This is a genomic window from Halomonas sp. Mc5H-6 (assembly GCF_024124705.1).
In the GTDB taxonomy this organism is placed as follows: Bacteria; Pseudomonadota; Gammaproteobacteria; order Pseudomonadales; family Halomonadaceae; genus Vreelandella; species Vreelandella subterranea.
Genome location: NZ_JAMXSI010000002.1, coordinates 229,247 through 285,448 on the forward strand (window position 1 = coordinate 229,247; position 56,202 = coordinate 285,448).

The following is a 56,202-nucleotide window of genomic DNA, read 5'->3' on the forward strand; positions in this document are numbered from 1 at the left end:
ATCGGTGGCGCTAATCACCAACAGCTCGCTGCCACCCCATAAGCCGAGTGTGTGAGAGTCGCCCAGGCGCTCAGCCAGGCGCTGGACGATATGGCTCATTAGCCTTTCGGCAATCCGGTACCCATGCAACCGAATGACATCATCGAAGCGGTCTAATGCGATGAACAATAGCCCAGTGGCATCGTTGTGTTTTGTCGCTTCGCTTAGGGCTTGGGTAAGGCCGCGCCGGTTGGGTAATTGCGTAATGGGGTCGGTGCACGATTGAAGATAAAGCGCCTGAGTGCGTTCATTGACCATGCGTTCCAGAGTGTCGGCCTGTCGGTCCCGGACGTGGTAGCGGTGCTCGACGTTGAGCACGTTGAGAATACGTTGTAGCACCTCGGCATGCTTGAAAGGCTTGGTAACAAAGTCGCGCACGCCAAGCGCCAGCGCGCGCTGGCGGGTGTCGTCGTCAACCTGGGCGGTAAGAATGATGATCGGCGGCGTCTGCTGATCGAAGTGCGCGTTAAGCTGCTCGATAACCCCGTAGCCATCCAGATGCGGCATGCGGATGTCCAGCAATATCAGGTCGGGCAGAGACGCCTGGCAAAAGACGAGTACCTCCCGGGGGTCGCTGATGCCGTGGATGTTGTGAAAACCCTGGTTCTCGAGCAAGTCGATCATGAGCTCGATGTTGACGGGGTTATCGTCAACGACCAATACGCGTTTGGAATAAAATGTCATGGCTCCTGCCTGGTGGGTGCCCCCAGCAACGGGTTAAGCGTGTCGGTAAACTGTTTAATATCGATCGGTTTGGTTAAATAAGCATCAAACCCTGCTCTGAGGCCCCTTTTTATGTCGCTGGGCAGCGCATTGGCCGACAGGGCAATGACGCGCACCTCGCGATAGATGGGCGTTTCACGCAGCTTGGTAAGCGCTTCGTAGCCGCTCATGCCGGGTAGGTGCAGGTCCATTACCACCACGGCGGGGATGGCGTAACGCATCATTTCCAGGCCGATCTCGGCACTTGATGCGGTGCGTAGTGTCACGCCCTCCATGGCGTCGACAATATCTTCCATCAGGTGTTGGTTAGCGGGATTGTCTTCGATGTACAGCAGTGTTTGCTGGTTTGCGGTCTCGGGCAGGCGTCGTTGCTCGGGGCCTGCAGGGCGCTCAGCATCGGGGGAGGTCGACACCGGCAACGTAAACCAGAACGTCGCCCCATGGCCTGGCTGACTGTCGACGCCGATCTCTCCGTGCATGCGTTCCACTAACTCCCGGGTAATGGACAATCCGATGCCCGTCCCTTCCACGTGGCTGCCTTCAGCATCAAGGCGGTTAAACGGTTCGAACAGCTCGCTGAACCGGTCGGTCTCGACACCGGGGCCTGTATCGCTGACGCTGATCCTTACGACATCTTTCTGACGCTGCGCAAGAATATCGACCCGCCCGTTGGCAACGTTGTACTTGATCGCGTTGGACAGCAGATTGAGAAGGATTTGCTTGGTACGTGTGTAGTCGGCACTGACCTTCAAGTCGCTATCGGGTAATGTGCAGGTCAGGGTGATACCGGCGGCCCCGACGTTAGCCTCGAGGGTGCTGCAGGCATCTTCAAAGAGGCTGTTCAACGCAATGGCTTCAATGGAAAGCGACAGCTGACTCGCCTCGATTTTGGCCAAATCCAGCACATCGTTGATCAAACTAAGCAGATGGTGGCCGCTCTTTTCGATCTGGTTGACCTGACGCTTTTGTTTGTCGTTCAGAGGGGCGCGGGGGTTGTGGCCGAGTACCTGGGCAAAGCCGAGAATCGCGTTGAGCGGCGTGCGCAGCTCATGGCTCATCGATGATAAAAATTCGCTCTTGGCCTGGTTGGCGCGTTCGGCTTGATCGCGGGTATTGGCCAAGTCCTGCATGACCTGCTCACGCTCCGCCATCTGGCGGTACAGGTTGATCAGTAGCACGCAGGTGTCGGTGAAGGGCTGTAGCCATTCCAGCAAGTGCTGGTCCAACTGCTGGCGGCTGTTGGCGATGGCAAACATGCCGATAAGTTGACCGCTACTGAAAATAGGTACGCCCAGGTAGTTATCGAACTGTACCTGTCCCAGCGGGAACTCGCTGCGCTGGGTATGCTCATTGACATCGTTGTCGATGACCACCTCGCCCCGGGCAAAGACGCGTCCCAACAGTGAGTCTGGATTCTTGAGCACCCGGTCGCCACTGAGTAGTTGCTCGATGTGATGACGCGCTTCGGGACTCCACAACGGCCCTTTGATGGCATTGAGCTTCAGCGCATTGCTGGTGTCGCCGGGCAGCACCTCGCCAATCAAGGCGTATTCGCTGTCGGTGAGTTCGCTCAGGGCTTCCGTCAAAAAGGTCCACAGCCGTTCGCCGGACATGAGCGCCTGATAGTCGGTAATACCGTGGTGGAGAACTTTGAGTAGTTGCTGCTCTTTATGCATCAGATTGGCTGTCTGGGTGAGTTCAATCTGCAGCTTGTGGTGGCGAAACAGTTCTTCAACCTGACCCGCTAAACGACCCAGTAGCTTCAAGTCACGTTCGCTGAATTGGCGCGGTTGGTAGTCGATAATGCATAAAGTGCCAACGGCCATGCCATTGAGGGGCCGTATCGGGTAGCCTGCGTAAAAGCGGAAATGCGGTGGGCTTGTGACCAATGGGTTGTCGGCAAAGCGCTCGTCTTCAAGAGTGTCTTCAACTATGAACGGTCCATCTTGGGCGATGGCGTGGTCGCAGAAAGAAATGCTCCGGTCCGTTTCAGACATCTCAATTCCCTGGTGCGATTTAAACCACTGCCGTTCTTGATCAATGAGCGATACCAAGGCAACAGGTACAACGAATAGGTCGCGGGTCAGTTGTGTCAAGCGTTCAAACGCCTTGTCATTGGGGGTATCAAGGACACTAAGCTCATGCACCGCTGCCAGGCGCTGAGGCTCGTTATCGAGGGTTGGTGGTGCTGGCATCCCTGCTCCCTGAGAAGGTGTCAATAAAACCTTATATTAACATTATCGGCCGCTCGCTCCCCGGCTTAAATGAGGCGGAGTAATTTCAGTAGCCAGCGCTTGTAAGGTGGGTAGACTTGCGTAGCTGGGGAGCGGCTGGCCTGATAAAACATCCCGCGCAGGTGGCTGAAACGGTGAAAACCATGGCGGCCGTGATAGGCCCCATGGCCGCTGGCGCCGACGCCGCCAAACGGCAGCCCCGGCACGGCGTGATGTAACAGCGTGGTATTGAAGACCAGGGCACCGGACTGGCTGGCGTGTTGCCAACGGCGTTGTTGATCGCGTTGCTGGGTGAACACATAGATCGCCAGCGGGTGTGGTCGCGCAGCGACAAAGCCAAGCGCCCGATCGCTGTCCTTGACGCTGATGACCGGCAGGCAGCGGCCGAAAATTTCCTCGCGCATTACGGCAAGGCCCTGATTGGGATCAATTACCAGCGCGGGGGCGTGGGCGCCGTGGTCGATAATACGGCATCCGTGATTGCGCGCCTCGGCGAGCATTGCTTCGCTACGTGCACGCTGAGCCTCGTTTATTGGCTGGGTGGCATCCTGTGCCGAGGGGCGCTGTTTTAAAATCGCGCGGCTCAGGGCGTTGGTCAAAGCATCGAGATGGCGGCTTTCGACCAGCACGTAGTCCGGAGCAATACAGGTTTGTCCAGCGTTCATGCCTTTGCCGAAAATAATGGCGTCAGCAGCGCGCGTAAAGTCGGCGTCGCCGGCTACGAACGCCGGACTCTTGCCACCCAGCTCCAGCGTCGTTGGGGTTAGGTTGCTGGCAGCGGCCTGTGCGACTTTCCGGCCGACTTGGGGCGAGCCGGTAAACAGTAAATGGTCGAACGGCAGGGCGCTAAACGCCTGGCCAATAGTGGCGTCGCCTTCAATCACACACAGCGTCCGGGGACTGAAATACTGTTTCACCAGTTGGCCTAACAGGGCGCTGGTTTGCGGCGTCAGCTCGCTTGGCTTGAGCATTACCCGGTTGCCCGCCGCGAGGGCGTCAACGACCGGCATCAACGCAAGGCTCCAAGGGTAGTTCCAGGGAGCGATGATACCCACCACGCCAAGGGGTTGGGGGGCAATACGCGCGCGTGCAGGCAGTAGCCGCCAGGGGACGCTGACTCGCCAGGGGCGCATCCAGTGCCATAGATGACGTCGTGCATGACTTACCGCATCGAGTACCGGCTGAATGTCGGCGAGCTGAATCTCCACGTCGCTGCGCTGGCCGAAATCGGCCTGGATGGCCTCGATGATGGCGTGTCGATGGCGCTTGGTCATCAGCGCCAGCCGGGCTAACAGCTCACGTCGCTCCGCCAGGGAGAGGTAAGGTGACTGGCGGCAGGCAAGACGCTGGGTCTCCAGGCAGGCATTGAGGTGGCGGGTCATGGCGTCTCCTTGGTGGTCCCTGACGTCAGGCGCGAGGCAGTTCTTTGCGTTAAATTACGGGCCTGTATCCTAGCAGGGTAACGGTCCTGCATAGTGTAGAGTAGCTTAAGTGAAGCCAATTCCAGGTTCGGGAGAGACTATGCCAGCGTCGCTATCGGTTGCGGTGTTATCTGCCATTGAGGCTGTGCCGGCCAGTCAGTGGGATGCTCTGGTAGATGCCGATCAGCCGTTTTTACGTCACGCCTTCCTGCATGCCCTGGAGGCGAGCGGTTCGGTAGGCCCAGCGACCGGCTGGCAGCCCCGCCACTTAACCGTGTGGCAGGGTGATCAGCTGGTGGGTGCCATGCCGCTTTACGAGAAGCACCATTCCTACGGCGAATATGTGTTTGATTGGGGGTGGGCTGATGCTTTTGAGCGCGCCGGGGGGCATTATTATCCTAAAGCGCTGAGTGCCGTACCGTTTACCCCGGTGCCCGGCACGCGCGCCTTGGTGGCCCAAGGAGTTGATACGCAAGCCGTCTACACGGTCCTGGCCCAGGGCTGGCAGGCGCAGTGCCAGCGCCAGGACCTTTCGAGCTGGCATTTGCTGTTTGCTGACACGTCAGAAGTGGAAGCGTGGCAGGCCCAGTGCCCAGAGCTCATCAGCCGCGAGGGTGTGCAGTTTCAGTGGCGTGATCGAGACTTCGGCGACTTCGGCGGGTTTCTCGCTGCGCTGACGTCCAAGCGGCGTAAAATGATCAAGCGTGAACGCCGTCTGGTGGCCGAGCAGGGTCTGGAGGTGGTGCGCTTGGTCGGCGAGCAGATCACGCCTGCTGACCTGGTGCATTTTTACCGCTGTTACGCCATTACCTACCAGGAACGCGGTCGGCCGCCTTATCTGACCCAGGATTTCTTTACCCGGATTTACCATGCCATGCCCGAGTCGCTGGTCTTGGTACAGGCGCGTCTTGACGGGCGACCCGTTGCGGCCGCGCTTTACTTTCGGGGTGCTCAGACGCTTTATGGACGTTACTGGGGCAGCGAAGTAATGGCGGACTGCCTGCATTTCGAGGCCTGCTATTACCAGGGCATCGAGTTTTGCCTGGAGCAGGGGCTTACCCTGTTTGATCCGGGCACACAGGGTGAGCACAAGCTGCTACGCGGCTTTGCACCGCATCGCGTGCGCTCCTTGCATTACCTGGCCCACCCTGGCCTGGCAAACGCGGTCGCGACCTTTTGCCGTGAAGAGGGGCAACAAGTGGCCGCCTACCGAGATGCCGCCTTTGAGGCGCTGCCCTACAAGTGAAAGCAACTCGCTGGCCGAGCCGCTTAATGGCATAATGCGCGCCAATTTATCCACACAACCGGTTCGATGACCTTGGGTAGTCGGCTTTAAGGAGAGCGGTCATGCGCAGATGGCTATTGATTGCGCTGCTGCTGGTGCTGGGCATGCTGCAATACCAGCTTTGGCTTGGCGATGGCGGCTGGCGTGATTTGCAGCGACTCGAGCAGCGCGTTGCCGCTCAGGAGGCAGAGAATGTGCCCCTGCGCGAGCGCAATGCCCGAATGGCGGCTGAGGTGACCGATCTCAAGGGCGGCCTGGATGCGATTGAAGAGCGCGCACGCAGCGATATGGGCATGGTACGCACCGACGAACAGTTTTTCTGGGTGCCAGGTGTTGCCATCGAGGAAGAATTGATCGGCATCAACGCGCGTTCGGTGGTCAGGCCGGAGTCGCCCGATGAGTGAGCCTTTATGGTTAGTGGTGCCCGCTGCCGGTCAAGGGCGCCGCATGGAGGCAGATAGGCCCAAACAGTACCTGACGTTGCTGGGACGCCCGCTGCTTGTTCATACCCTGGAACGCTTGTACAGCGCCTTTCCGGACGCGCGGCTAGTGCTGTGCCTGGATGACGACGACCACTGGTTCGCTGAAGAGTGGGTGCCGTTTGCCGACTGGCAGCGTGTCACCGGCGGTGAAGAGCGCATGGACAGCGTGCTCAACGCGCTCACGACTATCGATGCGGGGGATGACGATCTGGTGCTTGTCCATGATGTTGCCCGCCCCTGTGTAACCCGTGAGGATCTGCTGGCGCTCCACCAGGCCGTGCAGCGCCATGACTCGGGTGCGCTCCTGGCGATGCCGGTGGCCGACACCATGAAACGCGCCAGCCCAAGTGGCGCCAGCCTGCGTAGTGAGCCCCGCGACGCGCTTTGGCATGCCTTGACGCCTCAGGGCTTTCGCTACCGCCAGCTTCACCGGGCGCTGGTCGAGGCGCGAAACCGGCATACGCTGGTGACCGATGAAGCCTCCGCCGTGGAGGCATTGGGTGATGCTCCCCAGCTGGTGTCCGGTCGACGGGACAACCTTAAAGTGACCCACCCCGATGATCTGGCACTGGCGGCCGCGATTCTTACCTCACAGCGTGATACCACCGAGAGGAGCCTTTAATGCGCATTGGTCATGGGTTTGACGTCCACCGGTTTGGCCCCGGCGATCATCTGATGCTTGGCGGGGTCAAGGTGGCGTTTGAGCAAGGGTTCATTGCCCACTCCGACGGCGATGTGCTGTTGCACGCAGTGAGCGATGCCCTGCTGGGCGCCTGTGCACTGGGGGATATAGGTCATCACTTCCCGGACACCGACCCGACGTGGAAAGGGGCGGACAGCCGCGATCTCTTGCGCCAGGTTATCGCCCTGGTGCGCGCCGAAGGGTATAACGTTATCAATGTCGATGCCACGGTGATGGCCCAGGCGCCAAAACTGGCCCCCTTTGTGGGCGCCATGCGCGAGGTGATCGCGGCGGACCTGGGGGTGGCCACGGGCCAGGTGAATGTTAAAGCCACGACTACCGAGCGGCTGGGCTTTACCGGGCGCGGTGAAGGCATCGCTGCCGAAGCGGTGGTGCTGCTCGGCCCGCTTGAGAGGCCCCATGCTTGAATTGCCCCGTTGGCAACGCAGCCTTGATGCGATACTCGGCCCGCCAAAACCCGGCCGGTTTCGTCTGGCGCCTGACGACTTTGTGGTCGACGAGGTGCTGGATTTTGTCCCGGAAGGCCACGGGGAACACTTTTGGCTGAATATTGAAAAGCGCAACCTGACGACCCTGGAGGTCGTTAAAATGCTCAGCCAGCGCTGTGGTGTTGCGCCCCGTGACGTGGGCTATTCGGGGATGAAAGACCGTGTCGCGGTGACTCGCCAATGGCTGAGCGTGCATTTGCCCGGTAAGGAGGCGCCTGAGGGGTTGATGCAGGCTCTCGCCGATGGCGGCGTCGATGTTTTGCAGCACGCCCGCCACCCCCGCAAGTTGAAGCGGGGCGTGCATCGTTACAATCGATTTCAACTGCGGCTTAGCGGTGAGGCGGTAGAGACGGACGATGTCAGTCAGCGTTGGCAATTGCTATGTCAGCAGGGCGTGCCCAACTACTTTGGGTCGCAACGCTTCGGGCCAGCGGGGCGCAATCTACAGCGCGCAGAAGCATTGCTGGCGCGCGGGTGGCGCAAGCGTGACGATCGTCACGGTATCCTGCTGTCCACCGCGCGCAGCTTTCTGTTCAACGAGTTGCTTAGCGAACGAATTGAGAAAGACCAGTGGCAACAGCCAGTTAACGGCGATACGCTGATGCTGGACGGCACCCGGAGCGTGTTCGATGTCGACCAGGTAGACGCCACGCTTTGTGCGCGTGCCGATGCGCTGGATGTGCATCCGACTGGCCCCTTGTGGGGTATAGGCACTACCCGCCAGCAGGCGGCGGGTGACTACGAGGCAATGTTGCTGGATCGTCATCCATTGCTGTGCGAGGGCTTGCTGCGTACCGGAGTCAAGCGTGGGCAGCGGGCGTTACGCATGCGTTTGAGCGAGCCACAGCTAAACCGGGAAGCCCAGAGCGTGGTACTCTCATTCGCTCTGCCGCGGGGTAGTTTCGCCACCGCGGTGGTCAGCGAATTGATCGCGTCGCCGGACTGATGGGCGCGCCGGGGTGGGTGTAACCAATTAAGGAGTTTTCCATGCGGCGTTTGCTGCTATCCAATGACGATGGTGTTCATGCGCCGGGGCTCAAGGCGCTTTACGATGCGCTGACCAAGCACGCCAATTTGCGTGTCGTGGCCCCGGACCGTGACCGCAGTGGGGCGAGCAACTCGCTGACGCTCTCGCGACCGCTTGCGATGACCGCGCTGGACAGCGGGTTCTACAGTGTCGACGGCACCCCGGCGGACTGTGTCTACCTGGGGGTCAACGGCGTGTGGGATGAAAAACCCGACCTGGTGATTTCTGGCATTAACCATGGCGGTAACCTGGGCGATGACGTGCTGTATTCGGGGACCGTTGCCGCTGCCATGGAAGGGCGCAACCTGGGCATGTCGGCGATTGCCATGTCGCTCTGCGGCCATCGGCACTTTGCCACGGCCGGCCACCTGGCGGCGAGCCTGGTGGGGGCGGTGGACCAGCTGTCGCTGCCGCCTCGCACGTTGCTCAATGTGAACGTGCCTGATGTGCCCTGGGAGGAAATCAAGGGGGTTAAAGTCACGCGGCTTGGTTATCGCGGCCCTGCCGAGCAACCGCAGGCCATTAAAGACCCGCGCGGGCGCACCCGTTACTGGATTGCCCCGGTGGCGGCCAATGCCGACGATGGTGACGACACAGACTTTGCGGCCGTCGAGGCGGGCTTTGTGTCGATTACCCCTTTGCAAACGGATTTAACGCGCCATCAGGCGCTCAACGACGTTCGAGACTGGCTGGATGCATTCGCCTGACCTGTCACCGGAAGAGCTGCGCGGCACTGGAATGACCTCGCAGCGCACCCGTGACCGCATGGTCCAACGCCTGATGCGCCAAGGAATTGGCGATGCACGGGTGCTCGAGGTCATGGCCAAGGAACCGCGCCATCTGTTTGTGGATGAAGCGCTGGCCCACCGCGCCTACGAAGATACCTCCCTGCCCATCGGGTTTGGCCAGACGTTGTCGCAACCGCTCATCGTGGCACGCATGACCGAGCTGGTGCTGCGCGCCGAGCCCAAACGGGTTTTGGAACTGGGCACTGGTTCTGGCTATCAAACACTTATTCTGGCCCGACTGGTGGATAGGCTGTTTTCCCTTGAGCGCATCGAGGCCCTGCACCGGCGCGCCGCCTTCCGGCTTAGCCGCCTGGGGGCCAGGGCGTCGCTGGCCGTTGCTGACGGTGGCGAAGGCTGGCCCGGCGCCGCGCCATTTGACGTCATTCTGCTGACCGCCTGTGCCCAAACGCTACCAGAGCCGCTACTCGAGCAGTTAAGCCCCGATGGCGTATTGATTGCCCCTTTAGAGGCATCCGACGGCAGCCAATGGCTTACCCAGATCAAACGCGTCGGCAACGCGTTTGAAAAACGCCGCCTGGAACCGGTTCGTTTTGTTCCCTTATTGCAAGGAGTGGTCGATTGAAGCGTCAACCCGTACGATTGTTATTAACCGGTGCCGGGATGGGTGCCGCTGACGCGGTGCCGGGGGTGTCAGGTGGGACCATTGCGTTTATCAGCGGCATTTATGAAGAACTTATCCTGACCATCAAGCAGTTTGGCCCGAGTGCCTTTGGCGCATGGCGTCAAGGTGGACTGCGTGGGCTGAGCCAGCACCTTAACCTGGCATTTCTGGTACCTCTACTTGCCGGTATTGTGATCAGCGTCTTCAGCGTGGCGCACCTGGCGCTGTGGTTGATGGAAGAACACCCGCTGCTGCTGGACGGTTTTTTCTTTGGTTTGGTGGCCGCTTCGGCCCTTGTGGTGAGTGATTCGCGAACGCGCTTCAAGTGGCGCTACCTGTTTCCACTGGGGGCTGGACTGCTGCTGGCTCAATGGTTACCTGGGTTGATGCCCCTGGTGTCAACATTGGGTAATGAATCGCTGATATTGGTAGTGGCGGGAAGTATTGCCATCAGTGCCATGTTGCTGCCCGGCGTATCAGGCAGTTTTTTACTGCTCACCATGGGGCTTTACAGTACGGTGATGGAAGCTGTGCGCGGTTTTGATATGACGACCATCCTGCTATTCGGGAGCGGCTGCCTCATTGGCCTGGCGCTTTTCTCAAGGGTGCTTTCCTGGCTGATGCGCCGCCATCGTGGTTCAACGCTTCAATTATTGTTAGGTTTCATCGTGGGGTCACTGCCCGTTATTTGGCCGTGGCGAGAACTGGTGCGATATCAACTGGGTAGTGATGGTGAAATGATTCCGTTGGACTATCGCTATTTACTGCCCGGTGACTATGCGCAGTTGACGGGCGAGCCCGCACAGTTAATCGGTGTCATCGCGCTGATGGCGTTTGGCGCCTTGCTGGTTGTCATGTTACATCGGCGTGGGCTGAGGCGCACGCCGCCTACGTCTCCCCAAACCGCTTCCGCTGCTGAAAAGGAGTAGGCTTTGCATGCGTAAGATAGTAATGATGTCCGCACTGGCGCTGGCCGTTGCTGGCTGTGCCAATCAGCAGGGCGGCGGCCCGCAGGTGCGTGATTTGAGCGACGCCCGTGAAGCGGTCGAGCGCTCCCCCGAATACCAGGTCAAGGAAGGTGACACCCTGTACGGCATCGCCTGGCAGCATAATCTCGATTACCGTGACCTGGCGGCAATCAATGACATCGACCCCCCTTATCGCATCTATCCCGGGCAGACGATTGCCTTGCGCGAGGGAGCGGAAACGTCGTCGCAAAGCGCCCCGGCATCATCCGATGCAGGCTCGAGCGGCGCCGTGGCCCGAGGCCTGGCGCCCGATGCCGCGGCGTCAAACGACGACCAGCAGATGGACTGGCTGCTGCCCGATGAGTCCGCCATCGAGCGTAATCAACGGCTAAGCGCCGAGCGTGAGGCCGATGACGCGGAAGAAGACGCCGCTTCCGAGGCGCCCCGAGAAGACGTCGTGGCCGCCGAAACCGCGCCGGATCCTGAGCCGGAAAGCGAACCCCGTCAAACCGAGCCGACCCAGGCGGATACGGCGTCGGCGCCCGAAGCTGATGATTCCACTGAGCAAACCGCCGCCCGGAATGAGGCGTCATCCGAGCGCGATGGGCGCACCTATACGCCTGCCGAGACCATCGACTGGCAGTGGCCCAGCGACGGTGATGTGGTAGGCGAGTTCGGCCAGGGCGATAGCATCACCGCCGGTATTGATATCGCTGGTGAAAAGGGGCAACCTGTAAGGGCCGCTGGTTCTGGCATTGTGGTATATGCAGGCAGCGGTGTGCGCGGTTACGGTAACCTCATCCTGCTCAAACACAACGATGAATTTCTCAGCGCTTATGCGCATAACGACAGCCTCAATGTCAGCGAGAACGACGTTGTAGAAGCCGGTGAGGTAATTGCCACTATGGGCGATAGTGACGCGGAAGACGTGAGACTGCATTTCGAGGTACGCCGCGAAGGGCAACCACAAGATCCCCTGGAGTTTCTACCGTCACGCTAACCGGTATCAGCCATGTACAACGTGCGTTGCCACGACCCACTCGACAGGTAACGGCGTGAACGCTTTGTATAACAATAACGATGGGAAGCCCAAGCGACCCATTTGGTTTTTTAAGGGCGGATAGGCGATATAACGGGGGTAAGACGCATGAGTATGCTGGAAAAAGATCTACAGGAAGTAGACCTGAACGCTGTGGAGGAAGCACTTGACGACGGTGAGGACGTTACCGCCGCTGAAGAGGCCTTCGAAAAAGCGTTAGGGCGCGAGGACCGTCAGCATCAAAGTCTTGATGCCACACAGATTTACCTCAACGAGATTGGCTTTTCACCACTGCTGACGCCGGAAGAGGAAGTCTATTACGGGCGCCTGGCCCGCAAGGGGGATCCGCTGGGGCGCTCGCGGATGATCGAGTCCAACCTGCGCCTGGTGGTGAAGATTGCCCGTCGCTATCTCAATCGTGGTTTGACCCTGCTGGATCTGATTGAGGAAGGTAATCTGGGCCTGATTCGGGCCGTCGAGAAATTTGATCCCGAACGCGGCTTCCGTTTTTCCACCTACGCCACCTGGTGGATACGGCAAACCATCGAACGGGCGTTGATGAACCAGACACGCACCATTCGTCTGCCGATCCATGTGGTCAAGGAACTCAATATTTACCTGCGGGCTGCCCGTGAGTTGACGCAAAAGCTCGACCACGAAGCCACGGCGGAAGAAATTGCCGAGCACCTCGACAAGCCGGTAGGCACGGTGAAAAAGATGCTGGGGCTTAACGAACGGGTCTCGTCGGTTGATTACCCCATGGGCGGCGAAAGCGACAAGCCCCTCATCGACACGCTGTCTGATGAGGAGGACCACGGTCCCGAGGCCTCCCTGGTAGATGGCGATGTCAAGGAGCACGTTGACCACTGGCTCGACGAGCTCAATGAAAAACAGCGCGAGGTGGTGGTACGTCGTTTTGGGTTGCGTGGCCATGAAGCGGCCACCCTTGAAGAAGTGGGCGCCGAGATTGGCTTGACCCGAGAGCGGGTGCGTCAGATTCAGGTTGAGGCGCTCAAGAAACTACGCCGGTCGCTGGAGAAGCAGGGGTTGTCGCTGTCGTCGATTTTTGAAAGCTAACCGTCTTTCTCTAACCCTTGTGAGTTACCCCAACACCGGGCCATGCGCCCGGTGACTTTATTTAGCGATAATGTTCGACCCCGATTGGCAAGCAACAAGCGAGAAAACTCATGCGCCCGCTGGTGGCCCATATTGATTTGGACGCACTGCGTCATAACTATCAGCTGGCGTGTCAATGCGCGCCACATAGCCGCTCCGTAGCGGTCATCAAGGCAGACGCCTATGGTCACGGCGCGCTTGAATGCGCGCGTGCCTTGGCGCACGATGCCTCGGCATTCGCGGTGGCGTGCCTGGAAGAGGCAGTGACGCTGCGCGAAGGCGGCATCACCGCACCGATTATCCTGCTGGAAGGTATCTTCAGTGCTGACGAGTTGGCGCTGGTGGATGACCACCGGCTATGGATGGCGGTGCACAGTGCCTGGCAGGTTGAGGCGCTGCTGGCCTTTTCGCCGCGCGCGCCGATTCCCGTCTGGGTCAAGGTGGATTCGGGCATGCATCGCCTGGGGTTTGCCCCTGAAGACGTCTGCGCCGTCTGGCAACGGCTCAGCGAGGCGCCCCAGGCCACCGGGCTGCACCTGATGAGCCACTTTGCCACCGCCGACGCCTCGGATAGCCGCTACTTCCAACAGCAGATGACGCTGCTGCAAGCGCTTGCCACTCAGCTTGATGCGCCGCTGTGCCTGGCGAATTCCCCCGCGACCCTCGCCTGGCCGGTGGCCCACGGCGCCTGGAACCGGCCCGGTATTATGCTGTATGGCAGCAATCCGCTGGAAACCGCTACGCCTGCCACGGACCGGCTGCGTCCGGTAATGACGCTGCGTTCTGAAATCATTGCCCTGCGTGACGTTGAGGCGGGCGAGCCGGTCGGCTACGGCGGCCGCTGGCGGGCACCGCGTCCCTCGCGCATCGCGGTGGTGGCCGGGGGCTATGGCGATGGCTATGACCGCCACGCCCAGGATGGCACGCCAGTGCTGGTGAACGGTCAGCGCTGTTCGCTGGCAGGCAAGGTCTCCATGGACATGTTCACGGTGGATGTAAGCGGCGTGCCCGATGCCGTCATTGGTAGCGAGGTTGTGCTTTGGGGGCGCGCAAGCAATGGCACGGTGCTATCGGTGGACGACGTTGCTCGCCACTGCGATACCATCAGCTATACCTTGCTGACAGGGGTGTTGCCCCGCGTGCCGCGCCGTTATCATGGCGCTTTTGTATAAATGACGACGAGACACATGTCAGGTTCATCGTATCCCCGTTCTTTCGCGCACCCGCGCTTTTGGCCCACCTGGGCGGCCATTGCGTCCATGCATGTCGTGGCATGGCTTCCCTGGCGATTGAACATGGCGATCGGGTCGGCAATCGGGCGTTTGGCCTGGCGCTTTGCCAAACGTCGCCGACACATTACCGACGTCAATATAAGGCTCTGTTTTCCTGAAAAAAGCCCTGACGAACAGCGCCGGTTGGTCAAGCAGACCTTTATTGCCAATGGCGTCGGGCTGATGGAAACCGCTGTTGCGTGGTGCCGCAGCCCCGAGGACTTTCGCCATCGCGTCGCGTGCATCGGCGAAGAGAATCTGGCCAGGGCCCAGGCGCAGGGGAAGGGGGTGCTGATCATTGGCGTGCATTTTTCGCCGCTGGATCTGGGGGGCGCGCTGCATTCGCTGTTTTTTCGCTCGGACGCGGTCTACCGCCCGCACAATAACCCGCTGTTCGACCGCTTCATGACCCGCGCCCGTCGGCGGGTGTTCGATGAGATGATTCACCGTCATGACCTGCGCAGCGTTATACGGCGGCTGAAAGCCGGACACTCGGTATGGTATTCACCCGACCAGGACTTTGGCCGCGATGCCAGCGTGTTTGCCCCGTTTTTTGGGCAACAGGCCGCGACCGTGCGGTTAACCGCCAAAATTGCGCGGATGACCGGGGCGCAGGTCGTGCCGTTGATTTTCTACCGCAACCCCGATAACCGTACCTACACCTACGAGTGGCTGCCCGCGCTGGAAGATTATCCAAGCCACGATGAAGTGGCCGATGCCACCCGGGTCAATGCCTTTATCGAGCAGGCGATTCGCCAGCACCCCGAGCAGTATCTCTGGTTGCATCGGCGTTTCAAGACCCGGCCCGAGGGTGAGCCGGGGGTTTACTAGTCGCGCGCCCTCAGTCGAGGTTGCGCGAGTAGAAAATCTCGAGCATTTCCTTGCGCAAGCGGTCTTCGATGTCGCGCGCTTCCTCGAAGGTGATATCCCGCCGAGAGGTGCCGAACAGGTAGTTGTCCAGCTCGAAGTCCTTGAGCAGCATCTTGGTGTGAAACATGTTTTCCTGGTACACGTTCACATCGATCATTTGATAGGCGTGCTTGGTGTCTTCGGCCAGGTAATCCTGGATCGAGGTGATGTCGTGGTCGATAAACAGCTTTTTGCCGTCCACGTCGCGGGTAAAGCCGCGGACACGGTAATCCATCGTCACGATGTCGGAGTCGAAGCTGTGGATCAGGTAGTTCAACGCCTTGAGGGGGCTGATATGACCACAGGTCGAGACATCGATATCCAGGCGGAAGGTGCTGATGCCGTTATCCGGATGGGATTCAGGGTAGCTGTGCACCGTGACATGGCTTTTATCCAGGTGCGCGACCACGGTTTCCGGCAGTGGCCCCGGTCCGGGTTCTGTTTGCTCGGGATCCGTCTCGTCCATCTCATGTTCGGCAATCAGAATCGTCACGCTGGCGCCGTGGGGCTCATAATCCTGACGTGAAATGTTCAACACATGGGCGCCAATGATGTTGGTCACGTCTTTAAGAATCTGCGTTAGCCGTTCGGCATTGTAGAGCTCATCGATGTAATCGATATAAGCCGCACGCTGCTCTTCTGTCTTGGCATAACAGATATCGTAAATGTTGAAGCTTAGCGAGCTGGTCAGGTTGTTAAACCCGTGGAGTCGGAGATTATCTGACACGTCCGAGCCTCCCTATGGCAGATGAAAACACCCCGACGAGCCAACGCCGGAACCGATCATGCGTTAGCGACGCATGGTGATGAGCACTCAAATCAGCACCTGATCATCCCAGGCGTTCAATAAGCGGGCGTATTATGCCCGCCTCAGGCGCGGGATGCATCCAGCAGGGCAAGTTTTTTGGGCTGCCTGCCTAAGCTTGAGTGCATTTTCAATGCAACAGCGCTCAGGCGTCGACGATCTCGTAAGAATGGGTAATCTCGACGCCGCCGTTGGTGAGCATGATCGATGCACTGCAGTATTTTTCAGCGGACAGCTCGACGGCGCGCTGGACCTGTTTTTCTTTTAGCGCGCGACCGGTGACCACAAAGTGCACATGAATACGCGTAAACACTGAAGGCACGCTGTCGGCCCGCTCAGCGTCAAGCTCTGCCACGCAGTCTGTGACGTCGGCGCGGGCCTTGTCGAGAATATTCAGGATATCAAATGCCGTGCAGCTGCCCATGCCCATCAGCAGCATTTCCATGGGCCTTGGGCCGGTGTTGCGGCCGCCGTGATCGGGCGGGCCGTCAATCACAACACTGTGGCCGCTGCCCGACTCAGCGACGAACTGGCGACCATCTGTCCATTTTACGCGTGCTTTCACGTTGTTCTCCTCATTCAGGCGGCTGGCTGATACAAAGTAAGTCGCGCAGCATAACATCTCTTACCTGGTTCGCACTGCACTGCCTCATGGTAGCCTCATTGGGGCGGCCAGCCACCCTCGGCAATCATCATGCGGCCGTCAACGCTGGGATTATAAATATACACCCAAGCCTTGCCGAAACGGGTCGTGAGCAGTTGGCGCTGGTACTCGCCCTGTTCAGGCGCCTCGTGGCGGTGATCTTCCAGAGCGTCCAGGTGGGCAAGCTGGCTGGCCGTCACGCGATACACCTCAAGGCTAATCCCGCGCGATGCCTGCCATTTTGCCCCGGGGTAGGGGCCGATGTCGTAGAGGGTCAGTGCCGTGCAGGTATCGCCGCCCAGCCGGGTTGCTGTCGACAGCCAGTGAGCGTTATTCAGGCCTTGCTTAAGCGTGCCGTATACCGCCACCAGGGGAGTTGTGGCGACGGCGGCTTCCAGGTGTCTGGTGGTCATTGGGGATACCTCCGGTCTTGCAGGTGAGTGTCCAGCTCGGCAAGGCGTTCCGGGGTGCCCACATCGACCCAGTGCTGTGCGGTGTATTCACCGCTGACGCGCTGGCTGTCGATGGCGTGTTTCAACAGCGGCGCCAGGGCAAAGGCGCCTGCCGAGTGATTCGCCACCAGCGCCGGGTGTATCAGGCTGATGCCCGCGAATGTCAGGCGCGGGGCAGGGCCTTGGTAGACGCGATTGCCGCGCAAGGCGAAATCCCCGTCAGGGTGGTGCCCGGGGTTATCCACCAGCACCAGATGCGCCAGATCATCCTTCGCCAGGGCGCCTGCAGCCGGCAGGTGATCACACCAGACATCGCCATTGATGAGTAAAAACGGGTTCTCGCCCAGTAAAGGCAAGGCATGAAGAATACCGCCGCCGGTCTCGAGCGGGATGCCCTCACGGCTCCACTGGATGTTGACGCCATGGGCGTGGCCGTCGCCCAAGGCCTCGATAATCTGCTCGCCGCGGTAGCTGACGTTGATCACCACCTGGTCGATGCCCGCGCGTTTGAGCCGTTCAAGATGGTGGACGATGAGCGGCTTACCGGCAACGGGCAGCAAGGGCTTGGGGCAGCGGTCGGTGAGTGGGCGCATGCGTTTGCCGAGACCGGCCGCCAGAATCATTGCCTTCATTCGCCTACCTCGCTCAAACGTGCCGTGATGGCGGGGCGCAGGGTGCTGGACGCCCAGTGGGCGAACTCGGCATGGGCGGGCAGGCCGGCCAGGCTGTCGTCCAGGTGGTCCAGAAAATGCGGCAGGCGCGCCAGGTAACCGGCTTTTTGGTCGCGCAGGGTAAGGCGGCAGAAAATACCCAGCACTTTAAGGGTCCGCTGGGCGGCCATGGCCTGGCTCTGGGTGAGAAACGTGTCGGCATCAAGGTGCTGCGACAGGCGGCCATCCTGTTGAGCCTGCGCGTGAAAGGCACGAATGAACGCCGCAAACTGCTGTTCGCTGAAACGGAGGTAGCGTCCCCGCAGCAGCGAGATGGCATCGTAGCTGAGTGGCCCGGCGACGGCGTCCTGAAAGTCGATCATGTAAAGGCGCTGATCCAACACCATCAAATTCATGGCGTCAAAGTCGCGGTGCACGCAGACCACGGGCTGGGCCAGGGACTGTTCAATGAGTTCGGCCCGCAACGCCGCCCAGCTCCCAGGCGCCTCGATGCCCAGCCATTCGCTGAGGCACCACTCGGGAAACAGGTCGAGCTCCCGACCCAATAGCGCGGCGTCATAAACGGGCAGCGCCTCGGGCGATACACGATTTTGCAAATCGGCAATCAGCGATAGCGCCTGATTATGATAGCCTCTGATACGCGCATCATCAGAGAACAACTGCTGCAAGGGCGTGTTACCCAGATCGTCCAGCAGTAAAAAACCCTGCGCCAGGTCGGCCGCATGTACCTGAGGGACGGGTAATCCTGCGCTGCGAAAGCGTCGAGCGATGGTCACGAACGGTTGACTATCTTCCTGCAGGGGGGGGGCATCCATGATCACCCGGGTCGTACCGTCGGGTAGCGTGAGCCGGAAATAGCGCCGAAAACTGGCGTCACCACCGGCCGGGGCAAGGGAAATAGCGTCTATGGAAAGACCGTGTTGTTGCGCGGCCCATGAAATGAGGGCGTTAATCCGCGATGAAGACATGCAAGCTCCTGGCTGGTCGGGCATGATGCGGACTGTATAATACCGATTCTCGATGCCAAGGATAACGAACATGGGCAAGCGATTTTCGCGCGCGGTGCCAGTGGCGCAAACATTGATGGGTAGTTTGCTGGCAAGCGCCTCTTTTTCCGTCGTGGCACAGAGCGAGCCACTCTCGGCGGAGGCGCTGGACTGGCAGCCTTGGGGACGAGAAGAAGCGGCAACCCAGCTATGCCGTGGGCGTTACGTGATGCCCGGCTACCGCCTGGCGGAACAGGACAACCCGGAAATGCTGGCGGCCGAGGCCACTGAGGCTGACTATGCTACCGATGGAAAAACGATTCTGCGTGGCGACGTGGTATTGCGACGAGCGAACGAAGAGGTTGAAGCGGAACAGGTCACCATGCCCGCTGACCGCGAGCGGGTATACGCCGAGGGAAATATTGCGCTGCGCGACGGCACTGCCCTGGTGCGGGGCGATACGGCTGAGATCATGCTCAACGAGGACCGCACGCAGCTGGATGATAGTCAATTCGTGCTTTACGACCAGCATCTGCGCGGGCAGGCCGTCCAGCTGGAGCAACTGGAAAAGGACCAGTACCGCCTGCAGGATGCCCGCTTTACGACATGCGATCCTGGTGAAAATACCTGGCACCTTGTCAGCAGCGATATTCGGCTGGACCAGGCAGCAGGTTTCGGCACTGCGCGTCATGCCCGCCTGGAAATCAAGGACGTGCCCGTGATGTACGTTCCCTGGGTACGCTTCCCGATCGATGACCGTCGCCACACCGGCCTGTTGACCCCGGCGATTTCTGCGTCCGGTGACGGGGTCGACTATACACAGCCGTTTTACTGGAACATTGCGCCCAATCGCGACGCGACCATCACCCCCCGCTGGATGACCGACCACGGGCTGCTGCTGAACGGCGAGTTCCGCTATCTGCAAGACGATATTGCCGGTACCGTAGAAGCGGGCTATCTGAACAGCGATGACGGCGGCTCGGGGGGTGCGGAAGGCCGCTTTACGGGGCAGGACCGCTGGTATTTTGAAACCCAGAATACCGGGCGCATCAACCCGCGTAGCGGTTACCGTTTAAATTACGGCGCTGCCAGCGACGGGCGTTACTTCGATGACTTCGGCGGTGAGTTCGGCAGCAGTGACCGGGTCAGTATGGAGCGCCTGGCGCAGGTCGATTACCGTGGCGAACGTTGGCAACTGGATGCCCGGGCTCAGGGGTTTCAGCGCCTGGATGACCCGCTTAACGAACGCAACAAGCCTTTTTACCGCCTGCCAAGCCTAACCGCCAACGCCCGTTGGCAACTGGGTAACGGCTTTTACAGCCAGTGGCGCTCCAACGCGACCTACTTCTGGCGGGATGTGAACGAACAGCGCGTCATTGAACGCGAAGCGGCGACAGGGAGTCGCCTGCACCTTACCCCCGCCGTGGGTTGGCGGTTCGAGCGCCCGTGGGGCTACATCGAGCCCCGCACAGAGCTCTGGCACACCGATTATCAGTTGGATTACGGTGACCGGGTGACCGCAAACAGCGAATCGCCGAGCCGTAGCATTGCAGTGACATCCGTGGACAGCGGCCTGGTGTTTGAGCGTGAACTGGCGCTGGGTGGGCGTGACTACCAGCAAACCCTGGAGCCGCGCTTGAACTACGCCTTTGTGCCGCGTACCGACCAGAGTGATCTGCCTAGTTTTGACAGTCGCGAACGCCCCTTTTCCTGGAATCAGCTTTGGTCGGCCCAGCGTTTTTCCGGCGCCGACCGGGTGGGGGATTTGAATCGACTGTCGTTGGGGGTCGAGTCACGGGTGCTTGAAGACGCAACCGGCCGCGAACGGTTATCCGTAGGGGTAGGGCAAAGCGTCTACTTCGACGAGCGAAGAATAGATATTGAAGGCAACGCCGATGAGCTGCCAGACAGAGGCACTGAAAGCCGCTATAAAGCCACCCGTGATCGCTCGCCGCTGGTGACGCAGGTTGACTGGCAGATTAATGACCGCTGGAGCACCGGCTACGAGTGGCTCTACGACGACAAGCGCGAGCGTACAGAAAGCTCTACCGTTGACGTACGCTATCGTCACCCTCAGGGCCACGTAGTGAACCTTGGCTACCGTTGGGAAATCGAAGATTTTAACCCGGGCGTGGAACCCAGCGATGACGAATTCCGCAACTATGATCGTGAAGAATGGGACCTGTCCTTTGCCTGGAAGGCCAGTCCACAGATTGATCTGATCGGCCGTTACCTTCACGATCAAACCAATGATCGCTCGCTCGAGCAACTGGTGGGCGTGCAGTGGAACGACTGTTGCTATGGTCTGCAGCTGGTGTGGCGTGAATGGGTCGATGACAGTGACACTGCGCGTATCGATGATGATTTTAACGACCGCGGTATCTTCCTGCGCTTTGTGTTCCGCGGTTTAGGCGGCGTTGGCCAGAATGCCGATGGGTTCTTTGAACAAGCCATTCCGGGTTACCGCCCGACGCCTTTATAAATTAGCCTTTAGAATGGCGACTGATTGAGACTGACGTTATGAAATTGAGAAAGACCTTGTTCGCCCGTGCCATCCTGCTTTCATTGGGAGGTGCGCTAGCCCTTTGCATGGCCGCCGCTGTGCCTCTGAGTGCCCAGGCCCAGACCTCGGCGCCCACTGAGCGGCAGGCGCTGGACAGTGTGGTCGCGGTGGTCAACGACGGCGTTATCATGCGCAGCGAGCTGGATAACCGGTTGGCGCAGATCGAAAGTCAGGCGCAGTCGCGGGGTGAATCGCTTCCCTCTCGCCAGCAGCTGGAAGAACAGGTGCTTGAGCGCATGGTGCTTGAAGAGATTCAGCTGCAGATGGCCCGTGATGCCAACATCACCATCGACGATACCGAACTGAACCGGCAAGTCCGTTCCATCGCCGAATCCAACAACATGACCCTTGAAGAGTTTGCCGATGCGGTGGAAGCCGATGGCATGACGCTAGCCAGTGTTCGTGAGAATGTGCGTAGGGAAATGTTGATACGCCAAGTTCAACAGAGACAAGTCGGCCGTCAGGTCAATGTCAGCGACAGCGAGGTTGACCGCTATTTGAGTCAGCAGATGGGGCAGGTAGACGAAGAAGCCGTTATCCAGGAGACCCGTGCCCGTCACGTGCTCATTGAGCTAACCCCCACCCGGGGTGAGGACCAGGCGCGGGCGCAAGCCGAGGAAGTGCGCGAACGACTGGCGCAGGGCGAAGATTTCGCCAAGGTGGCCCGTGAAATGAGCGACGACGATGGCAGTGCGCTTAACGGGGGGGATCTTGGCTGGTTGCGCCCAGGGCAGACGGTCCCGGCGTTTGAAGAAGCCATGCGTGGGCTAGCGGTCAACCAGATCTCCGAGCCGGTCCGTTCGCAGTTCGGTTATCACATTATCGAGGTGCTTGATCGGCGTCAGCAAGATGTGACCCAAGAAGCCCAGCGTGAAGAAGTCCGCCAAGCCATCTTCCAGCGCCGCGCCAATCAGGAGTTGGAAACCTGGCAGCAGCAAATCCGCTCGCAAGCCTTCGTTGATATTCGTCTTTGATGGAAGCTCGTTGCGCAACGCCGTTGGCGATAACCACCGGTGAACCCGCCGGTATCGGCCCTGAATTAACGCTGATGCTGGCAGCTCAGGGGGCCCTGCCCGCCGGTACCGTCGCGATTGGCGACCTGCAGATGTTGCGGCAACGCGCCGCGGCCTTGTCGCTTGAGGTCGACATCATTGAGGTATCGCCGTCGCAAGCACTGCCTGTACAACGGGCGGCAACGCTTGCGGTCTGGCCGGTTGAACTCGCCGAACCCGCGGTTCCAGGCGAGCTCAATCCCGCTAACAGTCGCTACGTGCTTGAGACGTTGGCGCTTGCTGTGACGGCTTGCCAGGCTGGACAGGCGGCGGCGATGGTCACCGCGCCGTTGCACAAAGGCGTGATTATCGACGCAGGTTTTGCGGGCTTTACCGGGCACACCGAATGGCTGCGCGACGCCTGCGGCGTTGACGAGGTGGTCATGATGTTAGCCACCGATCGCGCTCTGCATGCGCAAGCACCTGGTTGGGAGGGCAGTGGTGATCTGCGCGTGGCGCTCGCGACCACGCACTTACCGCTGCGTGAGGTGGCGGATGCCATTACCGTTGAGCGTGTGATACGTATCAGTCGCCTGCTGGAGGCTGATTTACGCCACCAGTTCGGCCTTTCGACCCCGCGCATTGCGGTGTGCGGCCTGAACCCCCATGCCGGGGAAGACGGCCATCTCGGGCGCGAAGAGCTGGATGTCATTATTCCCGCTCTCGAAAAGCTGCGTCAGACGGGCATGGCGATCAGCGGTCCTTTCCCCGCTGATACGCTGTTTACCCCGCGCCATCTGGCTGGTGTCGATGCTGTCCTGGCCATGTATCATGACCAGGGACTGGCGGTGCTTAAATATGCAGGCTTTGGGCAGGCCGCCAACATCACCCTGGGCCTGCCGATAGTGCGTACCTCGGTTGATCATGGCACGGCGTTAACGCTGGCAGGCAAGGGCATTGCCGACCCCGGTAGCCTGCAAGTGGCGCTATCGTTGGCGCGGCGACTCGCCGACCAGCGCGACGCCTCGTTGGGCTAGCAACGCGCGACGCAACAATGTAGTTATTCAGGCCTTTTGGCCAACGACCGACCCCCAAGGAATCGTGTTAGATGTCTCACGCGCCCCAGCAGCACCGCGCCCGTAAACGTTTTGGTCAGAACTTTCTCCGTGACCTGGGGATCATTTCGCGCATTGTGCGGGCCATTGGCCCACGCGAAGGCGACCGGCTGATTGAAATTGGCCCGGGTCAGGGCGCGCTTACCGAGCCGCTGCTGGAGGCCGCCGGTGCGCTGGAGGTTGTCGAGCTCGACCGCGACTTGATTCCAGGCTTGCGCGTGCAGTTTTTCAATTACCCGGATTTTGTCATCCATGAAGGCGACGCGCTGAAATTCGATTTCACCGCCCTCAAAGGCGATGGCCCCGGGCTACGTGTGGTGGGCAACCTGCCCTACAACATCTCGACGCCCTTGATTGTGCACCTGCTGACCATGGGTGATGCCATTGCCGACATGCATTTCATGCTGCAAAAAGAGGTGGTGGAACGCTTGGCGGCCGAGCCTGGCGGCCCTGACTGGGGGCGCTTATCGGTCATGGCCCAGTATTACTGCCAGGTCGAGCAACTCTTTATTGTCCCGCCTGAGGCCTTTGTGCCGCGTCCAAGTGTCGACTCAGCCATTGTTCGCCTCACGCCCCATGCAACGCTGCCCCATCCGGCCGATGACCCAGCGCTGTTATTCGAACTGGTCAAGCTTGCTTTCGGTCAGCGGCGCAAAACGCTGCGCAATAACCTGAAAGGGCGAGTTAGCGTCGAACTATTGGAAACGCTCGGTATTGACCCGGTGCGTCGCCCGCAAACGCTGACGGTGGCCGAGTTCGTGGCGATCGCCAACCGCGTGGCAGCCAACGAAGGGGGTGTCACACAATGAGCGACCTGGCGATCGATGTCACGGTGACTCCCGAGTACCGTGCTGAAGAATCCAGCGAAGCAGAATCACGCTTCGTATTCAGTTATACCGTCAGCGTCCACAACGGCAGCCCGCACAGTGTTCAACTGATGGCGCGCTACTGGAAAATCACCCATGGCAGCGGCGAACACCAGGAAGTGCGCGGCAAGGGGGTCGTGGGCCAGCAACCGCTGATTGGCCCGGGCCAGCAGTTTCGTTATACCAGCCGCGCCATGTTGCAGACGCCCGTGGGGGTCATGGAAGGCGTTTACACCTTGCTGGATACCTCGACCCAACGGGTTTTTGAAGTGGCAGTTCCTACCTTTCGACTTGCGGTACCTTATCAACTGCACTGAAGACCCATGACCGGAAAGGCCTTTGACAATGAGCACCTATGCGATTGGCGACCTGCACGGCTGTTATAGCGAATGGATGGTCCTGCTGGATAAGCTGAATTTCAATCCGGCGCAGGATACCCTCTGGCTGGTCGGCGACCTGGTCAACCGGGGGCCCGACTCGCTGGCTTGCCTGCGCGAAGCTGAAAGGTTGGGCAGTCGCGTTCGCTGTGTACTGGGCAATCATGACTTTCACTTGCTGGTAGCCGCACGGGGCGGTGGCAAGGTCAAGAAGCATGCCAGCCTCGAGGCCGTATTGGCGGCGCCTGACCGTGAGCGTTTGCTCGACTGGCTTCAGAGTCAGCCACTGGCGGTGCATGAAGGGAACCGGCTGATGACCCACGCAGGCCTGCTGCCCCAATGGGATCTTGCCCAGGTGGCATCACTTTCCGGCGAAGTGCAGGCGGCATTGATGAGCGAGACCTCAGGGCGCTTTTTAAACCAGCTTTACGGTAACCACCCGGCGCAATGGGACAGCGCGCTTGACGGTATGGATCGCCTGCGCTGCATTGTCAATGTGCTCACCCGCATGCGCTTTATCGATGCCGCAGGGCGCCTGGATTTCGATGCCAATCAGGGGCTTGAAAGCGCTCCTCCGGGGTTTGCGCCGTGGTTCCAATTCCCCCGCGACGATGATCCTCAATTAGTGTTTGGCCACTGGGCGGCACTCGGTGGAGAAACGCCCGGTGCCCGCGTGCGAGTTGACGCCCTGGATACTGGCTGCGCCTGGGGCGGGAAGCTGACCGCCCTTGATCTGGCGACGGGGGAGCGTACCAGTGTACCAAGCCATCAATCACAAGGCTCACCACGATGACGGACATCAGCGATCCGCGTATCGCCGGACTGGATGTTTACCGAGTAGGCGGGGCGGTGCGCGACAAGCTATTGGGCTGGCCGGTCTATGACAACGACTGGGTGGTGGTCGGCGCCACGCCTGATGAGATGCTGAAGCGGGGGTTCAAGCCAGTGGGGCGCGACTTTCCGGTGTTTCTTCATCCTGAGAGCGCTGAAGAGTATGCCCTGGCACGCACCGAGCGGAAAGCCGGGCATGGCTACGCAGGTTTCGAAGTGATCGCCAGCCCCGATGTCACCCTGGAGGATGACTTGCTGCGTCGCGATCTGACCGTCAATGCGATCGCGGAAGCACCGGATGGCACGCTGATCGATCCCTTTGATGGCCGGCAGGACATCGAGCGGCGACAGCTACGGCATGTCTCCCCCGCGTTTCGCGAAGATCCGCTGCGAGTGTTGCGCACGGCGCGCTTTCTGGCGCGCTACAGAACACTTGGCTTTGTGATTGCGCCGGACACGATGGCATTGATGGGTGAGGTCAGCCGCAGCGGTGAGCTGACCTATCTGGCCGCTGAACGGGTATGGCGGGAAACCGAAAAGGCGCTGGGTGAAGAGCAGCCAGCGAGCTATTTCACCACGCTTGACCAGTGTGAAGCGCTGACTACCTGGTGGCCTGAATTAACGAGTGGTCGCTTGAATGGTTGTCTCAACGCTATGTCGCCGGGGCTGGATGATGAGGCGCTGGCCAGTGCCGAATGGCGCTATGCGCTGCTGGTTTCGCCACTGGATGATGCCGCGCGCGAGTCGCTGGCCCGGCGGCTACGGTTGCCGAATGCGGTGGCACAGCTAGCGCGGCATGCGGCCCTGAGTCGCCACCTGGTCGAGGGTGCGCTCGATGCCGCGGCGGTATCTCACTGGCTCGAGCGTCTCGATGCCTGGCGGAAGCCTGCTCAGGTATCTACCCAGTTGACGCTGGTGGCGGCGTTGGCCCCGGAGCAAGTGGATGCCTTGAATGGCGCTTGGCAGGCCGCGCAACAGGTAAGTCCTCAGTCGCTGATGGCCGAAGGTTTTCAGGGGGCCGAGCTTGGGGCTGCGCTAAAAGAGCGTCGTTATCTGGCTATCGAGAAGACGCTCCATTGACGTTGCCGGTTTAGCGGGCCAGCGCCTGGCGCAGCGGTGTATCGGCCCGGGAAATCCACCTGCCTTGCCATTCGAAATCGATGGCCCACAAGCGCTGGGCGCCCAGGTCAAATGCTGCCCAGAGCGTTGCATAGGGGGTGCGACAGTGGGGGTGGCAGTGCGTGGGCAGGAGTTCGGCCAGGGGCTGCAAGACAAAGGCGTTGTAGCTGATTTCGGCGCGGGGTAGCGTGATCCCGTCGACGATGCCGCAGGTGTCGCCCACCGTCAGCAGGTCGATATCCAGCGCACGGGGGCTATATTTGGTCGTCTCCGGCGTTCGGCCGTGGTTGGCTTCCAACTGTTTGGCCCAGGCTTGAAGCTCGCCGGGTCGCCAGTCGCTCTCGAATGCCACTACCAGGTTGAAAAAATTGCGCCGATCGCTGAAGCCAACAGGTTCACTCTCGAACACCCGGGAAACCGCAAGCGAACCGAAGGTGTCGGCCAGCGCATCAAGGCATAGGCGAATGTGTCTGGCGGGCTCGATATTGCTGCCCAGACTCACGGTCACTAAGCTCATGAGGCGGGTGCTCCGGTTTCTTCGGGGAGCGTGCCGCGGGTGATTTCCAGGCCGACGCTGCGCGCTTTGGGGACGGCGCCGGGTTTGTGGACGGTAAGTCGCAGCCAGCTGATCGGAAAATCATTGCGTAGGCAGGCGGCCAGGCGCTCGGCGAAGGTCTCCACCAGGGCAAACTGATGCGTATCAGCAAACTGTTGAATACGCTGGCAAATGGTAGCGTAATCCAGCGTCAGCCGAAGGTCATCGGTGGCCGCTGCCGAGCGGATATCGGTCGCCAGGGTTAAATCCAGGCGCAGTGACTGATGAATGGTGCGCTCCCATTCGTAGACGCCAATAATGGTATCTACCTCAAGCGCTTCGATGAAAATGCGGTCCATGAGCCTTCCCCAACACAACGAGCGAGCGATTGTACGTGAGCAAAGCGCTCAGCAACAGTAGCCAACGTGAGCACAATGGCATGATATGGATACTAGTGGGATACGCGAGCGGTAGTTGGCTGGCGGCGCTTAGCGTCTGCCGCTGGGCAGGGGTGCCCGACCCCCGCCAGCACGGCTCGCACAACCCCGGCTTTTCCAATGTGCTGCGCCTGTACGGCGCCCGTCTGGCGGCAGCCACGCTGCTGCTGGATGCGCTGAAAGGCATGCCCGCGGTGCTCGCCGCCAAGCTGCTGGATTTTCCCGTCTGGCTTCAGGGGATGGTGGGGCTGGCCGTCTTGCTGGGCCACAGCTACCCGTTATGGCATGGGTTTCGTGGTGGCAAGGCAGTGGCCAGTGCATTCGGCGTGCTACTGGTATTGGTGCCCGCCGTGGCGTTAATCAGTGCCCTGGTCTGGGCCCTGCTCGCCTGGCGGCTGAAAACAGCAGCGCTGGCGTCGCTTTGGAGCGCTATGGTGGCGCCCCTGGTATGTGGCTGGCTGGCACCGTCTTATGTGCTGGTGGTTGGCGGGTTCAGCCTGCTGGTGCTGACCCGTCATGCGCTGAATATTCGTCGGCTAAAGCGCGGTGAGGAGCCGCCATTTGGCGGCTCCTGAGAGGCGGCTAGGGCTCGGCCGGTGCCGCCAGATCGGCGAGCGGCCAGCGCGGTGTGGCCTGCATGATGCCGCTGGCATCCTGCTCGCCGGCGGCGAGTCGTTGGGCCCCCACGTAGGCAATCATCGCGCCGTTGTCGGTGCAAAAACGCCCGCGTGGGTAGTAGGCCTTTGCCCGGCGTTTTGCACAGGCCTGGGCGAGACGCTCGCGGAGACGGTGGTTGGCGCTTACGCCGCCTGCCACGACCAGGCGCTTAAGGTTGGTTTGATCCAGCGCCCGGCGGCACTTGATGACCAGGGTATCGACCACGGCTTCTTCAAAGGCGCGGGCAACGTCAGCACGGGCCTGGTCATTTAGCTCGCCTGCCGCTTCCAGCTGCCGAATCGCCGTGAGGGTGTGGGTTTTCAGCCCGGAAAAGCTGAAATCCAGCCCCGGGCGGTCGGTCATCGGGCGGGGAAAACGAAAACGCTCAGGGTCTCCTTGTTCCGCCAGCGCCGCCACGTGAGGGCCGCCCGGGTAGGCCAGTCCAAGCATTTTGGCGGCTTTGTCGAAGGCTTCGCCAGCGGCATCGTCGACAGATTCGCCGAGCAGTTGATAGTGGCCAAGCCCCTCCACGTTCACTAGTTGGGTATGGCCGCCTGATACCAGCAGCGCCACAAATGGGAAGTCGGGGGCATCGTCTTCGAGCATGGGGGCCAGTAAATGGCCTTCCATGTGGTGCACGCCAAGCACGGGAATGCCCAGCCCGCGGGCCATGCCATGGGCGGTGCTGGCGCCCACCATCAAGGCACCGACCAGCCCCGGGCCAGCGGTGTAGGCGATGCCGTCAAGGTCGTGGCGCTGGAGCCCGGCGTCGTCCAGAACTTGCTCGATGAGCGGCAGCAGCTTGCGGGTGTGGTCGCGGGAGGCCAGTTCGGGCACGACGCCACCGTAATCGGTGTGCATGGCAATTTGGCTGTAAAGCGCATCGGCGAGCAGGCCTTGGCCGCCGGTCAGCGAGGTGTCGTAAATGGCGACGCCGGTTTCGTCGCAGGACGTTTCAATGCCCAGTACGCGCATAGGACAATAACTCTGTGAAAAAATAGTTGCCGTAGTCTAGCATTCTAAGCGCCAGGCGGGTGGTAGCATTTGCAAAGCGTGTCCAGCAGGATTAGAATATTGTGCGCTGTAAAACTGAGTCGTGCACTGCGCTCGCATAACATGTGTCACGGTGTACGTACTATCCGAACTCAAGACTCCTTAAGGTAGGTGAGTGCTTAATGCCTTCTGTAAAAGTACGTGATAACGAGCCGTTTGACGTCGCCCTGCGTCGCTTCAAGCGTTCTTGCGAAAAAGCTGGCGTTCTCTCTGAAGTACGTCGTCGCGAGCACTACGAGAAGCCGACTGCTGAGCGCAAGCGCAAAGCGGCTGCGGCCGTAAAGCGTCACGCCAAGAAGATTCAGCGTGAACAAAAGCGTTTCGAACGGCTCTATTGATCCGTACCGAAACACGCTGTGTTATGCATAGTGTGTTTTTAGAGGGATGCCGAGCGGCCGCCATCTAGGTGGCCGCTTGTTTTGCGTTTATCAAAGCGTGTTTAAGGTGATCGGGCATGGCCGTCTATGGCGACAGTGTCTGATGACGTTAGGTTCGCAAATTAGCGCCCCGCGCGAGGATGCCTGCATCCATGGCTGGCCAAATTCCACAGCGTTTTATCGACGATCTTCTGGGCCGCGTTGATGTGGTGGAGGTGGTCGGTGAGCGTGTACAGCTGAAAAAGGCAGGCCGCAACTACTCGGGGCTATGTCCTTTCCATCAAGAGAAAACCCCTTCGTTTACGGTGAGCGCCGACAAGCAGTTCTATCACTGTTTTGGCTGTGGGGCACACGGCAATGCGCTGCGGTTTTTGATGGAGTACGACAAGCTGCCGTTTCCCGAAGCAGTTGAGCAGTTGGCCGGGCGCTTGGGGATTGAAGTGCCCCGGGAAGGGGCTGATGACCCGCGCGCTCAGCAGCGCGAAAAAAAGCGTAAAGAGGGCGTTAACCTGCTTGAGCTTGCCGCCAGCTTTTACCGCGAACGGCTTAAGATGCAGGAGGGTGGCGAAGCCAAGCGGTACCTGCATGAGCGTGGTCTTTCCAGTGATGTCATCAGTGACTATGGCATTGGCTATGCACCAGGGGGTTGGGAAGCGCTCAAGCAACATCTGAGCGAGCGGGGTGTCAGCGAGTCGGTACAGATTGAATATGGTCTGTTGATTCACCGTGAAGACACGGGGCGCACCTACGACCGCTTTCGTGACCGGGTCATGTTCCCGATTCGTGATCTGCGCGGTCGAACAATCGCTTTCGGTGGTCGGGTCATGGGGGATGGTCAGCCCAAGTACCTCAATTCCCCGGAAACCCCCGTGTTTCATAAAGGACGTGAGCTTTACGGCCTTTATGAAGCCCGCCAGGCTTCCAGCAGGCTTGAGCAGCTGGTGATGGTCGAGGGCTACATGGACGTCGTGGCGCTGGCCCAGTACGGCATCCATAATGCCGTGGCCACTCTGGGGACGGCCACCACGGAAGACCACTTGAGTCGCCTGTTCCGTCTTGTGGGGCGCGTGGTGTTCTGTTTCGACGGTGACCGGGCTGGCCGCGAGGCGGCCAGTCGGGCACTTGAAACCGCGTTGCCGATGATGATTGACGGCCGAGAGGCGCGGTTCCTGTTTCTGCCGGAAGGCGATGACCCGGATACGCTGGTACGCCGCGAAGGAACCGAGGCTTTTCAGGATCGTGTCACCTGTGCAATGCCGCTGTCCGAATTTCTCTTCGAGCAGGCAGCCCAGGGGCGTGACCTGAATACCGTGGAGGGGCGTGAACGGTTTGCCAGTCAGGTGCTTGAGGCATTGGACAAGGTGCCGGACGGCATGCTCAAGTCATTGATGCTCGAGGCGCTTGCCAAGCGTAGCGGCTTGGCTCAGGCGCAGTTGAAAGAACTGCTTGAAAAGCGTGTCAAGGCGGTGGCGCGCCAGCAGCAGACGCGTGGGGAGTCGGTTGAAGCCGCCGGTACGGCGGATTCCAGGCAGAAGAGCGCGCCTGGGCGTCGGTCGGTTCGTGAGCAGGCGCTGTCTCCGGTTGGACGAATTATACAGCTACTGCTTCACGAACCCGGCCTGGTGGCGAGCCTGCCTGAGAGCGACGCCTGGTTGCCGGATAGTGACGGGCCGGAGGGTAGTGATGTGCGTCTCTGCCAGGAATTGCTGGCACTCTTGAGGGCCGGGCGTTATCGCAGTCCTCAGGTGGTTCTGGCGCATTTTCAAGGCAGTGCGGAGGGCGCCCGGCTGGCTGATTTTGCAAAGCGGGAACTGTTGATTCCCAGGGCAACGCGGGAAACAGAGTTAACGGGGTTAGTGGCACATTTGAACCATGTACAGCGCCAGCAGTCGCCGCGGGAGGAATATGACGCATTGCTGGCGCAAGAGCGCGACGGGCAAAAGCTAGATAAAGCACAGCGGCAGCGTCTGGCTAGCTTGGTAATGGAACTGTCCCGGCGACCACATTAACGCTGCTTGTGCAGCATGACATGAAGAGAGGCGGGTTGAATTATTACCGTGCCGCCTCCAGATCTAATACCACGGGTTAAAAAGTGGCTAACCAATCAACCTAACACACCTGAATGACAGCGCAAATACACAAACTGGAAAAACTCAAGCCATTCACGCTATAATGTCAGGCTTGCAGGTTTTTACATCAGCGCTTCAGGTGCTTCATTCTTCTTCGTCGAGATAGGGTTTCTATGGCTGGAAATGCACAGCAGCAGTCGCGTCTGAAGGAGTTGATCGCGCGCGGCAAGGAACAGGGTTACCTGACCTATGCCGAGGTCAACGACCATCTACCCGAGGATATCGCCGACCCGGATCAAGTGGAAGACATCATTGGCATGATCAACGACATGGGTATCAGTGTCGTTGAAGAAGCGCCAGATGAAGACACTTTGATGATGTCGGATCACTCCACGGACGAGTCCGCTGCGGAGGAGGCCGTTGCGGCCCTTGCCGCCGTGGAAAGCGACGTCGGTCGCACTACCGACCCGGTGCGCATGTACATGCGTGAAATGGGTACGGTTGAGCTCTTGACCCGCGAAGGCGAAATTGAAATCGCCAAGCGGATTGAAGAGGGAACACGCGAAGTCATGTCGGCGCTGGCCTATTTGCCTGGTGCCGTGTCCTCTATTTTGGACGCCTACGACGCGACACAGGATGAAGAGGCCCCCGGTCGGCTGTCCGACCTCTTCTCGGGGTTTATCGATCCGGATGAAGGGATCCCCGGCGTGGCGGAAGCAGAAGTGCCCGAACCGGAGCCCGTGTCAGAGATTGATGAAGACGTTGAAGGCGACGACGAAGACGATGAGTCCACCGCGAGTGAAGGCGGCCCGGATCCCGAAGAGGCGCGTGCGCGTTTTGAACAGATTCGTGAGCAGAACGCAGCGGTGGAAGCGGCCTTTGCCAAGTACGGTCGTGGAAGTGCCGAGCTGAAAGCAGAGCAGGCGCGTCTGGCGGTGCTGTTCTCCCCGATCAAGCTGGTGCCTAAGCATTTCGAACGGTTGGTGGGGCAGGTGCGCATTAGCATTGAGCAGGTGCGTGCCCAGGAAAAAGCCGTCATGCAGATGTGCGTGAAGAAAGCCAAGGTGCCGCGCAAGACCTTTATCAAGTCGTTTCCGGGCAGCGAGTCAGACCCGAAATGGCTGGATGCGTTTCAGTCCGAGCAGCCTAAGTACGCCGACCGCCTGGAATCGCTGCGTGCCGATATTGCCCGCTGTCAGCGCAAGATTGCCTTTGAAGAGGACATGGTGCAGCTTAAAGTGTCTGACCTGAAAGAGGTCAACCGCAAGCTGTCGATCGGCGAAGCGAAAGCCCGCCGTGCCAAGAAAGAGATGGTGGAAGCCAACCTGCGTTTGGTGATCTCGATTGCCAAGAAGTATACCAATCGCGGTTTGCAGTTCCTGGATCTGATTCAGGAAGGCAATATTGGTCTGATGAAAGCGGTCGACAAGTTCGAATATCGCCGTGGCTACAAGTTCTCGACTTATGCAACCTGGTGGATTCGTCAGGCGATTACCCGGTCGATTGCCGATCAGGCCCGTACGATCCGTATTCCGGTGCACATGATCGAAACGATCAACAAGCTCAACCGCGTATCGCGTCAGATGCTGCAGGAAATGGGCCGCGAGCCGACACCGGAAGAACTGGGTGAGCGCCTGGAAATGCCGGAAGATAAGGTCCGCAAGGTGCTCAAGATTGCCAAAGAGCCGATCTCCATGGAGACGCCCATTGGCGACGACGACGACTCGCACCTGGGTGACTTTATCGAAGACGGCACCATGCTGCTGCCGATCGATCTGGCCACCGGCGAAGGCTTGGTCGAAGCCACGCGCAATGTGTTGGGTGGTTTGACGGCGCGTGAGGCCAAGGTGCTGCGCATGCGGTTTGGTATCGATATGAACACCGACCACACGCTTGAAGAGGTCGGCAAACAGTTCGATGTGACCCGTGAGCGAATTCGCCAGATTGAAGCCAAGGCGTTACGTAAGCTGCGTCATCCGAGCCGCTCCGAGCCTCTGCGTTCGTTCCTCGACGAGTAACCCGGAAGGCTTGAAGTGGTATTAAAAAACCCCGCCGTTTATCGAACGGCGGGGTTTTTCTGTATGGCGAGTATATGAGGCTATGGGGCCTGCTTGCGCGCCCGGTGGACGCGGCGAGCAAGCAGTAGCAGCTCCAGGGTGGCGATAAGAATCAAGCTGTAACCGAGCAGCTCAACCACCTCTTCAGCGACGCTCTTGAACGTTCCTGAGTAGCTATCTTCAAGCACGGCTTGCCAAAACTCTTGCCGCCCGTAGAGGCGAGAAAAAATGTAGGTGGTCAGCACCCCGGCGGTAAACAAGCCAAACGCAAAAGTATTGCTGTAGTCAGCAAACTCATCCAGAAAGCGCTGGCGATGTTTGATGACGAAGAAAAGCGTCGGCAATACAATCAGCGCAACCAGTGCCTTCCATATATGTTCAGCAACGTAGGTGTCTAAAAAATGATCCTGTTCGCGTACCAGTGAGGCGGCAACGAACCCCAGAAGCAGCAACGTAACGGTTGGCCAGACCTTCAGTACCTGTCGAGTGTAGATCAACATCGCGCAGCATGTTGCCAATACCAGTGTTTGCGTAAACTCGGTAAAGCCAAGTTCTGAAAAGCGAATATCGGGAAGATACAGGGCTTCTAAATAGGCACCTTGCGCGATAGCGCCAATAAATAACACGTACAGCACGGCACGCAAAAAAACGACTCGAAAGCCGATGGGCCAGGAAGGGGGGGAAGACATACCAACGTCCTTTGTGGTTAAGCAGCAAGCTTAATGGGTATAAAGCAATCAAGCGTAGATATTCATTATATCGTCACATTTCCGTGTTGGCACGCCGAGTTCGCTTGGTATTTTTCCATATAGGGGCGGAGCGGTTAGCGCCATTGAGTGTCAGGTAGCACCTGACCAATATGCTCGACAAGATAATCCACTAGTTGGCGTATCTTGGGTGAAAGATGTCGGTGGCGGGGGTAAACCGCCCATACCCCGGTATCGTGGTGTTGAAAGGGTTCCAATACGGCTACCAGTTCGCCATTGGCGAGATAAGGCGCGACGTAATAGTCAGGCAGTTGCGCGAGGCCCAGGCCCTTGCGTGTGGCGTCGAGCAGGGCTGGCCCTGAATTGGCCTGCCAGCAACCGTTGACCTTGACTTCACGTCGCTGGCCATTGACTTCAAACAGCCAGTTTGGCCGCGAACCCACCAGGCAGCGATGCTGGCTCAGTTCGCCGAGCGTATGGGGCCGGGTCGCCTGGCGAAAGTAGGCTTGAGAGCCAACAATATACTCACGGCGTTTGCATAGGCGTCGGGCAATCAAGCTGGAATCTTTAAGGACACCCATGCGAATCGCAATATCAAAGCCTTCATCGATCAACTCGACCGGACGGTTGGTGAAGTGCATCTGCACGTCCAATTGAGGGTGCAGGCATTGAAAATCGTTGACCAGCGGTGCGATGTAGCGTTCGCCAAAGGTCGTTGCCGAGGTGAGTTTCAATACGCCGTGGGGTTTGCCCTGTTGTTCACTCAGTGCCTGTTCGGCATCACGCAAGCCGTCAAACAGATGTCGACAGTGTTCTACGTAGATAGAACCTGCATCGGTCAGGCGGATTTGTCGGGTCGTCCGGTACAGTAGCTGAACGCCCAGCTGGTTCTCGAGTTGGCTGACTAGGCGGCTGATGTGAGAGGTCGATACTTTCAGGTGGCGCGCTGCTGCCGAGAAGCTTTCCAGACGGACCACCTCAATGAAGGCTTCAATTCGGTCCCAGCGCTGCATGCGATTCACCTGCTTGAGTTTGGATTGTTGCACAATAGCAATAATCTTATGAGTGTATCCCGCTTTATTCTTGTCGGCTAGCTGACCTACACTGTGACCAGTTACGTCGTTGTGTACTGGCTTTGTAAAGTGAGCCGCCGTGAATTTTGGATAACCGCAAACCATTGGCGTAACAGCTTTTTAAACCAGGAGGTGATGGATGTCTCACTATCAGTGGGTTCCGGCAGTAGGTAAAGCAGCAATAACCCTGACGTTAGGCGTGTCATTAAATGCGGTAGCAGCGCCTGACCAACGGCCAGAGCAGGTATCGGGCTGGTTCAGGATGATGGTTGATGACCACGAAGTCACCGCGCTATACGACGGCTATACGGCGATAGAAACGCAGTTGCTCAAGGGCATGGAGCAAGAGGAGATACGTGAGCACCTCAATGCGTTGTTCATCGACTCCGAAGATGGCGTTCAGACCGCCGTCAATGCGTTTCTGATCAATACCGGTGAAAACCTTGTCCTGGTGGATGCCGGGTCGTCGGCGTGCTTTGGTCCGACGCTTGGCCATGTTGAAGACAATATGCGTGCGTCCGGTTACCAGCCAGAGGACGTGGACACCATCCTGATGACCCACCTTCACCCGGACCATGTTTGCGGGTTGACCCGCAACGGTGAGGCGGTGTATCCCAATGCCGAGCTGCGGGCTAGCCAGCAGGATGCCGACTTCTGGCTGAGTGAGTCGCGTGCGGAAGCTGCGGCTGAGGGCCAGCGTGCCTTTTTCGAGATGGCTCAGGACGCCGTGGCACCCTACGTGGCGGATGGCCGTTTTACTCCCTTTGAGCCGGGCGACGAGATGCTGATGGGCATCGTGGCGCAGGATACCCACGGCCATACCCCGGGCCACACCAGCTTCATGTTGAGCGGAGACGATGATGCCATGCTGGTTTGGGGGGATGTGGTGCATAGCTACGGCGTGCAGTTTGATGATCCCACGGTCGCCATCGAGTTTGATTCCGACCCCGAGCAGGCCATTGAAACCCGTCAGGCCGTGCTTGAAGAGGCCGTCAACGGCAAGCATTGGGTCGCTGGCGCACATATGCCGTTCCCGGGGATCGGGCATATTATCGAGGATGGCGACGGTTATCAGTGGCTACCCATTGAGTATCAACCGATTACGTCCGACGAAGAGTAAACACTACTCCGACGAAGAGTAAACACTACGCCCGCGCTGAATGGCGCGGTGCTGACAGGCTGTAAAGGAGCAATAGAATGAAGTCACGTGCGGCGGTAGCACTGGAAGCGGGCAAACCCCTGGAACTGGTCGAGATTGACGTAGAGGGGCCCAAGGCAGGCGAAGTGCTGGTCAAGATGGCGGCAACCAGCGTGTGCCATACCGATGCCTATACGCTTTCTGGCGCAGACCCTGAGGGCAATTTTCCTTCTGTACTGGGCCACGAAGGGGCTGGCGTTGTGCAAGAGGTTGGCGAAGGCGTGACCAGCCTTAAGCCCGGTGACCACGTTATTCCTCTCTATACGGCCGAATGCGGGCAGTGCAAGTTCTGTCTTTCGGGCAAGACCAATTTGTGCGGTAGCGTACGCGCCACCCAGGGCAAGGGGGTGATGCCCGATGGTACCTCGCGCTTTTCGCTGGATGGCAAGATGCTTCACCATTACATGGGGACGTCCACGTTCAGCGAATACACTGTGTTGCCCGAAGTCTCCCTGGCAGCAGTGTCTAAAGAGGCACCGATGGATAAAATCTGCCTCCTGGGTTGTGGCGTGACCACCGGCATTGGCGCTGTGCTGAACACCGCCAAGGTTGAGCCGGGCGCGACGATTGCGGTCTTCGGTCTAGGGGCGATCGGCCTGGCGGTGATTCAGGGCGCGGCCATGGCCAAAGCGTCGAAAATCATTGCGATCGATGTCAATCCGGATAAATTTGAACTGGCCAAGCAGTTTGGCGCCACGGACTTCGTCAACCCCAAAGACTACAGCGACCCGATTCAGCAGGTCGTGGTGGATATGACCGACGGCGGGGTTGATTACTCCTTTGAGTGCATCGGCAACGTCAACGTCATGCGTTCCGCGCTTGAGTGCTGCCACAAAGGCTGGGGTGAATCGATCATCATCGGGGTGGCCGGTGCCGGTGAGGAAATTTCCACTCGGCCCTTCCAACTGGTGACCGGTCGGGTCTGGAAAGGCTCCGCTTTTGGCGGTGTAAAAGGGCGTACCGAACTGCCCGGCTATGTCGAGCGCTACATGAACGGTGAGATCAATATCGACGACTTCATTACCCACGATATGCCGTTTGAGAAGATCAATGAGGCATTCGATTTACTGCACGCGGGCAAGAGCATTCGTACCGTCCTGCATTACTGAGTATGATAGTACGAACAACACAGGGCGCGGCGGGGCTACCCGCCGCGCTTGCTGCTTTAAAGGAGCCTGCTCATGAGCATGAGTGAAACCCTGGAACTGGTGTCGGCCAACCGCAGCCACGGTGGCTGGCATAAACGTTATCGGCATTACTCCCGTGCGCTGGATTGCGACATGGTGTTTGCGGTTTATTTGCCACCTCAGGCCGAGGAAGAGCGGGTGCCGCTGTTATGGTGGCTCTCGGGGCTAACCTGTACCGACGAAAACTTCATGCAAAAAGCCGGTGCGCATCGTCTGGCAGCGGAGTTGGGTATCGCGATCGTCTGCCCTGATACCAGCCCGCGAGGGACCGACTTGCCGGGCGAGCACGATAGCTATGACCTTGGTTCTGGTGCGGGCTTTTACGTCAATGCCACCCAGGCGCCGTGGAAGCCGCAATACCGCATGTACGATTATGTGATCGAGGAACTGCCATCCGTCGTTCGCCAGCACTTTCCGGTAAATGGCCGCGAATCCATCAGCGGGCACTCGATGGGCGGTCACGGCGCCCTCATCATGGCACTGCGCCACCCGGGGCGCTTTCGTTCGGTATCGGCATTTGCTCCGATTGTTAACCCAATGAACTGTCCGTGGGGGGAAAAGGCGTTTTCCAACTACCTGGGAGACGATCCGGCACAATGGCGCCAGTATGATGCCTGCGAACTGGTGGCCAATGGCGCTTCGCGGCAACGCCTGTTTATCGACCAGGGCGAAGCCGACCAATTCCTTGACGAGCAGCTCAAGCCTGAACGCCTTGAGGCCGTGTGCGAAGCCCATGATCATCCGCTTACCCTGCGTCGGCAACCTGGCTATGACCATAGCTACTTCTTCATTGCGACCTTTATCGACGACCATCTTCGCTACCATGCCGACCACTTGTTGAAGCGGTGAGGAAGCTTTTATGTTGAAACGTACGCTGCGTCGCTCGGCAAGCTGGCTATGGTGGTGGGTCTGGCGTGGCGTATTTCTGTTTGTGGTGCTATCAGTGAGCCTGGTGATGCTTTTTCGCGTGGTGCCTCCACCGGGTTCGATGGTCATGGTCGAGCGTAAAATCCAGAGCTGGGTGCACAGCGAGCCGATACAGCTGCAGCGCCAATGGCGGAGCTGGTCGCAGCTTGCCGACTCGGCGAAAGTCGCGGTTATGGCGGCGGAAGATCAGCGATTTCCCCACCACCATGGTTTCGATCTCACTGAGCTTCGCCGCGCCCTGCAGGTCAGCATGGACGGTGGGCGCTTGAGGGGAGCCAGTACCATCAGTCAGCAAACCGCCAAGAACGTCTTCCTATGGACGGGCAGAAGCTGGGCGCGTAAAGGGCTCGAAGCCTGGTTTACCGTGCTCATTGAGCTGATATGGGGCAAACAGCGAATCCTCGAAGTCTACCTCAATGTTGCCGAGTGGGATGTCGGCGTGTTCGGGTTGGAAGCGGCCGCGCAGCACTATTTTGGTGTCCCAGCCAGCGCGCTGACCGATCGCCAGGCCAGTCTTCTGGCCGCCATATTACCCAGCCCGCTAACACGCAGTGCCTCGCGTCCAAGCCCCCAAGTGGAGCAACGCAGCCAGTGGGTGCGCCAACAGATGCGTAATCTGGGCGGTGCCAGCTATCTGCAACACATCGCCGATTGATGACGCTGCGGCGTCAGCGCCGGCGGCAACCCGGCGCCACCGGTCTGGATTGCCTGGCTGAACTAGTCGTAAAGAGCGTCGTCGATGACTGCAAGCGCTTCCAGTTGCGGGCGGGCAAAGTAGAAACCCTGCTGTACCGGAATGCCCAGCGCCATCAGGCAGCGCGATTCCTCCCGGGTTTCCACGCCTTCCGCTACCAATTGGGTCCCCAGCGTATCCGCCAGCGCCACCAGGCTGCGCAGAATCGCCTGGCGGCGCTTGTTATTGTTGCAATCCATGACAATCTCACGGTCAACCTTCAGGGTATCCGGGCCCAGGTCGGTGAGCAGATCCAGGTTCGCGTAGCCGTTTCCGAAGTCGTCAAGGGAGGTGGTAAAGCCCATCGCCCGGTAACTCTCGATAATGTTACGCATGTGCTGCCGATCCTGAACGCGCTCGGTCTCGGTGATCTCGAAGTTCAGCCGTTCGGTAGGCCATCCCACCCGCTTGGAGGTTTCCAGGGTCGCCTGGATACACGCCTCTGGTTCGTAAACGGCATTAGGCAGGAAGTTGATCGATAAACGCGCCTGCATGTCCAGCATGCTGGCTAATTCAATCGCTTTTATGCGGCAGGCTTGATCGAACCGATAGAGTAAGTTGTCGGTGACCTTTTCAAGAATCGATCCCGCCGACTCGCCACTGGGCCCTCGTACCAGCGCTTCGTAATAAACCACCTGCCGTGCGGCGACATCGACAATGGGTTGAAAGGCCATGGTAAAGGCGAAGGGAACCGGGGTATCACACCGGTTACAGCGCCCATCCACACGCGCGCAATGGTGATGTTCAGACGTCTTCATACTAGCCCTGAGAAACTCTATATCGTTATGTTGGTGATGCCTTTACAGCGGGTTTGCGCACCGTCAGTACAACGCCGGTGATAGCAATGAACATCCCTCCGAGCCCTACCCAGGAAAGCCGTTCATCGAATAGCCACCACGCTTGTAGTGCGGTGACGGGTGGCACCAGATAAAACAGGCTCGCCACCCGGGACGCTTCGCCGCGCTTGATCAGCGCCATCAATAGAAGAATAGCGGCTATCGATAGAATCAGTACTAACCAACCAAGCGTCAAGATAAAAGTGAGTGACCAGGTGACGTCGCGTGTTTCGAATAACAGCGCTCCAACACCCAATACCCCACCCGCAGCAAGGTATTGAATGACGGCCCCCGAAAGCAGCGGCATACGCGTGCAAAAGCGTTTCTGGTAAAGCGTGCCCAGCGAAATGCCCATTAAAGCGGCCATCACACTCAACAGGGCGCCCAGCCCAAAACCACTGAATAGCGATTGCCCCAGCTCCAGTTGACTGCCGAGTACCGCACTGATACCGAGCAAACCCAAACCCAGCCCCAGCCACTGCTGCCTGGCCAGGCGCTCACCCAACAGCGGGCCGGCACAGGCGGCCGTCAGCAGGGGTTGCAGGCCGACCAACAGCGACGCCAAACCGGCAGGCATGCCAAGCGAAATCCCATAGAAGACGCCACCTAGATAGGTTCCGTGAACAAGGAGACCTGAAATGGCGATGTGGATCCATAACCTGGGTGATGAAGGCCAGGATATTTTGAGTATCCATACCAGCGGCGTCAGCAGTAGCACCGTCATCACAAAGCGAATAAATAGAAATGTGAAGGGCTCTGCGTAGGGGAGGCCGAACTTGGCGCCAATAAAGCCGGTGCTCCAAAGCAGCACAAAGAGTGCAGGCATGGCGAGTAATCCGAGTGAGGCGGCATCCCGCTGGCGTACGAGTGATATAACACCTTTCATAGGGTTCTCATCATAAGGTTCTCAGTCTTCATTATGGGTTGAGGGTTTTTACTTATCGTTCTTGTTACATAACTTTACTCAAAAATTTGAACCTCGGCGCTGTGGCCGCGTCACAATAAGCACATTCATAACGTGTTAACTGAGGTTCTTTTATATGCAACGTATGACTGCCCTGTTTTCTGCCGCACTGCTCGCGACTGGTCTGATGACGGCAACGGCTCATGCCCAGCAGGATCAAGAGTCCACACAGGGCTCGATGGCCACTCAAGAAGCGGCACCGACGCAAGACTTTTCTGATGAACAGCTTCAGCAGTTTGCCGATGCATCACAAGAGATTGCGGTCATCTCGCAGGAATACACGCAGCGTCTGCAGGAAGCCGACGATGAAGCCGCTCAACAGGAAGTCCGTACCGAAGCCAATGACCGCATGATTGAAGTCGTTGAAGACAGCGGCCTAGATGTTGATACGTTCAACGCCATCGGTCAAACAATCCAGCAGGATCCTGAAATGATGCAGCGTGTTCAGGAAATGGCAGAATCGTAAGCAGTCATTGAGCGTTGCACCCAGTTGTAACGTCATTCTATGGCATCGCTACGTAGCGGTCTTTAAGCCCGGCGCAAAAAGCGTCGGGCTTTTTCGTGGTTAGGGTTTACGGGTCTTGTGCTTCGCGCCACACTTGTGTAAATGCCCGTATTAGCGTGGATACGAGGCCAGGTGTTGAAGTCCGGTTATACGGTCTGGGGAGAGAGCATTGGACGTCGAACTACTAGAAATACGCCAGCATATGGGGCAGCACCCCCCTTTCGATAGGCTTTCGGACAGCTTGCTGGATGAAATCGCCAGCCATGTCGAGGTCAGTTATTTCAAGACCGGCAGCGACATCCTGACGCTAAACGATACGGTGTCCGACCTGTGCTATATCCGTAGCGGTGCCGTCGAGGTGTATCGGCGGCAGGGAGACCTCTATAACCGGCTGGGGGAAGGCGATATCTTTGGTCACTTCAGCTTGTTGCGTAACCAGAAGGTGCGCTTTCCGGCCAAGGCTATCGAAGACACGCTGCTTTACTTTATCCCCAAAGCTGTATTTCAGCAGCTGTGCGAGGAGGACGAGGACTTCGCTGATTTCGTCGAAGTGGAACGTCCGCGACTGGAAACCGCCGCAGAGCAGCAAAAGAAATCCAACGACATGATGGTGACGCGGATCCGCAAGCTGGTGGTGCGTTACCCGGTCATGGTGGAAGCATCGACCACGGTGCAGCAAGCGGCCCAACAGGTGAGTCAGGCTCAAGCCTCAGCCGTCTTGGTGCTTAAAGAAGGCAGCAGCAATCCGCGTTATAGCTTCAAGGATAGCGAAGGGCAAACCTGGCAGGTATGCGGCATCTTGACCGACAGTGATTTTCGAACCCGGGTTGTGGCCGAAGGCCTCTCGCCCCAAACGCCGGTGGGAGAGGTGGTCTCCTCACGGCTTATCACGGTTCAGTCGGACGTTTCGATCTACGAAGCAATGCTCACCATGCTGCGTAACAATGTTCACCACCTGCCGGTGCTTTATCGTCAGCGGCCAATGGGGGTGGTGCACCTCTCCGATATCATTCGCTATGAAACCCACAGCGGGCTTTATCTGGTGAGCAATATTTTCCACCAGTCGAGCATCGAGGGATTGGCGCGTTTGGCACCTGACGTGAGTGCCTCCTTTGTCAGGATGGTTCAGGAGGGAGCCAATTCCCACATGGTGGGCAGTGCGCTCTCGACCATCGGGCGCAGTTTTTCGCGCCGTCTGCTGGAGCTTGCCGAGGAGAAACTGGGCCCACCGCCGGTGGCCTATTGTTTCATGGTCAACGGGTCGATGGCGCGCAATGAGCAGAGCATCGTCACTGACCAGGATAATGCACTGATTCTGTCAGACGACTTTATTCCCGAGGAGCACGATGAGTACTTCAAGGCACTGGCAGGCTTTGTAAGTGATGGCCTGGATGCCTGTGGCTATACTTACTGCAAGGGCGACGTGATGGCGACCAACTCACAGTGGCGTCAGCCGTTGCGTGTCTGGAAAAGCTACTTTACCGACTGGATCAATAACCCAACCCCGGAAAGGCTGCTGCACAGCTCGATCTTTTTCGATCTTGATAGCCTCTACGGCGAAGACCTTTTCGTGGAAGCGCTCCAGGACTTGATTGCTGAAAAGGCCCCGCAGTCGCCGCTCTTCTTGGCCGCCATGGCGCGTAATGCCCTGAATCGAACACCGCCGCTGGGCTTTTTCCGCACTTTTGTAATGGAAAAAGACGGTAAGCATAATAACTCCATCAACTTGAAGCGTCGTGGTACAGCGCCCATGGTCGACCTGATCCGTGTGCATGCGTTGGCCTGCGGCTCAAAAGCCCAGAACACTTTCCAGCGGCTGGACGACATTGCCAATACGCAACTCCTGGCCACCGGGATGAGCGACAAGTTGAGCTATGCCTTTGAGTTCATGTGCATGTCGCGCATTCGCCATCAAGTGATCGATCTGCAGGAAGAGCGCGTACCTGACAATAATATCGAGCCGGAGAACGTGGCCGATAGTGAACGGCACAACTTGAAAGATGCCTTTCAGGTACTCAGCAATGCGCAAAAGTTTCTGAAGTTCCGCTATCCCGTGCCATCTAGCCGGACGGGACGCTAATATGACGTTTATTCGACCGCGCCGGAAAATCACCCAGGCAGACTGGGCGCTGTATACGCAAAAACGTGCACCGCTGGCCCAGGATCCGGCCATTCAGCGTTTTTTCGAGACGCCACCTCCGAGTCTCGATACACCCATTGCCGAGGTGCCGATGGTCGCGCTGGACATGGAAACGACGGGGCTGGATGAGCGTCGCCATGCCATTGTTAGCATCGGGCTGGTGCCGTTTACGTTAGGACGCATCAAACTTGCCGAGCGGCGCTACTGGGTGGTGAAACCGCCGCGCCCGCTTAATGAAGCCTCAATTACCTTCCACCACATCACCCACTCCGAGATTGCCAATGCCCCGGATCTGGATGCGGTTATCAATCCCCTTCTGGAAGCCTTGGCAGGGCGTATTGTAGTGGTGCACTTTCGCCATATTGAACGTCCGTTTTTGGATGCGGCGATCAAGGCGCGGCGCGGTGAGGGCGTCATGTTTCCGATGATTGATACGATGTCGCTTGAAGCGCGGCTTCACCGCCAGAAGCTATGGGCGCGTTTTCGTCGCTGGTTGGGGCGTCCGCCAGTGTCTATTCGCCTTGATGCCAGCCGCCGTCGCTATGGGTTGCCGAGTTACCAAGGGCATCATGCGCTGATCGATGCCATGGCGACGGCGGAGCTGTTGCAGGCACAGATTGCAACCCACTATGAACCCAGCACACCCTTAAGTGCGCTTTGGACTTGATGCTAAAAGCGTCACCCAGATTTTTTCGAGCATAAAAAAAACGGGCAGCCCATTGGGCTGCCCGTTCAAGCTTGATGCGGGGGGCTTTTAGACGGCTTTTGGCTCGCTCATCAAGCCCTTGATAATGGCATAGCAGGCCACCAGCAGGATAATGGTGAACGGGAAGCCGGTCGAGACCGCCATGGTTTGCAGCGCGGTGAGGCCGCCACCGAGCAGCAGAGCGATCGCGAGCGCCCCTTCGATGATTGCCCAGAACACACGCTGAGGTTTCGGTGCATCGACCTTGCCGCCAGCGGTAATGGAGTCAATTACCAGCGAGCCTGAATCCGACGAGGTCACGAAGAACACGATGACCAGCACAATGGCCACGAACGACGTGATCTGCGATAGCGGCAACTGCTCCAGCATGATGAACAGCTGCAGGTCGATACCTGCATCGCGAACGGCGTCGATGCCCTGGCTGAGGTATTGGTCGATCGCCGTACCGCCAAAGGTGGTCATCCACAAGACGGACACGATGGAGGGAACGAGGAGAACTGATACCATGAACTCGCGCACGGTACGGCCACGCGATACGCGGGCGATGAACATGCCGACGTACGGCGACCAGGAAATCCACCATGCCCAGTAGAAGGCCGTCCAGCCTTGGCTGAAGTTGGCATCTTCGCGGCCAAACGGGTTAGACAGCGCAGGCAGGTGCACCACGTAGTCAAGCAGGTTTTCAAAGAAGCCTGTGGCAATCAGCAGCGTCGGTCCGACCGCAATGACGAAGAACAGCAAGGCGGCGGCCATGGCGATGTTGATCTTGGATAGCAGCTGTACACCTTTATCTACACCGGCCAGTATCGAGCCGATCGCAATGATCGTAATACCGATAATCAGCAAAATCATGGTGATATCGGACTCTGGGGCACCAAACAGGTAGGTCAAACCGGCGGCGGCCTGCGTGGCGCCTAGGCCGAGCGAGGTGGTCAGGCCAAACAGTGTGGCAAACACAGCCAGAATATCGATAAGGTGACCCGGCCAGCCCCATACGCGTTCGCCCAGAAGAGGGTAAAAAACCGAGCGCATGGAGAGTGGAAGCCCTTTATTGAAAGCAAACAGCGCAAGTGACAATGCTACCACGGCGTAGATCGCCCACGGGTGGAGGCCCCAGTGGAAAATCGTCGCTGCCATGCCCAAGGCCACTGCGCCTGCTTCGTCGCCTTCGGCACCACCCAACGGTGCCCAACTGCCACCGTCAAAAGACGTGCCAAAGTGGGTCAATGGCTCATTGACGCCGTAGAACATCAGACCAATGCCCATGCCAGCAGCAAACAGCATCGAGAACCAGCCCATATAGGTAAAATCAGGTTTGGCATTGGCACCGCCAATCCGGATTTTGCCTAATGGGGAAATGATCAGACCGATACACAGGATGACGAATATGTTGGCCGCCAGGATAAAGAACCAGGCGAGATTGCCTGTCAGGAAGCTGAAGACTGAGTCATAGATTGGCGCGATGGTGTCTTGAAGGGCCAACGTGAGTATGACGAAAAGAAGTACGACGATGGAAGATATGGTGAAAACCTTGCCGTGTAGGTCAAGGTTAACCCCCATCGTTTTGGTCGTGATGTTGTCCTGACCGATAACGTAATCGGTATCGATCAGGTTGGCTGGCCCCTCCGGAGCAGGAATCCCTTCCGAAGGAGCGTTCTCATCTGGCGATTGGTCTTGCGATTTGTTATCCACAAAGGTGCTCCCTTATTTATTTACAACAATACGTCGCTTTATTTGCTCGGGCGAAGCAGGAAGACGGAGGCGTCGGTGTGTGTGGCTACCTTGCCGCCATGAGAGGGCATGACAATATCCAGATGGCGTGGCAAATGGGTCGCCATCATGACCAGATCTGCGCCCGTTTCATCGATCGCTTTCACCAACAAGTCGTCAACATTGGCAACCGGGTCGGTCGAGCTATAGACCTTGATGCTGACGGGCTGCCCATGAACCTTATGACGCTCCTGAGCGAAGGCGTCCAGCTTTTGTTCGTACTCCTGGGGTGTGCGAGCGATGCTGGTAGGGGTGTTGGCCGTAACGCCGACGTAGGTAATCGTCGCGTCATACTGTTTGGCCATGTCCGCGACAACGCTTAAAGCGGGCTCCAGCGTTTCCAGATGGGCAAGATCTACTGGCACCATAATGTTCTTAAACACGGCAAGCTCCTCACTATACTTTTGTAATGATCAACATTAGCCAAATATATGCCGGTCATCGCTATGGTTTAGACGAGATGTAAACAACTGAACTGGTGCGCAAGGTACGCACCAGTTCATCTCTTCTATCGTCCAGGCAAGGAATTAGTTGCTAATCCATTCCTCTACTACGTCCTGGTTATCTTCAACCCACTGTTTTGCATTTTCGTAGGGGTCGCTGTCTTCTTCCTGGTTCATGAGCATGACCTCGCCCATCTGTTCAGGCGTCCACTCGAAGGCATCAAGAATGGCATAGGCTTCCGGCATGTCTTCTTCCAGGCCATCGCGCACGACAGTGTGAATCTGCTCGGCGCCGCCGTAGACGTTTTCCGGGTCTTCCAGGTATTTCACGTCAAAGCGGGCGAACATCCAGTGCGGTGTCCAGCCCGTAACGACGATGTCTTCCTCGTTTTCAATAGCGCTTGCGAGTGCGGCGGTCATGGTGGCACCGCTGCCGCTGCGCAATTGAAGATCAAGATCATAGGTATCCACAACCTCTTCGGTGAGGGACATCAAGCCCGCACCAGGATCAATACCGATAATCTCGCCGTTAAAGTCGTCGGCGTTGTCGTTCAGGTCGGCGATGGAGTCGACATCGGTGTACTCGGGAACCACCAGGCCTAGCTTGGTGCCATCCAGGTTGGGTCCGAGGTCGTCGACGTTGTCGCCAACGCGTTCCATATAGTTCTCATGGGTCGAAGGCAGCCAGGCTGCCACAATCGCGTCGGCATCCCCGGTAGACAGTGCCTGGAACATGGCCGCCGCCGAGAGCGATGTCATATCGACATCGTAGCCTTCTTGCTCAAGTACAGCGCGAACCACGTTGGTTGACGCGACTTCAGATGACCACTCTACATAAGCCAGGTTGACGGTGCCTTTGTCCTGGGCCTGGACCATGCCACCAGCGGCAAGGCCAGCGCCTGAGACGAGTGCCAACGAGGCGAGACGGATACGGCGATTCAACATACGAGTTTTCATTCACTTGCTCCCTTGGATGGAGAGGTGGTATTAGCCACCTCAAACAAAGTCGTGTTTACTTCGTATCGCATACAGCATGGGCATGTATCCCATGCTGTGCAAGTCCCACCAGCTTGAACGCCGGTGCCGTAAAAGGCCAGTAGGGACTTTTAACGGCGCGACTTACTGAACGATTGGGTCAAGCGATCAAGCACCATGGCGAGAATAACAACCGCAATACCGGCTTCAAAGCCGTCACCCGGGCGTAGACGTTGGATGGCACGCCATACTTCGCTGCCCAGACCATCTGCGCCGATCATGGCGGCGATGACCACCATGGAGAGCGCCAGCATAATCGTTTGGTTAATGCCCGCCATGACCGTCGGAAGCGATAACGGCAGCTGCACCTTGAAAAGCTTCTGACCGCGGGTCGCTCCGTAGGCATCGGCGGCTTCAATCAGCTCGACGGGTACCTGGCGAATGCCGAGGGTGGTGAAGCGAATCGCTGGCGGCATCGAGAAAATGACGGTCGCAAAAATGGCCGAGACCGAACCGATCCCGAAAAACGGGATGGCCGGAATCAAGTACACAAACGCCGGCATGGTCTGCATGAAGTCGAGTATCGGCATGATAACGCGGTACAGGCGCTGAGATAGCGCAGCGGCGATGCCGACCGGAATCGCCATGACCACGGCCACCAGCGTGGCGATGACCACCAGGGTCAAGGTTTCGATCATGGGATCCCAGAGTCCCAGGTTCCATATCAAGGCCATCCCGGCGGCTGCGCCGATGGCAAGGCGCGGTGATGCGGCTTTCCAGCACAACAGCGCGATAATGGCCAATAATGCCCATGGCGGGAGCCACATCAGGCCATCATTGAGACCGCCGATCCCGGTTTGTGTAACCCTAGAAATGGCACGTGTGACCAGTGAGTATTCACTGGTCAGCCAGGTCAGACTGCTTTCAATCCAGTAACCTAACGGAATGCTTGGAATATCCATGATTATTCTCCTGCCCGAGCGAGTTCATCGAGTACTGCCCCTTTCACCACGACGCCGAGCAGCCGTTGCTGTTCGTCTATCACGGCGATTGGGAAGCTCTTATCGCTGAACATGGCGAACAGGTTATGAAGCGGTTCGTCAGTGGTGACTTTGCGAAAATCTTGGGTAATGTAATCGTTGATCGTATCCGCACCGGCTTCGATGGCGCGGCTGGCGGCGTCGGCCTCGAGAAGCCCGAGCAGCTTGCGGTCTCGATCTGTGACGTAAATGGAGTCGAGGCTGTGATCACGCATGCGGCGAAGCGCCGTGCGCGGACCGTCGCTCTCACGAGAGGTTGAACGCACCGGACGCATGGCACTCTCGGCCGTCAGGATGCGCGAGCGGTCAACGCCTTCGATAAAGCGGCGCACGTAGTCGTCGGCGGGCTTGGTCAGGATGTCTTCTGGGGTGCCGATTTGCACAACTTCACCGTCCTTCAACAGCACGATGCGGTCGCCAATATTCAGTGCTTCGTCCAGGTCGTGAGTAATGAAGACGGTGGTTTTCTGCATTCTGGACTGCAGCTGAAGGAGTTCCTGCTGCATATCCTTGCGAATCAAGGGATCAAGCGCCGAGAAGGCTTCGTCCATCAGCAGGACGCTGGCATCGTTTGCCAGTGCCCGGGCAAGACCAACCCGCTGCTGCATACCGCCGGATAGCTGGTTGGGATACGCATCCTCCCAACCATCCAGGCCTACCTGGGTGAGTGACTCGCGCGCCTTTTTATCACGTTCGGCGGGCGCGATGCCGCGGATTTCCAAGCCAAACTGGGCGTTCTGCAGCACCGTTTTATGGGGGAAGAGGGCAAAATTCTGAAACACCATAGAAAAGTGCCGACGACGGCACTCGAGCAGGGCCTTCTCGCTCAGCGAAGGGATATGCTCATCGTCGATGAGTATATCCCCTTCGCTGGTGTCGATGAGTCGGTTGAGGCAGCGGATTAGGGTGGATTTACCCGACCCCGATAGCCCCATGATGACCAGTAGCTCGCCTTCATAAACATCAAAAGAGATGTCGGAAAGCCCCAGTGTTTGGCCCGTTTTTTCAAGAATTTCAGGGCGTTTTAATCCCTGGTCGCGAAGTTTGAGAGCGCTTTTGGGATTTTTCCCAAAGACCTTGCTTACGCCTCTTACCTGAATTTTGACATTTCGTGTCTCGTCCATCGGCGATGCCTTTTGTTAACTGGGTTAGGTGCTGGCGCCTGTTTGGCCACAAAAAATGACCCATAAGGCCAGCGAATACCGTCACCCATAAGTAGAAAGATGAGATGAAGTGCTAAAAAGATTACCAATTATTATACATAAGTGTTTTGGGTGTGTCACAACGCCTCGCCAGGGGTGGCTGCATAGTGTCTCATGTGTCATTTTTCACCCACTGGCCAGCGCGACACAGGCCCAAAAAATATCGGTCATGTTTTTTTAAGATTCTGATTAATATGGTTTTTATTATATATCGGTAAAGGTTGGCGTAGAGTTTGTATGAGGTCTATGTAAATGTACTCTATATTGACTTTACTCAAGTCTTTAGTGAACGATAATTACCTGATTAAACGCAATATAAACGCATGTACAGTAAGCAACCCACACAGATGTAGATTGAAAATTGCTGTCTGTGAACTTGTTGCTCAATGCTGACGTCACAGGGCAGTAACGTCCAAGCTGGAATGGAGTAAGCGCGTGAAGTTATATCGTTTTAATGGTCAATCAAGTGTCCTGGCAGCCTTGCTTTTGAGCGGTGCTCTACTGGCAGGCTGCGGTCAGGAAGAAGAAGCAGATGGCACAGCCGTGCCAGAGGCAACAACCCAGGACCAGCAGAATAGCGAAGCAGCCGACGGAGCTTCCACCCAGGATGATCAGTTCGTTTCTGAGCAGGAAAATGATCCGGCGATGGAAAGCGAAGCAGGCATGCAAGGTGAGTCGGGAATGGAAGGCGAATCCACTGGCACTGAGGTCGCACAAGAGGGCGAGCCATTGGCAGGTGACGCCACTGAAGAGCCTGGCTTTGGTGATGGTACGGATCCCATGCCCGGTGACGGCGAGGATGCAAGCGATCTGTCAGCAAATGACTCAGATAGCGTTGATAGCAGCGGTGGCGATCAGTCAGAAAACGCGGATAGCGAGGAAGAAGATAGCAGCCAGTAAGTCAGTTTAGTTACCAAGTCCCTACGATGGTAAACCGTCCAACTGTTTGTTCCCTGCGGTTGTTTCCACGGTTTATCATCCCTTCAGCCCCCGCGCCCGCGGGGGCTTTTTTTAGCTATCCGTTTTAATCAGGACTCTTCGCTATCTTCCAGGCGACGGTAAAGCGTGCGGCGGGCGATGCCCAACACTTCTGCGGTGCGCCGTTTGTTGCCGCCTGTCGCTTCCAATACCTTGCGGATGTAACGCTTCTCGACTTCTTCCAGGCTGGGCCAGGGCGCCGCTGTGGCCGCAGGCATCCTGGGTGTGGGTAGCACTTCACCGGTAACCGTCGCGGTGGTCTGGGCGGCATCCTGAGAGAGTTGTTCGCGCAGTCGTTCAGGCAGGTGCTGATGGCGTAGCGTGCCATCTTCACTGAGCGTAACGGCGCGCATAATGGCATTTTCAAGTTCGCGTACGTTACCGGGGTAGGGGTAGTGGAGCAGGCAGTGCAGCGCATCGGGCTCGATTTGCTCAATCTGTTTGTGCTGAGCGTCGGCATGCTTGTCGATCAGGGTGAATACCAGGTGCTCAATGTCGGGGCCACGCTCACGCAAGGGGGGAATGCGTAACGAGAAGGTTTCCAACCGGTAGAATAAATCGCTTCGAAAGTTGGCCTGCTCGATTTCCTTTTCCAAATGCCGATGTGTGGCGGCGATGATCCGTACATCAACCGGTTCTTCGCGCTCGCCGCCAACGGGGCGGACGGTTTTTTCCTGCAGCGCGCGGAGCAGTTTTGCCTGAAGGTTGATCGGCATTTCGCCGATTTCATCCAGGAAGAGACTCCCGCCCTGGGCGCTGTGAAAGAGGCCCTGTCGTGCCTCATTGGCGCCGGTAAAGGCCCCTTTAACGTGGCCAAAAAACTCGCTTTCCATCAGCTCTGCGGGAATGCTGGCGCAATTGACCGCCACAAAAGGCGCATCGTGACGCCAGCTTTCCTGATGAATCGCCTGGGCCAGAAGTTCCTTGCCGGTGCCGCTTTCACCCAGCAGCAGAATGGGGGCATCACTTTTTGCCAGGCGCGAGGCGTCCTTGAACAGCGCCTGCATGGCGTCGCTTTGACCCACGATGCCGTGAAAGTGGCTAGTGCCAGCCACGTGGGACACCGCCAGGCGCTGGCGTTCCAGCACGCGAAATACCGATTCCCGCACGGCGTCGAGATCCAGCGGTTTGGTCAGGAAGTCGTCGGCCCCAAGCTTGAGCGCTTCAACGGCCTGATCAATGGTACCAAAGGCCGTAATCACAATAATGCCCAGCTCACTGACTTCATGACGTAGCTGCTGGAGCAGTTGAATGCCGCTGATACCCGGCAGGCGTACATCGGTAATGATCAGGGATACTGCCGTGTGGCTTAACAGGGCAATGGCATCCTCCGCGCTGGAAACACCGTGGGTAGCGTAACCAGCGTCCTGTAACTCTTCTTCCAGCAGCTCGCGTATGGCGCTGTCATCTTCCACTACCAACAAAGGTAAAAAATGTTCCGGGTGCTTCACAGACATGGCCCTCATGCAGGTGTGGTGTCGTAAAGAGGCAGCGTGATTTCAAAACCGGCGCCGCCCAGGGGGCTGTTGAAAACGCCGATTGTGCCGCCATGATCGTTGATGATTCGATGTACCATGGAAAGCCCTAACCCGCTGCCCTGGCCAACGGGTTTGGTGGTAAAGAAAGGGTCAAAAACCTGTTGATGGTGCGAGGTGGGGATACCAGGGCCGTCATCCTCAACCCATAAATGAAGCTCGTGTTCCTGCTGATCGGCGCGGACACGGATGTGACGAACGCCCTCAGCCTGGGCCGCATTGCGCAACAGGTTGGTCAGTACCTGGATAATTTGCTGCCCGTTGGCCAGTAATGTTGGCGTTGGTCGGGGCAGGTGGGTTTCCAGATATACCCCACGGGGTTCCAGTTCGTCTTCCACCAGGGCGCTGGCGTTATGCATCAACTCGTCGAGGGGTTGCTGGTCTTTTTCAACGTTATGCTGGCGGCCCAGCTCCATCAGTTGACGGACAATCTCGACGATTCGTTCCACCTCGCCGCGAATACGGCTCAACCGGGCACGTTCGTCGTCGCCGATGACATCACGCCGGGCCAGACGCTGCGCCTGGCCGTTGATCACGGTCAGCGGTGCGCCTATTTCGTGGGCGACCCCCGCCGCGAGGACGCCCAGCTCGGCAAGCTTCTTGGATTTACGCAGCCGCTTTTCAAGCTCGATTTCGCGCTGTTGGCGATCTTCGATATCGTGGTCTTTTTCGGCCATGGCATCCAGCATGCCGTTAAGCCCTGATGCCAGCCGTCGATATTCCGCAGGCCCTTCAATGTTGGCACGCTGACTACGATCCCCTTCCTCGACGCGCTGCATGACCATCAGCAAACGATTCAAGGGCCGTTCGATATACTGACGAAACCCCCACCAGATGCTCAATACAATGCCCGCGGCGCCAAACACGAACACCAGCCCGGCCACGATGCTGAGAAACCCGGTGTAGTTTTCGATGCCGGTATTCAAACGGTTGACCTGCAGCACGCCACTTATTTCACCATCCGGTGTGCGCAGGGGCTTGAGGGCCGAGTAGTAGGTCCAGCCTTCAAACTGTCGGTAGTCACCGTAAAGTTCGTCGTCCTCGATCACCTGCTGGATATCCTCGCGGCTGAAAAGCTCACGGCCGAGCCCCAGGCCGTAAACTTCTCGCCCGTTGGTATCGAACACATAGGCCCCGTAGATGCGATGAAAAGAGAAAGCGGCCTCCAGCGCTTCCTCGAGCGAGGCGTCACTTTCCCGGGCAACGGCATAGCCCAGCGTCGTACTTAGCGCATGGGTGATCATGTCGACTTCATTCTGCAGCTTCGAGCGAACGTTATCTTCCATGGACTTGATCGCCACCAGGCTAAACACCACTAATACAACGAATAGCGGGACAATGACGGTCAAAATAATCAAATTTCGTAAACGCATGCGTTAACCGGGGTTATGAATCGTCAATAAGCGAATAGCCGTTAGTCGACGGGACGTAGACGATAAAGACCACCGTCGGGGGCATCAGTCAGCAGATAAATAGCCTCGTCAGGCCCCTGACGCACGTCGCGGATGCGGCCGATCTCTCCATCAAGGATAACTTCGTGGCGAGCCACCTGATTATCTTCGATCTGCAGCCTGACCAACTGTTCACTGCTCAGGCCGCCTGCTAGCAACTGGCCTTGCCAATCGCCAAAAGCGCTACTGGTGACTTCTGCCAGACCGGACGGCGCAAACCGGCCTTCGAATACGTACACCGGGTCAACCATACCGGGTTTGGAGGCTTCGCCAATCGGTTCGTTGGTCGCATAGTCGTTGCCTCGGCTGACCTCGGGCCAGCCGTAGTTTTCACCCGCCATCAGGCGATTCAGCTCATCGCCGGTTCTTGGGCCATGTTCCGTAGCCCAGGGTTCGCCATCTTGCCGGACCACCAGGCCCTGAATGTTGCGGTTGCCCTGGGTGTAGATTTCATCAAGCGTGGATGGATCGCCCACAAAGGGGTTGTCGTCGGGTGCGTTGCCGGTGTCGGTCAGGCGCAGTGTAGAGCCTGCGTGATCGTCATCAGCCTGGGCTCGGGACGGCTCTTGGCCGCGATCGCCAATGCTCATCAGTAGGGTGCCGTCCGGCAGCCAGGCAAGGCGTGAGCCGTAATGGCGTCCCGGTGAGGAAGCGCGATCCTGGGCAAACAGATGTTCGACATCACCCAACTTATCCCCCTGCCACTTCACACGGGACAGCGCGCTGCGACTGCCCCCGTCCGCGGGTTCGCTCCAGGTGAAATAGACCCAGTCATGATCACCGTCGCCAAATTGCGGGTGCAGGGCAATATCCAGGAGTCCGCCCTGGCCGCGTTGGCTGACGTCGGGCAACCCGTCGAGGGCACGCGGTTCGCCGCCCTCGGCGTCAATCACGTTCAACTGCCCAGGCCGCTCGCTGACCAGAAAACGACCGTCCGGGAGTATGGCGACCGACCAGGGATTTTGGAGACCACCAGCAACCTTTTCGACTGAAAAGGTGAGTTGATCGCTCTCGATAGGTTCCTCGAACATTTCTGCGGCGCTGACTGGAGCGCTGCCGAATAATCCAAAGAGAACAGCGGCCAACCAGCGTTGACGTAATACAGAAACAGATAAGCGGCGCATTGGGGCTCTCCCAAAAGGTGGCAGATATTGGGCGCGTTTAGCAGAGACGCTTTTGGGGTCGATAGGTTCCCTTTTGGCGTCCTCGGCTCACGGCATCAGCCAGGCAAGTAACACCGGGAGATAAATCAATGACAGCAGGGTGGAGCAAAACACCAGGCTTGCCACATAGGCGGGTTCACGCTGGGCGCGTTGGGCAAACAGATAGTTGAATACCGCAACCGGCATGCTCATTTGCAGCACCAAAATTCCCTGGGCCAAAGGCGGAAGCCCCATTAGTCCGGCAATCAGCCAGGCTGCCGTCGCCGCGAGGGGGATACGCACCAGACTAAAGCCGAGGCCTGAGCGCAGGCTTTTGACCTGAATGCTGGCCAGTGACACGCCCAGGGTGATCAGCATCAGCGGCACGGTAAAGCCCGACATCAAATCCACACTGTTGGCCAGCCAAAGCGGAAGTTCGGTGTCGGTCAGCAACAACGCCATGGCAATGGCGATGGCGTAGACCGTAGGCGTCTTGGCCAGAGACTTGAGCGGGTTTCCCCGACTGGCCAGCATGGTGCCCACCGTAAATTGAAACAGTGAAACCGTCACCATCACGGTAATACCGTACACAAAACCGGCACTGCCAAAGGCGTAAAGCACTACCGGTAGCCCCATGTTGCCGGTATTGGGGTACATCATGGGGGACAACAATACACGCCAGTCGCGGCGCAATAATTTGGCGACAAAAAACGTTGCCCCGGCCATGCAGATGATGACCAGCGCGGTTGAGAGCATGGTGCGGCCAAAGGTACTGGCATCTATTTCCGCCCCGGCGAGCGATGCAAGCACCAGCGAGGGGGTCCCGATATTGAAAACCAGTCGGGTCACAAAATCGACCGGATAGGGGTGGCCCAGTCGTACCCAGGTAAACCCCAGGCCAGCGCCCGCCAGCACGGGGGCCATTACCGCAAATAGTTCCGCCAGCATGGCGCGTCCTTGGCAATGAATG

General features: G+C 58.3%; 55 protein-coding genes (1 of these 55 running past the window's edge). 31 read left to right on the forward strand and 24 right to left on the reverse strand.

The window, feature by feature from the left end; translation table 11 throughout:
- The 3 genes from NH395_RS04500 to NH395_RS04510 all read right to left on the reverse strand — a co-directional run.
- Positions 1–723, reverse strand: the 5' end (the start) of a protein-coding gene (locus NH395_RS04500; RefSeq protein ID WP_253022699.1) for an EAL domain-containing protein. It extends 1,035 nt beyond the left edge of the window; only the first 723 of its 1,758 coding nucleotides appear in the window; it begins with the start codon at positions 721–723; the stop codon falls past the left edge of the window.
- Complete coding sequence (locus NH395_RS04505) at positions 720–2,957, reverse strand: GAF domain-containing protein (protein ID WP_253022701.1); 2,238 nt, start codon at positions 2,955–2,957, stop codon at positions 720–722. The genes NH395_RS04500 and NH395_RS04505 overlap by 4 nt, the downstream gene beginning before the upstream one ends.
- A gap of 65 nt (positions 2,958–3,022) precedes the next feature.
- On the reverse strand, positions 3,023–4,378 hold the full coding sequence (locus tag NH395_RS04510) for an aldehyde dehydrogenase family protein (RefSeq protein ID WP_253022703.1): 1,356 nt from the start codon (positions 4,376–4,378) through the stop codon (positions 3,023–3,025).
- 139 nt (positions 4,379–4,517) lie between these two features.
- On the opposite strand from NH395_RS04510, the gene NH395_RS04515 reads away from it, so the two are divergent.
- From NH395_RS04515 to lpxL, 12 genes are all read left to right on the forward strand, one after another.
- Positions 4,518–5,663 carry a GNAT family N-acetyltransferase gene (locus NH395_RS04515; RefSeq protein WP_253022704.1) on the forward strand — a complete coding sequence of 382 codons (1,146 nt, stop codon included), beginning with the start codon at positions 4,518–4,520 and terminating at the stop codon, positions 5,661–5,663.
- A 101-nt stretch (positions 5,664–5,764) separates the two neighbouring features.
- Positions 5,765–6,106, forward strand: coding sequence for a cell division protein FtsB (ftsB, locus tag NH395_RS04520; RefSeq protein ID WP_066322402.1), 342 nt, complete (start codon positions 5,765–5,767; stop codon positions 6,104–6,106).
- Entirely contained in the window at positions 6,099–6,806 is a 708-nt protein-coding gene (gene ispD, locus NH395_RS04525) for a 2-C-methyl-D-erythritol 4-phosphate cytidylyltransferase (protein ID WP_253022706.1), read from the forward strand. The genes ftsB and ispD overlap by 8 nt, the downstream gene beginning before the upstream one ends.
- Positions 6,806–7,294 carry a 2-C-methyl-D-erythritol 2,4-cyclodiphosphate synthase gene (gene ispF / locus NH395_RS04530; RefSeq protein WP_253022708.1) on the forward strand — a complete coding sequence of 163 codons (489 nt, stop codon included), beginning with the start codon at positions 6,806–6,808 and terminating at the stop codon, positions 7,292–7,294. Before ispD ends, ispF begins: the two co-directional genes overlap by 1 nt.
- Positions 7,287–8,321 carry a tRNA pseudouridine(13) synthase TruD gene (locus NH395_RS04535; protein ID WP_253022710.1) on the forward strand — a complete coding sequence of 345 codons (1,035 nt, stop codon included), beginning with the start codon at positions 7,287–7,289 and terminating at the stop codon, positions 8,319–8,321. Before ispF ends, NH395_RS04535 begins: the two co-directional genes overlap by 8 nt.
- 41 nt (positions 8,322–8,362) lie before the next feature.
- Positions 8,363–9,109 (forward strand): 5'/3'-nucleotidase SurE, encoded by a 747-nt coding sequence (gene surE / locus NH395_RS04540; RefSeq protein ID WP_066322391.1) that lies wholly within the window; start codon positions 8,363–8,365, stop codon positions 9,107–9,109.
- Positions 9,096–9,773 (forward strand): protein-L-isoaspartate(D-aspartate) O-methyltransferase, encoded by a 678-nt coding sequence (locus tag NH395_RS04545; RefSeq protein WP_253022712.1) that lies wholly within the window; start codon positions 9,096–9,098, stop codon positions 9,771–9,773. The genes surE and NH395_RS04545 overlap by 14 nt, the downstream gene beginning before the upstream one ends.
- Positions 9,770–10,741: a DUF368 domain-containing protein gene (locus tag NH395_RS04550; protein ID WP_253022713.1), complete on the forward strand. Its 972-nt coding sequence runs from the start codon at positions 9,770–9,772 to the stop codon at positions 10,739–10,741. The genes NH395_RS04545 and NH395_RS04550 overlap by 4 nt, the downstream gene beginning before the upstream one ends.
- Before the next feature lie 7 nt (positions 10,742–10,748).
- Positions 10,749–11,780 carry a peptidoglycan DD-metalloendopeptidase family protein gene (locus tag NH395_RS04555; RefSeq protein WP_253022714.1) on the forward strand — a complete coding sequence of 344 codons (1,032 nt, stop codon included), beginning with the start codon at positions 10,749–10,751 and terminating at the stop codon, positions 11,778–11,780.
- 147 nt (positions 11,781–11,927) lie between these two features.
- Entirely contained in the window at positions 11,928–12,896 is a 969-nt protein-coding gene (gene rpoS, locus NH395_RS04560) for an RNA polymerase sigma factor RpoS (RefSeq protein ID WP_066322384.1), read from the forward strand.
- A gap of 110 nt (positions 12,897–13,006) precedes the next feature.
- Positions 13,007–14,107, forward strand: coding sequence for an alanine racemase (alr, locus tag NH395_RS04565; RefSeq protein WP_253022715.1), 1,101 nt, complete (start codon positions 13,007–13,009; stop codon positions 14,105–14,107).
- Between the two features lie 15 nt (positions 14,108–14,122).
- Positions 14,123–15,037: an LpxL/LpxP family Kdo(2)-lipid IV(A) lauroyl/palmitoleoyl acyltransferase gene (lpxL, locus tag NH395_RS04570; RefSeq protein WP_253022716.1), complete on the forward strand. Its 915-nt coding sequence runs from the start codon at positions 14,123–14,125 to the stop codon at positions 15,035–15,037.
- Positions 15,038–15,047: 10 nt separating this feature from the next.
- Here the strand turns inward: lpxL and speD are convergent, their stop codons facing one another.
- The 5 genes from speD to NH395_RS04595 form a co-directional block, all read right to left on the reverse strand.
- Complete coding sequence (gene speD / locus NH395_RS04575; protein WP_253022717.1) at positions 15,048–15,842, reverse strand: adenosylmethionine decarboxylase; 795 nt, start codon at positions 15,840–15,842, stop codon at positions 15,048–15,050.
- Positions 15,843–16,065: 223 nt separating this feature from the next.
- Positions 16,066–16,485, reverse strand: coding sequence for an OsmC family protein (locus NH395_RS04580; protein WP_066319734.1), 420 nt, complete (start codon positions 16,483–16,485; stop codon positions 16,066–16,068).
- 95 nt (positions 16,486–16,580) lie between these two features.
- Positions 16,581–16,976, reverse strand: a complete 396-nt coding sequence (locus NH395_RS04585; RefSeq protein ID WP_253022718.1) for a gamma-glutamylcyclotransferase family protein — start codon at positions 16,974–16,976, stop codon at positions 16,581–16,583.
- Positions 16,973–17,647 carry an N-acetylmuramate alpha-1-phosphate uridylyltransferase MurU gene (gene murU / locus NH395_RS04590; RefSeq protein WP_253022719.1) on the reverse strand — a complete coding sequence of 225 codons (675 nt, stop codon included), beginning with the start codon at positions 17,645–17,647 and terminating at the stop codon, positions 16,973–16,975. The genes NH395_RS04585 and murU overlap by 4 nt, the downstream gene beginning before the upstream one ends.
- Positions 17,644–18,654 (reverse strand): phosphotransferase, encoded by a 1,011-nt coding sequence (locus tag NH395_RS04595; protein ID WP_253022720.1) that lies wholly within the window; start codon positions 18,652–18,654, stop codon positions 17,644–17,646. The genes murU and NH395_RS04595 overlap by 4 nt, the downstream gene beginning before the upstream one ends.
- 70 nt (positions 18,655–18,724) lie before the next feature.
- On the opposite strand from NH395_RS04595, the gene NH395_RS04600 reads away from it, so the two are divergent.
- The 7 genes from NH395_RS04600 (at position 18,725) to NH395_RS04630 (ending at position 26,496) form a co-directional block, all read left to right on the forward strand.
- Complete coding sequence (locus tag NH395_RS04600) at positions 18,725–21,154, forward strand: LPS-assembly protein LptD (RefSeq protein ID WP_253022721.1); 2,430 nt, start codon at positions 18,725–18,727, stop codon at positions 21,152–21,154.
- A 38-nt stretch (positions 21,155–21,192) separates the two neighbouring features.
- On the forward strand, positions 21,193–22,209 hold the full coding sequence (locus NH395_RS04605; protein ID WP_253022722.1) for a peptidylprolyl isomerase: 1,017 nt from the start codon (positions 21,193–21,195) through the stop codon (positions 22,207–22,209).
- Positions 22,209–23,264, forward strand: a complete 1,056-nt coding sequence (gene pdxA / locus NH395_RS04610; RefSeq protein WP_253022724.1) for a 4-hydroxythreonine-4-phosphate dehydrogenase PdxA — start codon at positions 22,209–22,211, stop codon at positions 23,262–23,264. Before NH395_RS04605 ends, pdxA begins: the two co-directional genes overlap by 1 nt.
- A gap of 71 nt (positions 23,265–23,335) precedes the next feature.
- Positions 23,336–24,151: a 16S rRNA (adenine(1518)-N(6)/adenine(1519)-N(6))-dimethyltransferase RsmA gene (rsmA, locus tag NH395_RS04615; protein ID WP_253022726.1), complete on the forward strand. Its 816-nt coding sequence runs from the start codon at positions 23,336–23,338 to the stop codon at positions 24,149–24,151.
- Positions 24,148–24,525, forward strand: coding sequence for a Co2+/Mg2+ efflux protein ApaG (apaG, locus tag NH395_RS04620; protein ID WP_066319518.1), 378 nt, complete (start codon positions 24,148–24,150; stop codon positions 24,523–24,525). The genes rsmA and apaG overlap by 4 nt, the downstream gene beginning before the upstream one ends.
- Before the next feature lie 28 nt (positions 24,526–24,553).
- Positions 24,554–25,378 carry a symmetrical bis(5'-nucleosyl)-tetraphosphatase gene (locus tag NH395_RS04625; RefSeq protein WP_253022728.1) on the forward strand — a complete coding sequence of 275 codons (825 nt, stop codon included), beginning with the start codon at positions 24,554–24,556 and terminating at the stop codon, positions 25,376–25,378.
- A complete protein-coding gene (locus NH395_RS04630; RefSeq protein ID WP_253022730.1) occupies positions 25,375–26,496 on the forward strand; it encodes a polynucleotide adenylyltransferase in 1,122 nt (373 codons plus the stop codon). Before NH395_RS04625 ends, NH395_RS04630 begins: the two co-directional genes overlap by 4 nt.
- A gap of 10 nt (positions 26,497–26,506) precedes the next feature.
- On the opposite strand, the gene folK is transcribed toward NH395_RS04630, so the two are convergent.
- Together folK and folB are read right to left on the reverse strand one after the other, a co-directional pair.
- Positions 26,507–27,052: a 2-amino-4-hydroxy-6-hydroxymethyldihydropteridine diphosphokinase gene (gene folK / locus NH395_RS04635; protein WP_253022731.1), complete on the reverse strand. Its 546-nt coding sequence runs from the start codon at positions 27,050–27,052 to the stop codon at positions 26,507–26,509.
- Positions 27,049–27,429 carry a dihydroneopterin aldolase gene (folB, locus tag NH395_RS04640; RefSeq protein ID WP_253022733.1) on the reverse strand — a complete coding sequence of 127 codons (381 nt, stop codon included), beginning with the start codon at positions 27,427–27,429 and terminating at the stop codon, positions 27,049–27,051. The genes folK and folB overlap by 4 nt, the downstream gene beginning before the upstream one ends.
- Positions 27,430–27,509: 80 nt before the next feature.
- On the opposite strand from folB, the gene plsY reads away from it, so the two are divergent.
- Positions 27,510–28,082, forward strand: coding sequence for a glycerol-3-phosphate 1-O-acyltransferase PlsY (gene plsY, locus NH395_RS04645; protein ID WP_253022735.1), 573 nt, complete (start codon positions 27,510–27,512; stop codon positions 28,080–28,082).
- A 7-nt stretch (positions 28,083–28,089) separates the two neighbouring features.
- Here plsY and tsaD read toward each other — a convergent pair whose 3' ends face one another.
- Positions 28,090–29,139 (reverse strand): tRNA (adenosine(37)-N6)-threonylcarbamoyltransferase complex transferase subunit TsaD, encoded by a 1,050-nt coding sequence (gene tsaD / locus NH395_RS04650; RefSeq protein WP_253022737.1) that lies wholly within the window; start codon positions 29,137–29,139, stop codon positions 28,090–28,092.
- A 200-nt stretch (positions 29,140–29,339) separates the two neighbouring features.
- Here tsaD and rpsU point away from each other — a divergent pair, with 200 nt between their 5' ends.
- From rpsU to rpoD, 3 genes are all read left to right on the forward strand, one after another.
- Entirely contained in the window at positions 29,340–29,555 is a 216-nt protein-coding gene (gene rpsU, locus NH395_RS04655; RefSeq protein WP_007113641.1) for a 30S ribosomal protein S21, read from the forward strand.
- 191 nt (positions 29,556–29,746) lie between these two features.
- Positions 29,747–31,603 carry a DNA primase gene (dnaG, locus tag NH395_RS04660; RefSeq protein WP_253022739.1) on the forward strand — a complete coding sequence of 619 codons (1,857 nt, stop codon included), beginning with the start codon at positions 29,747–29,749 and terminating at the stop codon, positions 31,601–31,603.
- A gap of 233 nt (positions 31,604–31,836) precedes the next feature.
- On the forward strand, positions 31,837–33,681 hold the full coding sequence (gene rpoD, locus NH395_RS04665) for an RNA polymerase sigma factor RpoD (protein WP_253022741.1): 1,845 nt from the start codon (positions 31,837–31,839) through the stop codon (positions 33,679–33,681).
- A gap of 80 nt (positions 33,682–33,761) precedes the next feature.
- On the opposite strand, the gene NH395_RS04670 is transcribed toward rpoD, so the two are convergent.
- Both NH395_RS04670 and NH395_RS04675 read right to left on the reverse strand, forming a co-directional pair.
- The gene (locus tag NH395_RS04670) at positions 33,762–34,409 is read right to left on the reverse strand and encodes a hypothetical protein (protein ID WP_253022743.1); all 648 of its coding nucleotides are present in this window, start codon (positions 34,407–34,409) and stop codon (positions 33,762–33,764) included.
- A gap of 134 nt (positions 34,410–34,543) precedes the next feature.
- Complete coding sequence (locus NH395_RS04675; RefSeq protein ID WP_253022745.1) at positions 34,544–35,440, reverse strand: LysR family transcriptional regulator; 897 nt, start codon at positions 35,438–35,440, stop codon at positions 34,544–34,546.
- A 199-nt stretch (positions 35,441–35,639) separates the two neighbouring features.
- Here NH395_RS04675 and NH395_RS04680 point away from each other — a divergent pair, with 199 nt between their 5' ends.
- From NH395_RS04680 to mtgA, 4 genes are all read left to right on the forward strand, one after another.
- Entirely contained in the window at positions 35,640–36,620 is a 981-nt protein-coding gene (locus NH395_RS04680) for an MBL fold metallo-hydrolase (RefSeq protein WP_253022747.1), read from the forward strand.
- A 77-nt stretch (positions 36,621–36,697) separates the two neighbouring features.
- Positions 36,698–37,807 (forward strand): S-(hydroxymethyl)glutathione dehydrogenase/class III alcohol dehydrogenase, encoded by a 1,110-nt coding sequence (locus tag NH395_RS04685; RefSeq protein ID WP_253022748.1) that lies wholly within the window; start codon positions 36,698–36,700, stop codon positions 37,805–37,807.
- Positions 37,808–37,879: 72 nt separating this feature from the next.
- Complete coding sequence (gene fghA / locus NH395_RS04690) at positions 37,880–38,734, forward strand: S-formylglutathione hydrolase (RefSeq protein WP_066319544.1); 855 nt, start codon at positions 37,880–37,882, stop codon at positions 38,732–38,734.
- A 10-nt stretch (positions 38,735–38,744) separates the two neighbouring features.
- Positions 38,745–39,467, forward strand: a complete 723-nt coding sequence (mtgA, locus tag NH395_RS04695) for a monofunctional biosynthetic peptidoglycan transglycosylase (protein WP_253022750.1) — start codon at positions 38,745–38,747, stop codon at positions 39,465–39,467.
- 62 nt (positions 39,468–39,529) lie between these two features.
- Here mtgA and NH395_RS04700 read toward each other — a convergent pair whose 3' ends face one another.
- Together NH395_RS04700 and NH395_RS04705 are read right to left on the reverse strand one after the other, a co-directional pair.
- The gene (locus NH395_RS04700) at positions 39,530–40,219 is read right to left on the reverse strand and encodes an EAL domain-containing protein (protein WP_253023079.1); all 690 of its coding nucleotides are present in this window, start codon (positions 40,217–40,219) and stop codon (positions 39,530–39,532) included.
- A gap of 109 nt (positions 40,220–40,328) precedes the next feature.
- Entirely contained in the window at positions 40,329–41,267 is a 939-nt protein-coding gene (locus NH395_RS04705) for a DMT family transporter (protein WP_253022752.1), read from the reverse strand.
- Positions 41,268–41,421: 154 nt separating this feature from the next.
- On the opposite strand from NH395_RS04705, the gene NH395_RS04710 reads away from it, so the two are divergent.
- The 3 genes from NH395_RS04710 to NH395_RS04720 all read left to right on the forward strand — a co-directional run bounded on the left by NH395_RS04710 (position 41,422) and on the right by NH395_RS04720 (position 44,657).
- A complete protein-coding gene (locus NH395_RS04710; RefSeq protein ID WP_253022754.1) occupies positions 41,422–41,811 on the forward strand; it encodes a DUF4168 domain-containing protein in 390 nt (129 codons plus the stop codon).
- A 208-nt stretch (positions 41,812–42,019) separates the two neighbouring features.
- Positions 42,020–43,930: a DUF294 nucleotidyltransferase-like domain-containing protein gene (locus NH395_RS04715; protein ID WP_253022756.1), complete on the forward strand. Its 1,911-nt coding sequence runs from the start codon at positions 42,020–42,022 to the stop codon at positions 43,928–43,930.
- Between the two features lies 1 nt (position 43,931).
- Positions 43,932–44,657, forward strand: coding sequence for a 3'-5' exonuclease (locus NH395_RS04720; protein WP_253022758.1), 726 nt, complete (start codon positions 43,932–43,934; stop codon positions 44,655–44,657).
- A gap of 87 nt (positions 44,658–44,744) precedes the next feature.
- Here NH395_RS04720 and NH395_RS04725 read toward each other — a convergent pair whose 3' ends face one another.
- The 5 genes from NH395_RS04725 to NH395_RS04745 all read right to left on the reverse strand — a co-directional run bounded on the left by NH395_RS04725 (position 44,745) and on the right by NH395_RS04745 (position 50,048).
- Entirely contained in the window at positions 44,745–46,388 is a 1,644-nt protein-coding gene (locus tag NH395_RS04725) for a BCCT family transporter (protein WP_253022760.1), read from the reverse strand.
- Positions 46,389–46,426: 38 nt separating this feature from the next.
- Positions 46,427–46,849, reverse strand: coding sequence for a universal stress protein (locus NH395_RS04730; protein WP_253022762.1), 423 nt, complete (start codon positions 46,847–46,849; stop codon positions 46,427–46,429).
- A 144-nt stretch (positions 46,850–46,993) separates the two neighbouring features.
- A complete protein-coding gene (locus NH395_RS04735; RefSeq protein WP_253022764.1) occupies positions 46,994–47,866 on the reverse strand; it encodes a glycine betaine ABC transporter substrate-binding protein in 873 nt (290 codons plus the stop codon).
- A gap of 149 nt (positions 47,867–48,015) precedes the next feature.
- Positions 48,016–48,846, reverse strand: coding sequence for a proline/glycine betaine ABC transporter permease (locus tag NH395_RS04740; protein ID WP_066319567.1), 831 nt, complete (start codon positions 48,844–48,846; stop codon positions 48,016–48,018).
- 2 nt (positions 48,847–48,848) lie between these two features.
- The gene (locus tag NH395_RS04745; RefSeq protein WP_253022766.1) at positions 48,849–50,048 is read right to left on the reverse strand and encodes a glycine betaine/L-proline ABC transporter ATP-binding protein; all 1,200 of its coding nucleotides are present in this window, start codon (positions 50,046–50,048) and stop codon (positions 48,849–48,851) included.
- 513 nt (positions 50,049–50,561) lie between these two features.
- On the opposite strand from NH395_RS04745, the gene NH395_RS04750 reads away from it, so the two are divergent.
- The gene (locus NH395_RS04750) at positions 50,562–51,026 is read left to right on the forward strand and encodes a hypothetical protein (RefSeq protein WP_253022767.1); all 465 of its coding nucleotides are present in this window, start codon (positions 50,562–50,564) and stop codon (positions 51,024–51,026) included.
- Between the two features lie 128 nt (positions 51,027–51,154).
- Here NH395_RS04750 and NH395_RS04755 read toward each other — a convergent pair whose 3' ends face one another.
- From NH395_RS04755 to NH395_RS04770, 4 genes are all read right to left on the reverse strand, one after another.
- Complete coding sequence (locus tag NH395_RS04755) at positions 51,155–52,561, reverse strand: sigma-54 dependent transcriptional regulator (RefSeq protein ID WP_253022769.1); 1,407 nt, start codon at positions 52,559–52,561, stop codon at positions 51,155–51,157.
- A 5-nt stretch (positions 52,562–52,566) separates the two neighbouring features.
- On the reverse strand, positions 52,567–54,012 hold the full coding sequence (locus NH395_RS04760; RefSeq protein ID WP_253022771.1) for an ATP-binding protein: 1,446 nt from the start codon (positions 54,010–54,012) through the stop codon (positions 52,567–52,569).
- Between the two features lie 41 nt (positions 54,013–54,053).
- Positions 54,054–55,214, reverse strand: coding sequence for a PQQ-dependent sugar dehydrogenase (locus NH395_RS04765; protein ID WP_253022773.1), 1,161 nt, complete (start codon positions 55,212–55,214; stop codon positions 54,054–54,056).
- 87 nt (positions 55,215–55,301) lie between these two features.
- A complete protein-coding gene (locus NH395_RS04770) occupies positions 55,302–56,180 on the reverse strand; it encodes an AEC family transporter (RefSeq protein ID WP_253022775.1) in 879 nt (292 codons plus the stop codon).
- Positions 56,181–56,202 lie beyond the last annotated feature (22 nt).

What these genes read in the sequence shown, in the direction of transcription:
- NH395_RS04505 (WP_253022701.1), bottom strand. Translation starts at nt 2,957, where the DNA reads ATGCCAGCACCACCAACCCTCGATAACGAGCCTCAGCGCCTGGCAGCG.
- NH395_RS04510 (WP_253022703.1), bottom strand. Translation starts at nt 4,378, where the DNA reads ATGACCCGCCACCTCAATGCCTGCCTGGAGACCCAGCGTCTTGCCTGC.
- NH395_RS04515 (WP_253022704.1), top strand. Translation starts at nt 4,518, where the DNA reads ATGCCAGCGTCGCTATCGGTTGCGGTGTTATCTGCCATTGAGGCTGTG.
- ftsB (WP_066322402.1), top strand. Translation starts at nt 5,765, where the DNA reads ATGCGCAGATGGCTATTGATTGCGCTGCTGCTGGTGCTGGGCATGCTG.
- ispD (WP_253022706.1), top strand. Translation starts at nt 6,099, where the DNA reads ATGAGTGAGCCTTTATGGTTAGTGGTGCCCGCTGCCGGTCAAGGGCGC.
- ispF (WP_253022708.1), top strand. Translation starts at nt 6,806, where the DNA reads ATGCGCATTGGTCATGGGTTTGACGTCCACCGGTTTGGCCCCGGCGAT.
- NH395_RS04535 (WP_253022710.1), top strand. Translation starts at nt 7,287, where the DNA reads ATGCTTGAATTGCCCCGTTGGCAACGCAGCCTTGATGCGATACTCGGC.
- surE (WP_066322391.1), top strand. Translation starts at nt 8,363, where the DNA reads ATGCGGCGTTTGCTGCTATCCAATGACGATGGTGTTCATGCGCCGGGG.
- NH395_RS04545 (WP_253022712.1), top strand. Translation starts at nt 9,096, where the DNA reads ATGCATTCGCCTGACCTGTCACCGGAAGAGCTGCGCGGCACTGGAATG.
- NH395_RS04555 (WP_253022714.1), top strand. Translation starts at nt 10,749, where the DNA reads ATGCGTAAGATAGTAATGATGTCCGCACTGGCGCTGGCCGTTGCTGGC.
- rpoS (WP_066322384.1), top strand. Translation starts at nt 11,928, where the DNA reads ATGAGTATGCTGGAAAAAGATCTACAGGAAGTAGACCTGAACGCTGTG.
- alr (WP_253022715.1), top strand. Translation starts at nt 13,007, where the DNA reads ATGCGCCCGCTGGTGGCCCATATTGATTTGGACGCACTGCGTCATAAC.
- lpxL (WP_253022716.1), top strand. Translation starts at nt 14,123, where the DNA reads ATGTCAGGTTCATCGTATCCCCGTTCTTTCGCGCACCCGCGCTTTTGG.
- NH395_RS04585 (WP_253022718.1), bottom strand. Translation starts at nt 16,976, where the DNA reads ATGACCACCAGACACCTGGAAGCCGCCGTCGCCACAACTCCCCTGGTG.
- murU (WP_253022719.1), bottom strand. Translation starts at nt 17,647, where the DNA reads ATGAAGGCAATGATTCTGGCGGCCGGTCTCGGCAAACGCATGCGCCCA.
- NH395_RS04595 (WP_253022720.1), bottom strand. Translation starts at nt 18,654, where the DNA reads ATGTCTTCATCGCGGATTAACGCCCTCATTTCATGGGCCGCGCAACAA.
- NH395_RS04600 (WP_253022721.1), top strand. Translation starts at nt 18,725, where the DNA reads ATGGGCAAGCGATTTTCGCGCGCGGTGCCAGTGGCGCAAACATTGATG.
- NH395_RS04605 (WP_253022722.1), top strand. Translation starts at nt 21,193, where the DNA reads ATGAAATTGAGAAAGACCTTGTTCGCCCGTGCCATCCTGCTTTCATTG.
- pdxA (WP_253022724.1), top strand. Translation starts at nt 22,209, where the DNA reads ATGGAAGCTCGTTGCGCAACGCCGTTGGCGATAACCACCGGTGAACCC.
- rsmA (WP_253022726.1), top strand. Translation starts at nt 23,336, where the DNA reads ATGTCTCACGCGCCCCAGCAGCACCGCGCCCGTAAACGTTTTGGTCAG.
- apaG (WP_066319518.1), top strand. Translation starts at nt 24,148, where the DNA reads ATGAGCGACCTGGCGATCGATGTCACGGTGACTCCCGAGTACCGTGCT.
- NH395_RS04625 (WP_253022728.1), top strand. Translation starts at nt 24,554, where the DNA reads ATGAGCACCTATGCGATTGGCGACCTGCACGGCTGTTATAGCGAATGG.
- NH395_RS04630 (WP_253022730.1), top strand. Translation starts at nt 25,375, where the DNA reads ATGACGGACATCAGCGATCCGCGTATCGCCGGACTGGATGTTTACCGA.
- folK (WP_253022731.1), bottom strand. Translation starts at nt 27,052, where the DNA reads ATGAGCTTAGTGACCGTGAGTCTGGGCAGCAATATCGAGCCCGCCAGA.
- folB (WP_253022733.1), bottom strand. Translation starts at nt 27,429, where the DNA reads ATGGACCGCATTTTCATCGAAGCGCTTGAGGTAGATACCATTATTGGC.
- plsY (WP_253022735.1), top strand. Translation starts at nt 27,510, where the DNA reads ATGATATGGATACTAGTGGGATACGCGAGCGGTAGTTGGCTGGCGGCG.
- tsaD (WP_253022737.1), bottom strand. Translation starts at nt 29,139, where the DNA reads ATGCGCGTACTGGGCATTGAAACGTCCTGCGACGAAACCGGCGTCGCC.
- rpsU (WP_007113641.1), top strand. Translation starts at nt 29,340, where the DNA reads ATGCCTTCTGTAAAAGTACGTGATAACGAGCCGTTTGACGTCGCCCTG.
- dnaG (WP_253022739.1), top strand. Translation starts at nt 29,747, where the DNA reads ATGGCTGGCCAAATTCCACAGCGTTTTATCGACGATCTTCTGGGCCGC.
- rpoD (WP_253022741.1), top strand. Translation starts at nt 31,837, where the DNA reads ATGGCTGGAAATGCACAGCAGCAGTCGCGTCTGAAGGAGTTGATCGCG.
- NH395_RS04670 (WP_253022743.1), bottom strand. Translation starts at nt 34,409, where the DNA reads ATGTCTTCCCCCCCTTCCTGGCCCATCGGCTTTCGAGTCGTTTTTTTG.
- NH395_RS04675 (WP_253022745.1), bottom strand. Translation starts at nt 35,440, where the DNA reads ATGCAGCGCTGGGACCGAATTGAAGCCTTCATTGAGGTGGTCCGTCTG.
- NH395_RS04680 (WP_253022747.1), top strand. Translation starts at nt 35,640, where the DNA reads ATGTCTCACTATCAGTGGGTTCCGGCAGTAGGTAAAGCAGCAATAACC.
- NH395_RS04685 (WP_253022748.1), top strand. Translation starts at nt 36,698, where the DNA reads ATGAAGTCACGTGCGGCGGTAGCACTGGAAGCGGGCAAACCCCTGGAA.
- fghA (WP_066319544.1), top strand. Translation starts at nt 37,880, where the DNA reads ATGAGCATGAGTGAAACCCTGGAACTGGTGTCGGCCAACCGCAGCCAC.
- mtgA (WP_253022750.1), top strand. Translation starts at nt 38,745, where the DNA reads ATGTTGAAACGTACGCTGCGTCGCTCGGCAAGCTGGCTATGGTGGTGG.
- NH395_RS04700 (WP_253023079.1), bottom strand. Translation starts at nt 40,219, where the DNA reads ATGGCCTTTCAACCCATTGTCGATGTCGCCGCACGGCAGGTGGTTTAT.
- NH395_RS04705 (WP_253022752.1), bottom strand. Translation starts at nt 41,267, where the DNA reads ATGAAAGGTGTTATATCACTCGTACGCCAGCGGGATGCCGCCTCACTC.
- NH395_RS04710 (WP_253022754.1), top strand. Translation starts at nt 41,422, where the DNA reads ATGCAACGTATGACTGCCCTGTTTTCTGCCGCACTGCTCGCGACTGGT.
- NH395_RS04720 (WP_253022758.1), top strand. Translation starts at nt 43,932, where the DNA reads ATGACGTTTATTCGACCGCGCCGGAAAATCACCCAGGCAGACTGGGCG.
- NH395_RS04735 (WP_253022764.1), bottom strand. Translation starts at nt 47,866, where the DNA reads ATGAAAACTCGTATGTTGAATCGCCGTATCCGTCTCGCCTCGTTGGCA.
- NH395_RS04740 (WP_066319567.1), bottom strand. Translation starts at nt 48,846, where the DNA reads ATGGATATTCCAAGCATTCCGTTAGGTTACTGGATTGAAAGCAGTCTG.
- NH395_RS04745 (WP_253022766.1), bottom strand. Translation starts at nt 50,048, where the DNA reads ATGGACGAGACACGAAATGTCAAAATTCAGGTAAGAGGCGTAAGCAAG.
- NH395_RS04755 (WP_253022769.1), bottom strand. Translation starts at nt 52,561, where the DNA reads ATGTCTGTGAAGCACCCGGAACATTTTTTACCTTTGTTGGTAGTGGAA.
- NH395_RS04760 (WP_253022771.1), bottom strand. Translation starts at nt 54,012, where the DNA reads ATGCGTTTACGAAATTTGATTATTTTGACCGTCATTGTCCCGCTATTC.
- NH395_RS04765 (WP_253022773.1), bottom strand. Translation starts at nt 55,214, where the DNA reads ATGCGCCGCTTATCTGTTTCTGTATTACGTCAACGCTGGTTGGCCGCT.
- NH395_RS04770 (WP_253022775.1), bottom strand. Translation starts at nt 56,180, where the DNA reads ATGCTGGCGGAACTATTTGCGGTAATGGCCCCCGTGCTGGCGGGCGCT.